Origin of the sequence: Paenibacillus sp. FSL E2-8871 (genome assembly GCF_038000345.1) — a bacterium.
Taxonomy (GTDB): Bacteria; Bacillota; Bacilli; order Paenibacillales; family Paenibacillaceae; genus Paenibacillus_AQ.
The window spans coordinates 288,357-346,027 of the sequence record NZ_JBBOBV010000001.1 but is presented as its reverse complement, the minus strand read 5'-3'; the positions used below and the strand labels follow the sequence as shown (position 1 = coordinate 346,027).

56 protein-coding genes and 3 pseudogenes (2 of these 59 cut by a window edge) are annotated in these 57,671 nt (G+C 42.8%); 13 read left to right on the top strand and 46 right to left on the bottom strand.

Annotation, left to right across the window (positions count from 1 at the left end; translation table 11 throughout):
• Positions 1 to 297, bottom strand: the 5' end (the start) of a protein-coding gene (locus NYE25_RS01550) for a DUF2785 domain-containing protein (RefSeq protein WP_445667166.1). 546 nt of this gene lie to the left of the window's left edge; 297 of the gene's 843 nt are visible here — the first part of the coding sequence; it begins with the start codon at positions 295 to 297; the stop codon falls past the left edge of the window.
• A gap of 263 nt (positions 298 to 560) precedes the next feature.
• On the opposite strand from NYE25_RS01550, the gene NYE25_RS01545 reads away from it, so the two are divergent.
• Positions 561 to 1,178 carry a nitroreductase family protein gene (locus NYE25_RS01545; RefSeq protein WP_341144945.1) on the top strand — a complete coding sequence of 206 codons (618 nt, stop codon included), beginning with the start codon at positions 561 to 563 and terminating at the stop codon, positions 1,176 to 1,178.
• A gap of 107 nt (positions 1,179 to 1,285) precedes the next feature.
• Here NYE25_RS01545 and NYE25_RS01540 read toward each other — a convergent pair whose 3' ends face one another.
• From NYE25_RS01540 to NYE25_RS01510, 7 genes are all read right to left on the bottom strand, one after another.
• Entirely contained in the window at positions 1,286 to 1,906 is a 621-nt protein-coding gene (locus NYE25_RS01540) for a hypothetical protein (RefSeq protein WP_341144944.1), read from the bottom strand.
• Positions 1,907 to 1,976: 70 nt separating this feature from the next.
• Positions 1,977 to 2,510, bottom strand: coding sequence for a hypothetical protein (locus NYE25_RS01535; RefSeq protein WP_445667165.1), 534 nt, complete (start codon positions 2,508 to 2,510; stop codon positions 1,977 to 1,979).
• A 32-nt stretch (positions 2,511 to 2,542) separates the two neighbouring features.
• Entirely contained in the window at positions 2,543 to 3,019 is a 477-nt protein-coding gene (locus tag NYE25_RS01530) for a DNA polymerase III subunit beta (RefSeq protein WP_341144942.1), read from the bottom strand.
• Positions 3,020 to 3,355 carry a hypothetical protein gene (locus NYE25_RS01525; RefSeq protein WP_341144941.1) on the bottom strand — a complete coding sequence of 112 codons (336 nt, stop codon included), beginning with the start codon at positions 3,353 to 3,355 and terminating at the stop codon, positions 3,020 to 3,022. It lies immediately after the preceding gene.
• 179 nt (positions 3,356 to 3,534) lie between these two features.
• Positions 3,535 to 4,020, bottom strand: a complete 486-nt coding sequence (locus tag NYE25_RS01520) for a DUF3888 domain-containing protein (RefSeq protein WP_341144940.1) — start codon at positions 4,018 to 4,020, stop codon at positions 3,535 to 3,537.
• A gap of 60 nt (positions 4,021 to 4,080) precedes the next feature.
• Entirely contained in the window at positions 4,081 to 5,043 is a 963-nt protein-coding gene (locus tag NYE25_RS01515; RefSeq protein WP_341144939.1) for a phosphotransferase enzyme family protein, read from the bottom strand.
• Positions 5,040 to 5,249, bottom strand: a complete 210-nt coding sequence (locus tag NYE25_RS01510) for a hypothetical protein (protein WP_341060487.1) — start codon at positions 5,247 to 5,249, stop codon at positions 5,040 to 5,042. Before NYE25_RS01510 ends, NYE25_RS01515 begins: the two co-directional genes overlap by 4 nt.
• Before the next feature lie 173 nt (positions 5,250 to 5,422).
• Between NYE25_RS01510 and NYE25_RS01505 the strand changes: the two genes are divergently transcribed.
• Positions 5,423 to 6,637, top strand: a complete 1,215-nt coding sequence (locus NYE25_RS01505; protein WP_341144938.1) for an MFS transporter — start codon at positions 5,423 to 5,425, stop codon at positions 6,635 to 6,637.
• 102 nt (positions 6,638 to 6,739) lie between these two features.
• Here the strand turns inward: NYE25_RS01505 and NYE25_RS01500 are convergent, their stop codons facing one another.
• On the bottom strand, positions 6,740 to 7,444 hold the full coding sequence (locus NYE25_RS01500) for an SAM-dependent methyltransferase (protein WP_341144937.1): 705 nt from the start codon (positions 7,442 to 7,444) through the stop codon (positions 6,740 to 6,742).
• Positions 7,445 to 7,836: 392 nt separating this feature from the next.
• Positions 7,837 to 8,730 (bottom strand): LysR family transcriptional regulator, encoded by an 894-nt coding sequence (locus NYE25_RS01495; protein WP_341053980.1) that lies wholly within the window; start codon positions 8,728 to 8,730, stop codon positions 7,837 to 7,839.
• A gap of 131 nt (positions 8,731 to 8,861) precedes the next feature.
• Here NYE25_RS01495 and NYE25_RS01490 point away from each other — a divergent pair, with 131 nt between their 5' ends.
• Complete coding sequence (locus NYE25_RS01490) at positions 8,862 to 9,602, top strand: SDR family NAD(P)-dependent oxidoreductase (protein WP_341144936.1); 741 nt, start codon at positions 8,862 to 8,864, stop codon at positions 9,600 to 9,602.
• Between the two features lie 343 nt (positions 9,603 to 9,945).
• Here NYE25_RS01490 and NYE25_RS31240 read toward each other — a convergent pair.
• From NYE25_RS31240 to NYE25_RS01480, 3 genes and pseudogenes are all read right to left on the bottom strand, one after another.
• A pseudogene (locus tag NYE25_RS31240) lies at positions 9,946 to 10,377 on the bottom strand (cellulose binding domain-containing protein); the annotation flags it as partial.
• A 69-nt stretch (positions 10,378 to 10,446) separates the two neighbouring features.
• Positions 10,447 to 13,566 (bottom strand): annotated as a pseudogene (locus tag NYE25_RS01485) (X2-like carbohydrate binding domain-containing protein); the annotation flags it as partial.
• A 368-nt stretch (positions 13,567 to 13,934) separates the two neighbouring features.
• Positions 13,935 to 15,176, bottom strand: coding sequence for a purple acid phosphatase family protein (locus tag NYE25_RS01480; RefSeq protein ID WP_341144935.1), 1,242 nt, complete (start codon positions 15,174 to 15,176; stop codon positions 13,935 to 13,937).
• Between the two features lie 219 nt (positions 15,177 to 15,395).
• On the opposite strand from NYE25_RS01480, the gene NYE25_RS01475 reads away from it, so the two are divergent.
• Genes NYE25_RS01475 through NYE25_RS01465 form a run of 3 tightly spaced genes read left to right on the top strand, consistent with a single transcriptional unit; the run spans position 15,396 to position 18,831 of the window.
• Positions 15,396 to 16,109 carry a polyphosphate polymerase domain-containing protein gene (locus tag NYE25_RS01475; RefSeq protein WP_341144934.1) on the top strand — a complete coding sequence of 238 codons (714 nt, stop codon included), beginning with the start codon at positions 15,396 to 15,398 and terminating at the stop codon, positions 16,107 to 16,109.
• Between the two features lie 23 nt (positions 16,110 to 16,132).
• Positions 16,133 to 16,840: a DUF4956 domain-containing protein gene (locus tag NYE25_RS01470; protein ID WP_341147663.1), complete on the top strand. Its 708-nt coding sequence runs from the start codon at positions 16,133 to 16,135 to the stop codon at positions 16,838 to 16,840.
• 29 nt (positions 16,841 to 16,869) lie between these two features.
• Entirely contained in the window at positions 16,870 to 18,831 is a 1,962-nt protein-coding gene (locus NYE25_RS01465; RefSeq protein WP_341144933.1) for a CotH kinase family protein, read from the top strand.
• Between the two features lie 231 nt (positions 18,832 to 19,062).
• Here NYE25_RS01465 and NYE25_RS01460 read toward each other — a convergent pair whose 3' ends face one another.
• From NYE25_RS01460 to NYE25_RS01415, 10 genes are all read right to left on the bottom strand, one after another.
• Positions 19,063 to 19,710: a DUF1775 domain-containing protein gene (locus NYE25_RS01460; RefSeq protein ID WP_052404250.1), complete on the bottom strand. Its 648-nt coding sequence runs from the start codon at positions 19,708 to 19,710 to the stop codon at positions 19,063 to 19,065.
• A 50-nt stretch (positions 19,711 to 19,760) separates the two neighbouring features.
• Entirely contained in the window at positions 19,761 to 20,426 is a 666-nt protein-coding gene (locus NYE25_RS01455; RefSeq protein WP_042187189.1) for a response regulator, read from the bottom strand.
• Positions 20,423 to 21,196 carry a sensor histidine kinase gene (locus NYE25_RS01450; RefSeq protein WP_341144932.1) on the bottom strand — a complete coding sequence of 258 codons (774 nt, stop codon included), beginning with the start codon at positions 21,194 to 21,196 and terminating at the stop codon, positions 20,423 to 20,425. The genes NYE25_RS01455 and NYE25_RS01450 overlap by 4 nt, the downstream gene beginning before the upstream one ends.
• Before the next feature lie 290 nt (positions 21,197 to 21,486).
• The gene (locus tag NYE25_RS01445) at positions 21,487 to 22,446 is read right to left on the bottom strand and encodes a hypothetical protein (RefSeq protein WP_341144931.1); all 960 of its coding nucleotides are present in this window, start codon (positions 22,444 to 22,446) and stop codon (positions 21,487 to 21,489) included.
• Between the two features lie 20 nt (positions 22,447 to 22,466).
• Positions 22,467 to 23,387, bottom strand: a complete 921-nt coding sequence (gene cysK / locus NYE25_RS01440) for a cysteine synthase A (RefSeq protein ID WP_341144930.1) — start codon at positions 23,385 to 23,387, stop codon at positions 22,467 to 22,469.
• A gap of 154 nt (positions 23,388 to 23,541) precedes the next feature.
• Complete coding sequence (locus NYE25_RS01435; protein ID WP_341144929.1) at positions 23,542 to 27,378, bottom strand: discoidin domain-containing protein; 3,837 nt, start codon at positions 27,376 to 27,378, stop codon at positions 23,542 to 23,544.
• A 361-nt stretch (positions 27,379 to 27,739) separates the two neighbouring features.
• A complete protein-coding gene (locus tag NYE25_RS01430) occupies positions 27,740 to 29,434 on the bottom strand; it encodes a methyl-accepting chemotaxis protein (RefSeq protein ID WP_341060469.1) in 1,695 nt (564 codons plus the stop codon).
• A 164-nt stretch (positions 29,435 to 29,598) separates the two neighbouring features.
• A complete protein-coding gene (locus NYE25_RS01425) occupies positions 29,599 to 30,297 on the bottom strand; it encodes a Crp/Fnr family transcriptional regulator (protein WP_341060467.1) in 699 nt (232 codons plus the stop codon).
• Between the two features lie 200 nt (positions 30,298 to 30,497).
• Positions 30,498 to 31,022 (bottom strand): hypothetical protein, encoded by a 525-nt coding sequence (locus NYE25_RS01420; protein WP_341144928.1) that lies wholly within the window; start codon positions 31,020 to 31,022, stop codon positions 30,498 to 30,500.
• A gap of 24 nt (positions 31,023 to 31,046) precedes the next feature.
• On the bottom strand, positions 31,047 to 32,546 hold the full coding sequence (locus tag NYE25_RS01415) for a DUF4153 domain-containing protein (RefSeq protein WP_341144927.1): 1,500 nt from the start codon (positions 32,544 to 32,546) through the stop codon (positions 31,047 to 31,049).
• Between the two features lie 112 nt (positions 32,547 to 32,658).
• Between NYE25_RS01415 and NYE25_RS01410 the strand changes: the two genes are divergently transcribed.
• Positions 32,659 to 34,353, top strand: a complete 1,695-nt coding sequence (locus NYE25_RS01410; RefSeq protein ID WP_341144926.1) for an ABC transporter substrate-binding protein — start codon at positions 32,659 to 32,661, stop codon at positions 34,351 to 34,353.
• Between the two features lie 28 nt (positions 34,354 to 34,381).
• On the opposite strand, the gene NYE25_RS01405 is transcribed toward NYE25_RS01410, so the two are convergent.
• From NYE25_RS01405 to NYE25_RS01380, 6 genes are all read right to left on the bottom strand, one after another.
• Entirely contained in the window at positions 34,382 to 34,852 is a 471-nt protein-coding gene (locus tag NYE25_RS01405) for a DinB family protein (protein ID WP_341147662.1), read from the bottom strand.
• 14 nt (positions 34,853 to 34,866) lie between these two features.
• The gene (locus NYE25_RS01400; RefSeq protein ID WP_341144925.1) at positions 34,867 to 35,310 is read right to left on the bottom strand and encodes a GNAT family N-acetyltransferase; all 444 of its coding nucleotides are present in this window, start codon (positions 35,308 to 35,310) and stop codon (positions 34,867 to 34,869) included.
• 52 nt (positions 35,311 to 35,362) lie between these two features.
• Complete coding sequence (locus tag NYE25_RS01395) at positions 35,363 to 35,806, bottom strand: hypothetical protein (protein WP_341144924.1); 444 nt, start codon at positions 35,804 to 35,806, stop codon at positions 35,363 to 35,365.
• Positions 35,799 to 37,028, bottom strand: coding sequence for a HAMP domain-containing sensor histidine kinase (locus NYE25_RS01390; protein WP_341144923.1), 1,230 nt, complete (start codon positions 37,026 to 37,028; stop codon positions 35,799 to 35,801). The genes NYE25_RS01395 and NYE25_RS01390 overlap by 8 nt, the downstream gene beginning before the upstream one ends.
• 249 nt (positions 37,029 to 37,277) lie before the next feature.
• Positions 37,278 to 38,696, bottom strand: coding sequence for an NAD-dependent malic enzyme (locus NYE25_RS01385; RefSeq protein WP_341144922.1), 1,419 nt, complete (start codon positions 38,694 to 38,696; stop codon positions 37,278 to 37,280).
• A gap of 84 nt (positions 38,697 to 38,780) precedes the next feature.
• Positions 38,781 to 39,281, bottom strand: a complete 501-nt coding sequence (locus tag NYE25_RS01380) for a GNAT family N-acetyltransferase (RefSeq protein WP_076283019.1) — start codon at positions 39,279 to 39,281, stop codon at positions 38,781 to 38,783.
• A gap of 225 nt (positions 39,282 to 39,506) precedes the next feature.
• Here NYE25_RS01380 and NYE25_RS01375 point away from each other — a divergent pair, with 225 nt between their 5' ends.
• A complete protein-coding gene (locus NYE25_RS01375; RefSeq protein WP_341125528.1) occupies positions 39,507 to 40,502 on the top strand; it encodes an acrylyl-CoA reductase family protein in 996 nt (331 codons plus the stop codon).
• Between the two features lie 52 nt (positions 40,503 to 40,554).
• On the opposite strand, the gene NYE25_RS01370 is transcribed toward NYE25_RS01375, so the two are convergent.
• The gene (locus tag NYE25_RS01370; RefSeq protein WP_339270475.1) at positions 40,555 to 41,373 is read right to left on the bottom strand and encodes a cupin domain-containing protein; all 819 of its coding nucleotides are present in this window, start codon (positions 41,371 to 41,373) and stop codon (positions 40,555 to 40,557) included.
• 184 nt (positions 41,374 to 41,557) lie between these two features.
• Here NYE25_RS01370 and NYE25_RS01365 point away from each other — a divergent pair, with 184 nt between their 5' ends.
• On the top strand, positions 41,558 to 42,415 hold the full coding sequence (locus NYE25_RS01365; RefSeq protein WP_076283022.1) for an alpha/beta hydrolase: 858 nt from the start codon (positions 41,558 to 41,560) through the stop codon (positions 42,413 to 42,415).
• A gap of 101 nt (positions 42,416 to 42,516) precedes the next feature.
• Here NYE25_RS01365 and NYE25_RS01360 read toward each other — a convergent pair whose 3' ends face one another.
• Complete coding sequence (locus tag NYE25_RS01360) at positions 42,517 to 43,011, bottom strand: hypothetical protein (protein WP_341144921.1); 495 nt, start codon at positions 43,009 to 43,011, stop codon at positions 42,517 to 42,519.
• An 82-nt stretch (positions 43,012 to 43,093) separates the two neighbouring features.
• Here NYE25_RS01360 and NYE25_RS31235 point away from each other — a divergent pair.
• Positions 43,094 to 43,141: pseudogene (locus NYE25_RS31235) on the top strand (excalibur calcium-binding domain-containing protein); the annotation flags it as partial.
• Positions 43,142 to 43,148: 7 nt separating this feature from the next.
• Here NYE25_RS31235 and NYE25_RS01355 read toward each other — a convergent pair.
• The 5 genes from NYE25_RS01355 to NYE25_RS01335 form a co-directional block, all read right to left on the bottom strand.
• Positions 43,149 to 43,907, bottom strand: a complete 759-nt coding sequence (locus tag NYE25_RS01355; protein ID WP_042187159.1) for an ABC transporter permease — start codon at positions 43,905 to 43,907, stop codon at positions 43,149 to 43,151.
• Positions 43,904 to 44,653 (bottom strand): ABC transporter ATP-binding protein, encoded by a 750-nt coding sequence (locus NYE25_RS01350; RefSeq protein ID WP_341144920.1) that lies wholly within the window; start codon positions 44,651 to 44,653, stop codon positions 43,904 to 43,906. Before NYE25_RS01350 ends, NYE25_RS01355 begins: the two co-directional genes overlap by 4 nt.
• A 124-nt stretch (positions 44,654 to 44,777) precedes the next feature.
• Positions 44,778 to 46,403: a glycoside hydrolase family 9 protein gene (locus NYE25_RS01345; RefSeq protein WP_341144919.1), complete on the bottom strand. Its 1,626-nt coding sequence runs from the start codon at positions 46,401 to 46,403 to the stop codon at positions 44,778 to 44,780.
• A gap of 156 nt (positions 46,404 to 46,559) precedes the next feature.
• Positions 46,560 to 47,309: a GTP pyrophosphokinase gene (locus NYE25_RS01340; protein WP_042187155.1), complete on the bottom strand. Its 750-nt coding sequence runs from the start codon at positions 47,307 to 47,309 to the stop codon at positions 46,560 to 46,562.
• A gap of 221 nt (positions 47,310 to 47,530) precedes the next feature.
• The gene (locus NYE25_RS01335) at positions 47,531 to 48,109 is read right to left on the bottom strand and encodes an LOG family protein (protein WP_341144918.1); all 579 of its coding nucleotides are present in this window, start codon (positions 48,107 to 48,109) and stop codon (positions 47,531 to 47,533) included.
• Positions 48,110 to 48,206: 97 nt separating this feature from the next.
• On the opposite strand from NYE25_RS01335, the gene NYE25_RS01330 reads away from it, so the two are divergent.
• Entirely contained in the window at positions 48,207 to 48,524 is a 318-nt protein-coding gene (locus NYE25_RS01330) for a MazG nucleotide pyrophosphohydrolase domain-containing protein (RefSeq protein WP_076283026.1), read from the top strand.
• A gap of 73 nt (positions 48,525 to 48,597) precedes the next feature.
• Here NYE25_RS01330 and NYE25_RS01325 read toward each other — a convergent pair whose 3' ends face one another.
• From NYE25_RS01325 to lepB, 3 genes are all read right to left on the bottom strand, one after another.
• Positions 48,598 to 49,458 (bottom strand): alpha/beta fold hydrolase, encoded by an 861-nt coding sequence (locus tag NYE25_RS01325; RefSeq protein WP_341144917.1) that lies wholly within the window; start codon positions 49,456 to 49,458, stop codon positions 48,598 to 48,600.
• Between the two features lie 264 nt (positions 49,459 to 49,722).
• Positions 49,723 to 50,760 (bottom strand): HD-GYP domain-containing protein, encoded by a 1,038-nt coding sequence (locus NYE25_RS01320; RefSeq protein ID WP_042187147.1) that lies wholly within the window; start codon positions 50,758 to 50,760, stop codon positions 49,723 to 49,725.
• A gap of 126 nt (positions 50,761 to 50,886) precedes the next feature.
• Positions 50,887 to 51,384: a signal peptidase I gene (gene lepB, locus NYE25_RS01315; RefSeq protein WP_341144916.1), complete on the bottom strand. Its 498-nt coding sequence runs from the start codon at positions 51,382 to 51,384 to the stop codon at positions 50,887 to 50,889.
• Positions 51,385 to 51,572: 188 nt separating this feature from the next.
• On the opposite strand from lepB, the gene NYE25_RS01310 reads away from it, so the two are divergent.
• Positions 51,573 to 52,550 carry an alpha/beta hydrolase gene (locus tag NYE25_RS01310; protein WP_341144915.1) on the top strand — a complete coding sequence of 326 codons (978 nt, stop codon included), beginning with the start codon at positions 51,573 to 51,575 and terminating at the stop codon, positions 52,548 to 52,550.
• Positions 52,551 to 52,690: 140 nt separating this feature from the next.
• Here the strand turns inward: NYE25_RS01310 and NYE25_RS01305 are convergent, their stop codons facing one another.
• Positions 52,691 to 53,086: a DUF4265 domain-containing protein gene (locus tag NYE25_RS01305; protein ID WP_341144914.1), complete on the bottom strand. Its 396-nt coding sequence runs from the start codon at positions 53,084 to 53,086 to the stop codon at positions 52,691 to 52,693.
• A gap of 368 nt (positions 53,087 to 53,454) precedes the next feature.
• Complete coding sequence (locus NYE25_RS01300; protein ID WP_341144913.1) at positions 53,455 to 54,312, bottom strand: SDR family oxidoreductase; 858 nt, start codon at positions 54,310 to 54,312, stop codon at positions 53,455 to 53,457.
• Positions 54,313 to 54,509: 197 nt separating this feature from the next.
• Here NYE25_RS01300 and NYE25_RS01295 point away from each other — a divergent pair, with 197 nt between their 5' ends.
• Positions 54,510 to 55,286, top strand: coding sequence for a hypothetical protein (locus tag NYE25_RS01295; protein ID WP_076283032.1), 777 nt, complete (start codon positions 54,510 to 54,512; stop codon positions 55,284 to 55,286).
• 18 nt (positions 55,287 to 55,304) lie between these two features.
• Here NYE25_RS01295 and NYE25_RS01290 read toward each other — a convergent pair whose 3' ends face one another.
• From NYE25_RS01290 to NYE25_RS01270, 5 genes are all read right to left on the bottom strand, one after another.
• A complete protein-coding gene (locus NYE25_RS01290) occupies positions 55,305 to 56,096 on the bottom strand; it encodes a lipid II flippase Amj family protein (RefSeq protein WP_341053925.1) in 792 nt (263 codons plus the stop codon).
• Positions 56,097 to 56,120: 24 nt separating this feature from the next.
• Positions 56,121 to 56,531, bottom strand: a complete 411-nt coding sequence (locus NYE25_RS01285; RefSeq protein ID WP_341144912.1) for a ribosomal maturation YjgA family protein — start codon at positions 56,529 to 56,531, stop codon at positions 56,121 to 56,123.
• A gap of 9 nt (positions 56,532 to 56,540) precedes the next feature.
• The gene (locus NYE25_RS01280) at positions 56,541 to 56,777 is read right to left on the bottom strand and encodes a hypothetical protein (RefSeq protein ID WP_341144911.1); all 237 of its coding nucleotides are present in this window, start codon (positions 56,775 to 56,777) and stop codon (positions 56,541 to 56,543) included.
• Positions 56,778 to 56,962: 185 nt separating this feature from the next.
• Positions 56,963 to 57,550 carry a histidine phosphatase family protein gene (locus NYE25_RS01275; protein WP_341144910.1) on the bottom strand — a complete coding sequence of 196 codons (588 nt, stop codon included), beginning with the start codon at positions 57,548 to 57,550 and terminating at the stop codon, positions 56,963 to 56,965.
• Positions 57,551 to 57,568: 18 nt separating this feature from the next.
• Positions 57,569 to 57,671: the final stretch of an NUDIX domain-containing protein gene (locus NYE25_RS01270; RefSeq protein WP_042193681.1), read on the bottom strand. Its footprint extends 371 nt past the window's final position; 103 of the gene's 474 nt are visible here — the last part of the coding sequence; its start codon lies off the right edge, out of view; it ends in the stop codon at positions 57,569 to 57,571.

Below are 57,671 nucleotides of genomic sequence, written 5' to 3'. Positions count from 1 at the left end.
CGTTCTTGTGAACACAGCCTGATCTTCTTTGCTGCCAATGTGATAGAACAAATGCTGCTCGTCAAGGAGAATCAAAAGTAGTTCACGAAGCTCCGCATCACTAAACCATTGTTTCTCGTTAACCCATTTGTAGAAGGTGGAATAGATCAAGTCATCTCGTAGCTTCGGCTGTGGATCTCCTATGTACTCAAGCATCAATTTCACATAATCCCTTAATTGCTCCCCACTTCTAAGCTCGTAATCGTTCTCTTCAATTCTTTGCAAGTCAATTATCAACTGCTCTCTATTATCGTTCAACATTTCCACCCTTTCATTAATAAAAGCAATTTAAATTTTTCGTATCCTAATATCCTAATTTACATCCCAATATTTTACAACATAGTAATTATTCTTCGACATTCCAAAGTACTTAGAGAGCTGAATGTAAATGAAGTGAATTTAATCATTGACGAATATAATTAACTGTGCTATTTTGAGTTAGTAACTAATAGTTAGTTCATTTATAAATATCACTTATTTATAATTAACAAGCAAATACATAACATATGGAGGAATAACTCATGAGCGCTTTTACAGATTTGATTGAATCCCGCAGGTCTGCTATGAATTTTGTTGAAGGGGTGAAGATCCCTCAGAATGAACTAGAGGAAATGTTCTCTTACGCCAGATTGGCTCCATCTGCATATAATCTTCAACATGCCAATTATAAAGTGGTTTCTGATGAGAATTTAAAAGAAGAGATTCGTAAAGGGGCTTACGGTCAATATAAAATCCACTCCGCCTCAGCGGTAATAGTGGTACTCGGGGATAAGAATGCTTATCTGAAAGCCCCAGAAATCTTCGGAGGACTTAAAGCTTTAGGGGCTATGAGTCAAGAGGATTATGATGCAGAGATAGAAACGATTAACAATGCATACAAAGGAAATGATGCTTTCCAAAGAGATGAGGCTATTCGGAATGCTTCACTCTCTGCCATGCACTTCATGCTGATTGCCAAAGATAAAGGCTGGGATACCTGCCCGATGATCGGCTTTGATCCGGAAGCAATTCAATCCACTTTAAATCTACCCGATCATATGGTACCTGTTATGCTGATCACTATCGGCAAAGACAAGAAACATAAAATCAGACCACGTGGCTATCGTAAACCGGTCAATGAATTCGTTGAATTTATCTGAGGGTTATTGGTAGATATCGATAGATACAACAAAAGCGTTTCATCCAATATTTGAAGTTCGGATGGAACGCTTTTTTACTAAGGATGTGGAGCTTAAATCTTTCTTCACTACTTAGCATACTGAAGAATTGCAATTGCTGCTCGTTCCCGTCGTTCGGCGTTCTCACTAACAAGAGCTTCCTTCAAAATATCGAGCGCCATTGATAATGTCTCTTCATCCACATGCATTCGATTACTCATCGCTTGCTCTGAATCAGAAGAACCTGTAATCCACAGATCCACACGAGCACTAGGCATCGGCCCCTTATACTGTTTGACCACTCCACTACTGCTAAGAAACTCTTTTATCCCTGCGTTTAGATCGGTTATAGGAAGACTTTTCTGCCAAGTTACACCACGTCGATGGCATGTACCGATGTCTGGTGCGTCAAATAATTCATTGTAAAAATAATCGCCAAGATCACCTAGATGTACCCAATCGCCATCACACACCAGCACATAATCGCCATCCTGCATCGTATGTACGAACAGATGAATGGCTTGTATATGTTCAATAAGCTCCAACTCACTGTATTGGTATGTGTGAATCATCCGATCACGGAGCTCCACTTTACTGATGTTCTCCAAATCCCCTATTCCGGGATAGCCGATACTCACATAATTATCCTCTAAAAATGCTGTGATTCGTTCGGTCCCAAGCGGCTTTGATCCCATCTGAAACAGATTCATAGATCATCCCTCCAAGTAATTAATATAATATTTTTCAGCAAAAAGAACTCTTCTTAGCAAGCTCATATGCCTATCCTCCATCCTGCGTCCTCATTGGTGTAATTAAAAAAAGTGTGGACGAAGTCATGTCTACAGGCTGTATCACCAGTGGTCTTTCTTTTCCAGCAAACCTTATTCTAAGCGTCTCACTATCGATCGCCCGAAGGATGTCTCTGATATATTTTCCGTTAAAAGCTACTCGAAAATATTCACCTTCTAGATACTCCAATGGAATCTCCTCTTTTGCCTCACCCACGTCGGCCGTCCTGGATATTAAATGAAGTATACCGGAGGGATGTACACCAATCGTTACACTTTCACCAGCCAATATAGCAATACGTTCAACCACACGTAACAACCGCTCTGTCTTAACGATCATTTCGGATATATATACCTGTGGAATTAAATTATCAACATAGGGATAAGTGCCCTCAAGTAGCGCAGATTGAACCCTCAAGCCATCAGAAATAAATCTGATTTGTTTCTGACCTATCTCGATTTGGGTGCTGCTGCCCTCATCATCGTTTATTATTTTTAAAAGATCCTCAAGGGTGCTGCCCGGTATAATGACATATAAAGGACTTGCTCCGTAATCTTCTACGTTTTCAACAACATGCTGAGCGAGTGTTTAAATATTTGCTTCAAAAGTGTGTTCTTCATGCGTATCTTTTGGGTGTTTGGATGATCCACGTAATGAATTCTCGGAAATTCTGCAGTGTCCATCCCGCATAAACGAAACTGAGTATAGCCCGATTGGATATTTAGAATCAATGTCTCTGCGATTTCCAGCCTAATTAATCCAGGGTCAAGCTTGCGGATGATCTCATAAAAATAACGTGCGGGCACTACGATCTCACCTGGTTTGTGTACAATCATCGAATCCATCTTCACAGGAAGCTTATATTCAATGGTCATTCTTATATTGCTGGCTGTTAAAGTCAGACCCTCCGCTTGCGCCTGAATATGTATTCCGGAAAGAACACGGGAGGAACTATTCGCGGATATAGCTTTTAAGGCTGCTTGTAGTGCAGTGCTAAGAGAATCTTTTGACACATGGATTAGCAAAGACCTCACCTAACTCTCCTTAGATTCCTTTGCAAAATGTGCCTCAATAATGTTCCGAAATACCTGGGAGCGAGATACGTTCTGTTCCTCACAAGCCTGCTCTATTTCCTGCCAGATGTTTTCTGGTAACGTCAAAGATACCTTTTTAGTTATACCGGTGCTTTTTCTGCCAGCCCCTTCCCGAAGACCTCCTCTCGTAAAAAGAAACCCTAACTGCCCGTCTTTAGTAGCTACGCCTACCTTAACTTTATCCTTAGAGCTACTTGTGATATCACTTGTGATTATAGAATTGAATTCACTTAAAATTTCATCTCTGTGTTCGTCTCCGAATTTATGATCACTCAATCCTCACACCTCATAATTTGAATTTAGTAACTAAAATCAATATAACCACTATTTTCATAATACCATACATGCCAATAATCCACCACCATTCTAGACACAAAAAAAACACCCCATAGATCGGAGTGTGTGGTTAGCTGGGTAAGCGTTCGAAATTGTGATTGCAAGAGTTAATTACCGCATTATCTTAAGATATTCTGATAATTTGGAGTAAGGTCAGACTTACGCGGGTCTCTCAAATGCTTGAATGATTCTAACTTCACCTTAGGACCAGGAGTGATTCTAAAAGTCATAGTATCCTCTCCAACGGAAAGATGCGGACCCACTGTAGGGTGTATGTTGAGTGTAATTAAGAAATCAAACCGACGAAATCCATTCACTCTCTTCATATCTGTAACTTCTACTAAATAAGGATACACTGTCGGAGTTATCGTCAGAAGTGGCGCATAAATCTCAGCCATTTTTTTCTCAATATGGGGTAAAAGAAAGAGCATCAGTGTGTCTTTGTACATGAGCTCGCGGGAATCCTGATCTGGAAGCTTCTGTTCCGAATCAGATCTGGACGGAGCCTCGGGCTGCGGTTGAACTAACCCATTAGCGGAGCAAGGTTGTTGCCCCAACAAGAGCATAACTGCGATAAGAAGAGGTGCAATCCAGCTTTTTTTCATTATAATAGCCTCCTTAGGGAACTTTTAATAAATTCCCCAAAGAGGCCCTATTTTTATACGTTAAATCTCAATTGTGTTAAAAAGAAAAGGATCTCCCTTAAGATAATTCCTTAGAATTGCTTGTGCATAAGGCTGTTCTGCTTTCAGTCCCTCGGTTTCTCTAGGGTCGGGTGCGTGATGGCAATAATTTTCGATCATAACCATGACCGTAAAATGCTCTAAAGTCTGAACCCACTCCCCTTCAAGCTTGGCCACACTTTCGTAACCCTTAATGACCAGTTCTCTTTGTAAAGGATACAACCCTAGAATGGTATGTGCCACATCATAAAGATAATAGCCCCAGCCACATCTTCCGAAATCAATAGGTCGAGGTTCACCCTCTTTAAATATGATGTTCCCTTGATGTAAATCACCGTGGATGACGCCATATGTCCTTCTGTTCTTATTTTTATGCTGCTTGCTCAACCAGTTGTATAATTTCTCAGCCGCAGACTGATACAGCACGAACTCATCATCCGAAAGAAAACTATGGTAGTGCAGCTTTAATCGGAGCATTGCTTTTCTAAAGCTATGTTCATCCCACACTGGACGATTAAAGCCTGGAGGTAACTCAAGCTCCTGTGCCGCTTTATGTAGCTTGGCTAATAGAACGCCTTCTTTGTAAATTTGTTCTTCGGTAAGTCTTTCGTTCGCATGTTCGCCTTCAACCCAGCGCATTAACGATGCATATATACCATCCTCATTACCTTGCTCCACTTTGAACGTAACAGAACCCGTTCGATCATGAACGCCTTTCGGCAGGGGGACATCGATTTTTCTCTTCAAAAGCTCCAGCCATGCGATTTCGGAGTTTATTTCCTCTTTAGATCTCCCCGAGTGAAGACGCAGCAAAAAAGTCCCCTCTTTATTTGTCTCTATTACAAAAGTGCAAGTGTCCGATCGTTGATTGAAACGAATCTGCGTCCAATCGAGATCAAAGTGCTGAAGCGCCATTAAAGCTGCTTGCTTATAATTATTTCTCATCGCAATGGAATGTACACATCAACCTCATCAGGCCACGTAGGATTAGCAAACTGATAGACTTCAATAGTCAATGCATATACATACTGCTCTCGCTTCATCGCTTCTACTCTTTCTGGCTCGTGCCCTATAAAAGAAGAAGTAATACTCAAGCCTATCAGCTTCATTTCTGGTAATTCAAGCACTTGGACTTGGCCTTCATCCATCATGAACAATCCATCCCTTCAATGATTATTTAAAATGAAAATATCTGAAATAAATATTTCTCTTGAAAATAATTTCAGAAAACTAAATAATATAAAGCAGAACTACATGTCGGATCTATCATCTTAATAAGGGTGGAGCTTCATTACAGACAGAAGAAAGGTTGAACATCGGCACCATGAACGCAATTCCAAACCTCAACAAGGAACCAGACCGTGTGGAAAAAACACGCAAAGAACCTTTCCCCATCTCTATTCTTTCACTTACGGTAGGCGCTTTTGCCATTGGAATGACTGAATTTGTCATCATGGGTATTTTACCAAATGTCGCCAAAGATTTACAGGTTAGTATTTCTACTGCAGGTCAGCTCATCACGATGTATGCCCTTGGGGTAGCCGTCGGTGCTCCTATTCTAACCATCCTTACACAACGAATTCCGCAAAAGAAACTGTTATGCCTGCTCATGGTATTATTTATTCTAGGCAACGGAATCTCTGTATTTGCTCCAAACTATACCGTTCTTATGGTAGCTCGTATCATCACTGCTTTAACACACGGGACTTTCTTTGGCGTTGGTGCAGTGATCGCTTCTAATCTGGTCAAGCCCAATAGGCGGGCCGGAGCCGTATCCATTATGATGGCTGGTCTAACGATTGCTAATATCATCGGTGTTCCTTTAGGAACATTTATTGGGCAAAACATGGGCTGGCGCGCCTCATTTGCTGCGATAGCAGTCATGGGCGTCGCTGCACTAATCGGCATTCTTATTTTCATTCCAAAGATTAAACAAGACAAACCCGCTAGTGTAATCCAGCAAATTTCTGCGCTAGCTAATCCTAAACTGCTTCTATTCTTACTGATCGGTGCGCTTGGTAACGCCAGCTTGTTCACAGTGTTCACTTATATAGCGCCACTGCTAATGGAAGTTACCGGCTTTGCCGAGCATAGTGTGACATGGATTCTAGTTCTCTTCGGCTGTGGTGTAACCATCGGGAATATCGTTGGCGGGAAGCTTGCAGATTGGAAGCTGATGCCTTCTATCGTGGGACTTTATTTCGCGGTTAGTGTCATTCTTACGATCTTTTCCTTCACAATGCATAGTTCAGTAGCTGCGGTCATCACAATATTCTTCTGGGGTTTGGTATCCTTTGCGGTCATGCCAGGACTACAAATACGGATCATGAGTCTGGCTCAGGCCGCTCCTGCCCTCGCTTCTACAACCAGTCATTCTGCAGGTAATCTCGGAAACGCAACAGGTGCCTTCATCGGCGGATGGGTCATTTCTCATCTTGCGATTACTTCGCTGCCATGGGTCGGTGCCGTTCTAGTAGGACTCGGTCTGGTACTGGGGATTGCTTGTTATGTAGCAGAACGTAAAGAGAAAGTGGCGTAATTTATTATAGGCTTATATTAAAAAACGAGGGTGTCTCCAAGTGATGAAAATAGCTTAGGGACACCCTCGTTTTTTATTTTACAAACTATAGCTATCTACATCTTATGGCTTCATTCTTCTAATGCTCAGCATCTGTTTTGCCCCTTTTTGAAATTCATAAGGAACCTCCATCTCCTCCACAGCGAAACCTTGTTGAACCATCTCATCTATAAGGCGATTTAAATGCTCATATCTTTTGCAAGACAGATCAACTAAAGGGAAAATACGAAGCTCTCCTCTAGTCACCCGCATAAGTTCATTAACAGTACTTAGATGGAAATCATAATCCAGCCGATCACTATACATAAATAGGAAATGCGCAGACAATGTCAGATCAAAGTCCTCATCATTGAACGGCAGATTAGGTAAAATCACAGGAACATATCGCTCCGGGGTTTGTCTCTGATCCCTGATATTATCGTTTAAAGCCCTACTCCTCGCTTGTGTCAAATCCTCTATAGACTTGAAGTAGTCCCATACAAAATTGCCCTGTACCTTAACCAGTTCAGACATAGCATGCTCAATATCTTGAACACCTTTATCTTCAAGCTCATCCGCAGAGTAATAATAAGCGATATCCACAGCAGTCACTTCACTCCCTAACTGATTCGATATCGCTGTAAAAGAGCAGGCACCTGCAGGACAATCCAAAATCCGCCTACCTACAAGATCCGCTTCTTTCAATTTGAACATCTGCAAATACTCCTCAAAGGTCCTTCCTATAAAAACAATCCTCTCCAACTCAAGCTTTCCCTCTGCTCCGCTCATCTCATCTCACCTTTCCTCATCTCGGCTAATACTGCTCGCTTTTTACTTCTGTTTAAATATATGTATAAGATAATCTATAAGAAGTCCTAAAATTAGGAACGTCCCAAAATGAATTACATACGTGGGAAATCTGACGCTGATTAATATACTGCTTGCAGCCCATTCAGTATTATTAACATCAACCATCCAGTTTGCAAAGGGCTTCATGAAAATCAGCGTATCTATAATTGGATTAAGTCGTACAAGAATGATGTTTGCGATCTCAATCCCCAAATAATCACTCAGACAGATGATGATACTAATAATCGAAAACCAGAAACTGAATTTTCTCCTTAAAAACATCAAGCACCGCCCTCTCTTTTTTTTCCTAATACATACAATTCGTTTAAAATTCAAAATATCCTTGTCGCGGATAGCTCCTGCTTTAAAAAATGATACAATCTGGAGCTCGCCAGCTTCAAGGGATAATCCGAAAGTTTACATAGGATACCGCAGGTCATATCGATAACCTTTCCCTCCAGTTTTCGCACTACCGTTCCTGCAGGAGCCGGATTCAAGACTATCTCAGGGACAAGAGCGACGCCTAAGCCACTTTCCACAAAATATTTTAGAGCCGACATGCTTCCAATCTCCATAGTATCGAACGGTGCACCACCTGATTCCTGTAGCACACTTTCTAATTTTTTGCGATACGGGCAGTTTGCTGCCGTAATAAGTAGCCGATGATCCTGTAAGTCCTCTGGCGTGATATTCTCCTTGGAAGCTAGCGGATGCTCTTCTTGCATAAGTAACACAAATTCCTCCGTAAATAAGGGTTCAAAATAAAGCTCCTTACCCAGCTCTGGCGCTGAACATACAGCCATGTCAATTTCGCCTCGCAAAAGCAGTTCACTGAGTGCAGCGGTTCCCGCGATCTCCACGGAGACTTTCACTTTCGGAAACTGCGTCATAAAACTGCTTAACAGCTGCGGCAAACGATAGCTCGCCGTCGGATCCGTTACCCCTATGCGGACGTTGCCAGCCTCGCCTATCTTCAAATCGACCAAACGGCTCTGTAACCGCTCCATATCTTTAACAATATGTAAGCTCTCTTCATAAAACAATCTACCAGCTTCTGTTAAGCAGATTTGTTTTCCCCGCTCAAGCAGTTGACACCCTAAGTCGGATTCAAGCCTCTGCATTTGCATCGTGACCGTGGATTGTGCATAATTCAATTCCTCTGCTGCACGGTTAAAGCTTCCTGAAATCACAATGGTTTGAAAGGTTTTTAATGTTTTTAGATCCATTACTGAGCCCTCCACTACTTAATTCAAATAAATTGAACCAAACCTTCAATTAATTCAATTATACGAAATCCAATAATCACTATAGAATACTCTATATCAACAACATACGCCAACGAAAGGAGTGAATTAGGATGGATCTTAACAATAAAGTAGCCTTAGTAACTGGTGGAGGTACTGGAATTGGCAAAGCTGTAAGTTTGGAATTAGCCCGACGCGGAGCCCTTGTTGCAGTGAACTATTCTAGATCCGAGGCAGAAGCTAATGAAACCGTGAATACGATTATAAATCAAGGTGGGCAAGCGATAGCAATACAAGCCGATGTTTCTAAGGATCAGGAAGTGCGAAGTATGGTCCATTCAATTATTCAGCATTTTGGAACGGTAAATCTGCTGGTGAATAACGCCTGTATTACTAAACATATTGCGCTGGGTGATCTGGAAAAAGCAACAGAGGAAGTCTGGGATGAACTCTATGATGTGAATGTGAAAGGAATGTTTTTCTGCGCCAGAGCAGTTGCACCATATATGAACCTGAGCGGTTCAGGCACCATCGTCAATCTCGGCAGCATCGCCGGACAAACTGGCTTAGGCTCTTCCCTTCCTTATGCGGTCTCCAAAGCTGCTGTTCATGGCCTCACGAAATCTCTAGCCCATGCGCTAGCTCCAACTATTAGAGTGAACTGTGTCGCACCGGGAGCTGTTGCTACCAGATGGTGGTCTGGTCGAGAAGAACAGATGCATAAATTAGCACCTAATCTGCTGCTCCAGCGTCTATCATCCACTGAGGATATCGCTCAATTCGTCTGCGCGACACTCGAACAGGAAGCAATGACCGGACAGATCATTACGGTAGATAGTGGACAAACGTTGTAACAACTAAACAAATGGCATATCAATTGAAGCGCCGATAGAATCATTAGGGAATTTCTCCCTGTAATTCTGACAAATCTACTCATCCAATTAGTAATTACGGAAAACCTCCCTATAATTTAGCTGATTTGCTGGAAAATAAAGAAATCCCCCTGATTTTTAGGGAGGATTTCCCTGTTTTCGTTCATTCAAGGCTAAAATCGGCTATTTACAGGGAGTTATTCCCTAATTCCTCTCTAGTCCACACGATCGCCGTTTGGACTATTTTATAAAGATAGAAGCTGCCCCAAAAGTAGAATTCTCTACTTCTAGGACAGCCTCTATTGCATAAATATTGGTGATGTCTTTAGTTAGATTCACTACCCCAAATCAAAATTCCTGACACGTATGCTGGTGCTTTGCTCCAGTCCACATAGTTGGTATCTACCGCATTAAAGGAATAATCTCCAGTTTGAGTGTAATTCGTCCAGTCCTCTTTAGCCACCCGCACCTGGATGTCGATGCTCGCACCCGCATCAAGTGAACCCGCTGCACTTGAGAAACCAACCTCCAGATAATAATCCGCATTTGCTTTACCTGTTGGCAATTTTACAAATGTTCCTGTTACATTCGCGCTTCCCACCTGTGACCAGTCGCAGAAGAAGCTTTGTGCCTTCTCACCATCAATAGTGTAATAGTATCTCAATTTCACATCGGAGAGTGTAACTGCACTTGTGCTCGTGTTCACCAGCTTAAACTTTGGATTCAGTGTATTTCCGGAAGCAGACAATGAACTATTATACATCTGTACTTTCAATGCTGCAGTAGGAGCTACTGTCGTATCCGCAATCGTGACAACCAAGGATTGTGTGGTTCCTGCACTAAACTCAAAGGTCAGCGTAGTGCTTCCCAACGCTTGGGTTGCCAGATACTCTTTCTTGATCGTTACTGTAGAACCACTCACTGTATAATCCGTGCTTGCTACGAGGGTGGCTGTTCCGTTTTTGATCGTGCTGAGCGTATTTCCATTCAGTGTCAGCGTTACTGCTACATCTGCTTGATTTGCCGTTTTCTTATCAAAGCTTGTGGTTGTTGGTGTTATCGTGGAGTGGGATACTGGTGTTGTCGTATCCGTCACCGCAACCGCTAAGGATTGCGTCGCTCCTGCGCTAAAGCTGAATGTCAGCGTGGTCGTTCCTACCGCTTGCGTCGCTAGATACGCTTTTTTAAGGGTTACTGTTGAACCGCTGACAGTATAGTCCGTTCCAGCTGCAAGGCTTGCCGTTCCGTTCTTGATTGTGCTGAGCGTGTTTCCATTCAGCGTCATGGTTACTGCGACGTCGGCCTGATTGGCTGTTTTCTTATCAAAGCCTGCTATTGTTGGGGTTATTGTGGAGTTGGATACTGGTGTTGTCGTATCCGTCACCGCAACCGCCAATGATTGATTAGCCCCTGCGCTAAAGCTAAACGTCAGCATGTTTGTTCCTACCGCTTGCGTCGCTAGATACGCTTTTTTAATGGTCACAGTAGATCCACTGACCGTATAATCTGTACCAGTAACCAATGTCGCCGTTCCGTTCTTGATCGTGCTGAGCGTATTTCCATTCAGTGTCAGCGTTACTGCGACGTCGGCCTGATTCGCTGTTTTCTTATCGAAGCTTGCAGTTGTTGGAGTAATGGTTGAGCCTGTAGCTGGTAGATTGACAGGATCAGCATACAATGTGCCTCGGCCATTCGTTCCGAGATATACACGTCCGTAAATTCTTGGGTCACCAGTAATCGCCATATTAATCTTGGCGTATTGGTGGGCATCGTCATTAATACGAACCCAAGTTGCGCCAACATCATCGGAACGGAAGACACCCCGCACGCCATCAATCTTCGCTACCGTGTACAGTGCCATATAAGTTTGACCCGGCGCAGCCTTTCCATAACCAATGAGATCAGCTTCTTGTACGTTGGTTAACTTCGTGAAGCTCGCACCAGAGTTCGTGGAGTGCCACAAACCATACTTATTCTCAGTCGTATTTCCTCCTGCAAACCAGATGTCACCTTCAATACCTGGTACTGCCTTCATGCTGATCTGAGCTTCATTCGGCTGTAATCCAGCTACATTATTGGTTGGGAAACCTGAAGCTGAAGTGGCAGTAAATGTAGCTCCGCCATCCACACTAACATAGAAGACCCCAGCAAAAAAACCATAAAATTTGTTAGCATTCACTCGGTCAGATGCTACTTTTGCTCCTGCAGGTAATCCGGCGCTTGCTGTCCAAGAGTTACCCGTTGTTTTGGAGTAGTACACACCAATATCCGAGGTGCTCCACAAAATAGAGTTCCCACTTGCAGACACAGCTACTTGTCCATGCCCTACTGTTGTTTTGGTGCCATTTGACGGTTCTGAATTTGGCATGTACCAGTTCACACCACCATCGTTAGAGATACCAATGGATTTCATACTTGGTGTCTTCTCTTTATCTGCACTGCCTACCCGTACCATATAAGATGGACTCAACTCTGCATAATCGATACTCATTGTTGTTGCCCATGAAGGACTGGTCTGGAATTTAGTTGGAGCTACCGACAAATCCTCATGACGGAAACCAGAAACGTCACCAAGTGCAGTGATCAAATGGGAGGTTCCCGTTGGTGGGCTTATCAGTCCGAGCACAGCCGTTTCCTCCACACCCTTGGCCATAACCGAGATATTCACCTTGCCTCCGGTATCCCATGAGGTCAAATTGTTCGAGCCATAAATGGTGGCCCCCGTACCATACATCATCCGGTTAGAGTTGAAAGGGTCAATTTCCAGATCGCCCATCATCCAGCCCAGTTTCGGTGAAGGATCAAGCGAGGTCGAAGTCGTTCCATGATCGAGCCAAGGTGCTGCTGTGATATCCATACTGAACTTATAAGTTCGTTCTGGATAGTTGCCCCAGTCCCAAATTCGGCTCCATGTTGCACCACCGTTAGTACTGCGGAAAATCACTTCATCAGGCCACCAAGCATTTAAACTGGATACCATAACTGTGTTAGGATTCTGTGCATCCACAGCTAAACCACCGAAGCCATACCAATTATCCGTTCCGGTTGAAGGACTGATGTTCGTCCATGCACCGCTTGTTTTATTGTATTTCCAAACCTCACCTTTACTTCCGTCATAAGGACCTACACCATTGCTATAAGTAATATACAGATCGCCTGTAGATGAAAGCACGCCATGATGTGGCAAGTAGCCTGAAGGTTGTCCTGCCAGAGCTGTCCAAGTTACGCCTCCATCTGTACTTCGATATACGCTGCTTGCTGTATCGGCAACCCCTACATATATCGTTTGAGTCGCATTGCCAAGTGTTCCTGTGCTTTTATCGAACGTAATCCAGGATAGGCCGACAAGATCATTTCCGTAATCCAGTGTCGGATTCTGAATATATGTTCCTACATTCGTAAAGGAGGTTACCTTCGACCAAGTAACACCAGAGTCCGTACTTTTCCAGAGCCCATTGCCACTTCTGGCTCCGAAGAATAAAATATTATTCTTATTCGGGTCAATGACGAGGCGTTCACCCGCAGAGCGGCCCGGCATATTGCCACCTACCTTAAAAGGCAGCGGAGTGGTTTGCCAGGTGTTTCCCCGGTCACTAGAGCGCATGATCTGACCGTTATTATCCCAGGAGTTAGTATAAGTACCTGTTGCCATATAGACTTTGTTCGGATCAATAGGATCTGTAGCAAGGGCATCTACACCATTCTTATTCCAATCGACCCAGCCTACGGAGTCACTAATCGAAGTCCAACTAGAGGTAGCCTGATTCCATCGATACGCACCCCCGATATCTGTTCTGGCATAAATTAAATTGGGTTCGGACTGATTAAAAATAATTCCGGGTACAAAACCACCGCCGGCTCCCGTTACAACACTCTTCCAATTGTAAGGTTCACTTGCGGCCGCATGAGTAGTAGCTGGGAATGCAGAGAATAAAGAGCCTATCATCGCGCCAAGCAGGATTAACAATCCAGTTTTTCGGATACGATTACGAATCACGTTTTACGCCTCCTACAATTTTATTGGTTTGCTTTTGCTTTCCTCCTACTCTGTATCCCTGCTTTTTCCCTCCCCCCTTAAACTCGACTATTTAAATTTTTCTGATAACGCTTTCATTATAATGGTAATTTTTTTCATTATCGAGAGAAAATGGTTGTATTTTCATGAAGTTTGTCTCTAAAAATCGTACCATTTTCACACCTTAGATTACATTTCACAAGCATAAACACCTCCCCTAAGAGGAGTGTCAAATCAAAAATCCAGAAGAATCCCAAAAAAGCCCTCTCCACCCTAACGGTGAAGAAAGCTACTACTGGTTAATGCGTAAGCACAAATTCATCCAGCATCTTACCATCCACATCATAAGCCTGATATGTCAAACTATCCTTGGTAACACTAATCCCTGCGAACATTTGCTTGTAGTTTTGAAAATGCACCGCATGATAGAACTGATCCTCTTTTTTCTCGTTAAATTTCCCTCCGGAAGCATTGGTCACCACATATACCGTACCTTTTTTAGCACCTACCGGATTCTCACCTTCAGGAACGATTTTTCCAGCCCGCAAAGGGTAGGATCTGGAGTACTCATGATTATGACCCTGCAGCACCAGATCGACCTCACATGCATCAAAAATATTCGTCCAATCTTCAACCTTCTTATATGAATTGCCCCCGTATGCCGGACGGTGCATTGCAACAATCTTCCATTCCTTATTCGTGCTCTTCAAATCTTGCTTCAGCCACTCAGCTTGCTTTTTCAAATTGCTCTCCGTATTCAATACAGACACATGTACAGGACCGTAATCGAAGGAATACGAGGTGCCCGCAATAGAACCTTTTGCCCCGTTATCTGGCAGGTTGAAATGAGAAGTAAAGTCCGTCGCATCGTCATCAACCTGATCATGATTTCCCGTAACAGGCATTAAGGGTATCCCAGAAAGCAAGCTTTGCACGTTACCAAAAAATTGATCCCAGCCCGCCGAATCCTCAGGGTTCTCCGTTAAGTCACCATTATGCACAATAAATTTCGCCTCTGGAAAGTTCTGAACGGCCTTGCTCAATGTCTTCCCCCACAGCTTAAAATCATCCGCCCTCTCCCCTTGAGAATCCGCGACGTTGATAAACGTAACACTATCTAGTCCAACCTCTTCCGTGGTGAATTCCGCAATTGAACTCCATCCTCCCTCAAGCCCGCTGCCCACTCTGTAAGAATATAACGTCCCAGGTTCAAGTCCTGTAACCTCCGCTTTGTGAACACCTCTGGTACCATGGTCCGTTTTTATGGCGCTACTATTTGCTTCTGCCCTTAGTACATCCGATTCTACAAAAGAGGACATCTGTCCCTTTACTAACTCCAGAACTCCTGCGGCATTGGAATCGCTAGTATACCAAGTAAACGCACGACTCGTTCCCGCATCTCCCTTAAAGGTGGTAACAAGATCATACGGGGCTGATGATTTCTTGGAGCTCCCGGATTTGGACCACTCCATCCCAACAGCCACCAAGATCAGAACAATCACTACTATCCCTAGGATGATGGCGAATTTATAGTCTTTCATCACGGCTCCTCCTTCATTTTTCTCTCTAGTCTTCTAACTAAGATAGCCTTCCAGAAAGTCAGAAGTCAAATCTATAGATCAATACTTTTGTTAACGCAGTGTAAAACATTCAGCTAACATTCAGTCTATTTTAAGTTAAGCATAAGGTCTGTCTCCTAGAATTAGTTGTGCAAGAATGTTAGCCAACGACAGAGATAGAGATAGAAACGAGGTGGGAAAATGAGTAACAAGCTTCAATTCCGGCATGAACTAAAATTCTTCATTAACTATCATCAATACCTTGTATTACGCCAACGATTACAGAGTTTGATTGATACAGACCAGCATGCCAATGAAAGTGGCGAATATCATATCCGCAGTTTGTATTTTGACGACATCAACAACTCGGCGCTTGCCGACAAACTCGGAGGTCTCAGAGAACGCGCCAAATATCGTATTCGTATCTACAACATTCAAGACAACATCATTCACTTTGAGAAAAAAATCAAAATGGACGATTATATCGCCAAAATTAAAGAGCCGCTGACCCGTCAAATGTACGACGAGATCATGGCAGGTAACTATGAGGTCCTGAATGTCCCGGACAGTCCACTGTTCATGGAATTATACAATCAGATGCGCCATAACCTTCTTAGGCCGAAGGTCATCGTGGATTATGTTCGCGAGCCCTATGTTTGCCACAACGGCAACGTGCGGATCACGTTCGATAAAGAATTACGTACCGGTCTGCATTCGACGGATATTTTTGATAAGGATTTGCATCCGATTCGGGCGATTGATGAGAACTTCATTATTTTTGAAGTGAAATTTGATGAGTACATTCCGGAATACATTAAAATTGCACTGCAGATAGAGGGGCTGAACAGACAGTCCGCTTCAAAATATGTGATCTGCCGCAAATTCTTAAAAACCAACACTTGGGAGGATTATTGATTATGAATGCATCACTAGCAACAATGACAGCAACCGCAACAACAGATACAACCACAAATACTTTTTCAGATATCATTAAAAACTCGGTGATAGACAACTTCGTCTCCGATATAAGCATCTCGAAAATGCTCATCACCTTAGGTGTGGCTTTTCTGATCGGATACTTTATTTATCTGCTCTATAAACGTGTATTTAGCGGAGTGTTATACTCCAAAAGCTTCAACGTCTCGCTAATGGGCATGACCATGATTACAGCCACTGTCATTATCGCCATCAACTCTAACCTGGTTCTGTCCCTCGGTATGGTCGGCGCATTGTCCATCGTTCGTTTCAGAACGCCGATCAAAGATCCAACTGATCTGATTTTCTTATTCTGGGCAGCAGTCGCAGGGATTGTAACTGGCGCAGGCTTCTTCACTTTGGCTATTGTGGGTTCAATCATCATCGGTCTAATTCTGTTCCTCTTCATCAAACATTCTTCTATCGAAACACCATACTTGCTGGTCATTAACTGTGATGACGACGAGAGCGAACGTGAAGTCCACAGCCATATCACCAAATCCGTGAAACGTTACAACGTAAAACAAAAAACAGTATCAGCAAATAATATTGAATTAACACTGGAGCTTCGTCTGAATGATAAAGTTGGTGGATTTGTCAACACAGTCTCTGACTTAAAGGGTGTCAAAAATGCACTTCTGATCAGCTATAGCGGTGACTATGTATCCTAAACACAATAAGATGAAAGGCGGTGCCCCAGATGAAAGCAAGAGGTAAATCTATCCTGCTGAGTCTTTGTTGCCTGCTGCTGGTCATCGCCGTAGCTGGGTGCCAGAACGCAAGTCCATCGGCAACAAACGAAACTACAACAGATTCTCAGGAAAAGGTAGTCTCAAGCGACGAGAAAAGTCTAGACGAGCAGGTTTTTCCAAAAGATAACGTCGTCGATGTCAAAATCACTTTGGACCCGGATGATTTTCAGGATATGCTGGATAATGCCAGCGCGGAAGAATATAAAACCGCTTCGGTTGAGTACAACGGCATTCAATTCGATAACGTGGCCGTACGGACCAAAGGAAATCTTAGTCTCAGAAGTGTAGTACAGATGACGGACTCTGACCGCTACAGCTTCAAGATTTCTTTTGATGAATATGTGAATCAGAATTTATTCGGCATCACTAAGATTAACCTGAATAACAATTACAGCGATGCTTCTTATATGCGTGAATTTCTGACCTACGAGCTCGCTGAAAGTGTCGGGCTTCCGACGCCGAAATATTCCTTCGTCAATGTGTATGTCAATGATGAACTGAAGGGCTTCTACCTCGCGGTGGAACAGATCGGCGACGCTTATCTGGAACGCAACTTTGGGAACTCTTACGGCGCACTTTATAAAGGAGTAATGACCGGTCAGGGCAGTGACTTGACTTGGCTTGGCGACGATCCTTCTCTCTATACAGGACTGGTAATGAAGTCGGATAAATCGAACGATGATATTCTGATCGATATGCTGAATGAGCTTAATAACGGCACCGATTATGAAAAATACATCGACGTAGAGGAGTCGTTGAAGTATATCGCTCTAAATGCGGTCACGGCAAATATGGACAGTTATTTAGGTGGTAATAAACAAAATTATTACTTATATGAAGACGAAGGCGTCTTCTCGATCCTGCCGTGGGATTATAATATGGCTTTTGGCGGCATGGGCAGCGCAGACGTATTGATTGACGAGCCTACACAAGGCGCGCTGGCTGAACGTCCTCTGATTGCGAAGCTACTTGCTAACGACGAATACAAAGCGAAATATCACGAAATCGTCAGCGAAATGATTAATGGCTATCTAGCGGATGATACGTTCCAAACTAGAATGGATCAGCTGGACATGATGATTTCCAGCTATGTCAAAGCAGATCCTTCTGCTTTCTACACCTTCGAGCAATATGAAGAAGGGATTAAGTCTGTTAAGACCTTCATGTCGAACATGGCTAAAAATATCCAGCAGCAGCTCGACGGAGCCATCCCTTCCTCCGGTGACGGATCGGGAAGCGGTATGGGTGGTGGCATGGGCGGCGGCGGCTTTGGTGGTGGCGCTAGGAATGGCGCAGCTTCAGGTGCCGCTGGAGCTGTACAAGGCGCGAACGGCGCGGGTAACGGGCAGACTGGCGCGGGGGCGGATCAGAGCGCGGGTGGTGCTGACGCGGGGACCGCTAAGAGTACAGGTGCTGGCGCTGCAGCTGCGAATGCCGAAATCGGGCAAGCTGCCACGGATGGGCAGGCTCCTCAGGGCGGCGCAGGCGGTGAGCCCGGTGCCATGGGCGGTCCGGCTATCCCTGATGCCGGCGCGGGTCCCGGCAGTAACACGCAAGCAACAGCTGGCGGGCAAGTTGCTCAAGGTGGTCAAACCAACACCGACGGGCAAGCCGCTCAGGGTGCGCAGACCAACACCGATGGGCAAGCCGCTCAAGGTGGATTCAATGGAGGGCCTGGCGGTGCACCGGGTGCCATGGGTGGACCAGCTATCCCTGAAGGTGGAAATGGCCCTGGCGGTGGCGGTATGCCTGGCGGTATGCCTGGTGGCATGGGTGGTGACTTTGGCGGCGGTGCTGGCGCTATGCAGCAAAAAGGAAGCACAAGTGAAGCTATCACTACTGGAGTCGCGATACTTCTCTTACTACTAACTGCAGTCTTTGTGACCTTCTATAAGCGGAAACGGCTGTAGAAAAGTAAAAAGTTATTCACAAAAAAAAAATTATGAAAGAAGCTTCCGTCGTTTATTGACGGGGGCTTCTTTCATGAATTAAACTAATATCCCTTAAAAATCATATTGCTCAAAACAAACAAAAAAACTGTGAACAGTTCCATATCTCACTCGAAACTGTTCACAGTTATAAATTCAAACTTTTTTCTTATCAAGTATCCAACTCAGATCAAGGAATATAATGCTCCCCTATTACTCTTTCCGCCCGCGCAATATACTTATAGCCGCTATTAAAAAGGCAAGTAAAGATATCCCGACTGCGATGTAGACCATTGGATTGACACTGTTTGATTTTTCCTCATCTTTCATAATAGCATTATGCTCTTCCATGCTCATGGAATCGCTCTTGACATTGGAACCGTGAGAATGTTCATCCCCACCGGAAGCTTGTACAATTGTAGTAATGGAATGCGGATTCTCTGTTCCAGCCTCACCGGACCATTGCACCAAGCTTCCATCGGCATAGTGCTGATAAGCATCCCATGCAATGTCGCCAGCGGCATCAGGGTTCTTGGCCGTAAAGTAGAAGCGTTGGAATTGCCCCTTCTGAATGCCCTCACCATTAGCTATCCAGCTAACCTTATTCCCCTCAATGGTAACATCCCATCCGGGTGTAGCCTCATATTGTTTAAACTCGGCACCTGCTGGAACTCGTAGATCAACTTGTACAGTTGCCACGTCTTTTTCCGAAGGAACCTTTAATGTATAAGTCTCCCATGCCCCCGTGCTAGATTGTGCTGGTGCCACGGTTACGTGGGCGCTAGCCACTGCTGCGAACAATAACAGTGTTGCTGCAGCTGGTGCGAATAACGTCATTATTTTGCGAGATAATCTGTTCATAGTTAGCCTCTTCTCATCAATAATTATATATCTTCGTCCTTAACTTCCTGCTATACATCTTTCGAAAAATCTCGTTTACGCGAAGCAAGCCCTTGCTCCAAGGCATAACGCGTCAGCTGCGTTCGGTTTTGGAGTTGCAGCTTTTGGAGGATGTTCTTCAAATGGTTTTTTACGGTATGCTCCGAAATCCCCAAGCTCACTGCAATCTCCTTGTTTTTTGATCCAGAAGATACACAGCTTAAAATTTCTTTCTCTCTAGCCGTCAACGACTCCCCTTCATCCGTTACAGAGGGTACGGTGAACTCCTTCAAGATTTGAAAAGCCAGCTCCCGACTAAGCGGTGCTTCTTCATTAACAATGGCCTGCAAATATTGAATCCAGGTAGAAGGTGCCAGATTCTTTAGCAAATACCCCTGTGCTCCTTGCTTTAGCGCTTCGAGGAGGTGGGAAATTTCGTCCGATACGGTAACGATAACGATTTTGACATAAGGATATTCCTGCTTGATCCGGCGAGTAGTCTCCAGCCCGTCCATTTCCGGCATCTGAATATCGATTAGGATGAGATCAGGCATCCACTGGGCTGTGAAAGCGATCGCTTCAGCACCACTCTCCACTACTCCAATGACCTCAAAACTATCATCCATGGACAAAATCTCGCACATCGCCTCACGTGCATGCGCATGGTCATCTACAACTAAAACCCGGTATCGGCTCATGGACTGACTTCCCCTTTCGTAATTTCAACCTGGGTGCCTGTGTCAGCAGAAGTCAGCCTAAGCTTCCAGCCCATCCCCTCGACACGTTCCTTCATGATCTGAAGTCCGTAGCTGCCACTCACTTCAAATGGATCATACTGAAATCCTTCTCCATTGTCTGTAACAACTACCCTCCAGTTCTTCTCATCGCCAGCGCCAGTAATTGAAACCAGTCCAGCTCGTGTATGCTTACGAACATTAATGATCGCTTCGCGAATACAGGATAACAATTCTGATTTTTCCGAAGGGGAGAGCGCATCATCTTGCAGGCTCCATTCGAGAGAGGCTTCGATCATAATCTCGTTCGCCATCTGAGCTAGCTGATCTTTTACCGACTGTTCCAATGAAAAAGAACTCTGCTCTGAGACCGGAATCTTCAGATTGGCAATGGCCTGCCGCACATAACGGTTCACCTCATGGACCGTCTTTTTGATCTGATCCACATTTTCCTCACTGACCTCACCATTCTTGCGGCTTGCTTCTAGCCGGTCGATTTTGACAGATAAGAGAAATAAGGATTGCGCCATTCCATCATGCAGTTCTTTAGCAAGTCCTTCCCGAGCCTTCATTGCATCTTTAAGCGCACGTTCCTGCTCCAGCTCCCGCTGATTCCGCTCCATAAGAGAGAACAAAGGGACGAGCAACACAAGACTGACTAAAAACACCAGGACTGGCGTCAAATAGTTCCCCAAATCCATAGAAATATAAGGCATTAGAAACTGGTGACGCACAATCTCCCAGATCCCCACCATTAGCGTTGGCAATAACAGGATCATATACTTTATTTGTTTATACGTTGCCGTCCCCTCCTGCACATCTTATGCTTAACAATATCACCGTCTCATCTAAGCTACATGACTCGATCGGGCTATATAGACCCATTAATGTTACAAATTTAAGTATTTTAAAAGGTGATTGCTGACATTTATAATATCATAAGCAAGCTTTCTTATATTGTAGCAAAAAAAAGATACATCTTACGATGCACCCACCCATTTCTACGATTACAGCGAAGCCCTTCCTAAAGTGGTGAAGTATAACGTCCATATTGGATGTCCATTTCCATAAAGGAATCTCCTTCTTTTTTCAGAAAAAACGTATTTACTCCCTCTGAACCCCACCAATTCATGCCGAGTAGTGGACCTTCTGAGGTTTCAGCAGCAAAAAGGATGGAGAACATTTCAGGCATAACCTCTCCGCCATCATCCACCCGCCAGACCGAATATTCATCGCCTTGAATCACCGCTGGATAGTCCATGAAGGTAAATTCATCTTTTTCTTTCCAGACGAGACTAAATAACATATCCTGATCCAGCCTCACGAATTGAACGAGATACAGCTGCCGATCTGTAGATAGGTCTGCCAGCTTCCATATTTTCTGAATTTCACGTTTTTTCGTATCTACAATACGCTGTCGAACACTTTCCTCCACAGTAGATATAGCTTCTTGACCCTCTAGAGATTCAATAGGCAAAAGCGCATCAACCTTAAAGTCTGTTTGATCCGTCAAATAGTAGGTTTCATCCGGGGTCGCACTTGCTTCTTCCACCGTAAAAAGATAACCCGCCAGATTTACAAAATTATGTGCCATCTCCCGGACATTGCTGTTCTCTGTTCCATCCTGCCATTTATTAAATTTAACCTTTAACACATTCCCCTGATCACCAATAGCCTCATTTAATTGTGCCATCTCCTGATCCAGCCCTTTTTCATGCCCGGTAACTAGAATATTCCGCCCCTCTGCATCCGCAAAGCCAAAATTCGTCTTCAGCTTCTCAGTATCTAGATATGCTTCAGTCTTCTGCTTGCTTGGAGTTGGTAATGGCTCTGCGCTTGGAGGAAGCGTTGGTGAAGGCAGTGCAGTTTCCGCACTTTTTTCCGGTGTAGACTCGACATGATCGCCATCACTGGTCAAAGAGTTGTTGCTGGAACAACCCACCAACATAAGAACAATAAAGAAAATTACCATAAGCTTATTCACTCTTTTTCCTCCAAACGAAGTTAGAATATTCCCATGCTCAGGTAACGTTCCCCCGCATCAGGTGCAATACATAGCACTCGCTTGCCGGCCCCGAGGCGCCGCGCTTCCTGCAATGCTGTCCATACTGCGGCTCCACCTGATGGGCCAAGCAGAATCCCTTCCTGTGCTGCTAGCATTCTCACGGTATTCAGTGCATCTTCATCCGAAACTTGAACAATTTCATCGTAGACCTTTGTATTCAGAATGGCGGGTATAAAGCCCGGACTGGTTCCAACCAGCTTATGCGGTCCAGGCTTTCCACCGGATAACACTGGTGAGCCCTGCGGCTCAACAACTAGAATACGAATATCTGGAAGCTGCTCACGCAACACTTCCCCAGTTCCAGTTATCGTACCACCTGTTCCCGAAGAAGCAACGAAAACGTCCAGCTTCCCTTCCATTTGCTCCATAATTTCAAGAGCTGTCGTAGTGCGGTGAATGTCAGGGTTCGCTTTGTTCTCAAATTGCTGTGGAATAAAGCTGTTTTCCACTTCTTTCCCTAGCGCAATTGCTTTTGCAATAGCTCCCGGCATCCGCTCCGCTGCAGGAGTCAGCACAACTTCAGCGCCATAAGCCTTTAGAATATTGATTCGTTCCTTCGTCATATTGTCAGGCATGACAAGAATCGCTTTATAGCCTTTTGCAGCGGCATTCATAGCCAATCCAATGCCTGTATTTCCGCTTGTCGGCTCTATAATGGTCCCTCCGGGCTTCAGCAGCCCGGCTAGTTCTGCTTGCAGGATCAGATTATAAGCTGCTCTATCCTTTACACTGCCACTGGGATTGAAGCGTTCCAGCTTCACATATAGTTCTGCATCTTGGGGGGTGGTCAACCGATTTAGTCGCACAACCGGTGTATTCCCAATCAGCTCAGTTATATTGTTAACAACTAGTGGTGTCATATATAGCGCCTCCTTCATTACTTTACATACCCTTCATTGTAACTTGAGTGGCATCTCCTGTCGATTCTGGAGCTTGCAAGCTCCCTAAGTTAAAAAGCCGCCTCCCAAATTTATGGGTAGGCGGCTTCATTATAACTAACTACTGATCAACGATTTACGGATTCACGTTAATAGTAAAAGTAGATGTATTATTCTTAATATTCGTTACCGTGTTCGTAATCTTCAGATTGTTGAAGGTTGCTGAGCCTCTGGCTGGACCTTGACCTGCCTCAGCAGCTTCATTCACCCAGATGCCCACTCCGGATTTACTATCAAAAGCATCGCCGCTCTTCTGCGCACCGGTAATTGTAACATTATTAAAGATGGTATCTGTTACTGGGAATTGTGGAGTAGAACCTACATAGTTGGTCTGGAACATGATGCCATGATAGGTCGGATCAATGATATCCACATCATTGACTCGGATACCTTGGAAGACCTTGGAGGCCGAGAATACCCAGATCGCCGGGAAAGTCTGCGCGCCCCAGAAATGCCCACCTGCACGAACAATAGAAATATTCTCAAAATTCGTAGTCGGTGAAGCTCCGAAGCCATTCATTGGATACCCAAAGTCTAAAGAGCTGATTGTAATCCCGGAGTAGCAAAGTGTATCCGCAATATAAATGTTACGGAAGGTATTTGCGTATCCACCATAGACAGCTACACCAGCAGCACGCCAAGTCAAGATTGAAGTGAGGTTCTCATAGATGTTATCCTTCATATCTGCACCACCGGAATCAATCGCCGAGAACAATGCAAAGCTATCATCACCTGTTGCCCGTGCTTCAATATTAGACACGAGGTTATTCGTGCTTCCATTTGTCATATTGATGCCGTCAGCGAAGGTGTTACGGATACGAGAGTTTTTAATCACCATGTTATCCGTATTGGCTCCCCAGTACATACATACCTGATGTTCAGTCCAGATGTTGTCGATCGTAATGTTCGCCACATTGGAGAAATCAAATACTTTACCAGGACCGTCGATACGAGAAGTATAGTTTCCAAAATAAGCGAAATTCGCAAAGGTAGATCCATTTGCAGTATCACTGGCTCGGAATCCGACATCGGTATTCTCTTGGTTAGTTGGAGCAATGAACCTTGTATACCAAGGACCCGCACCGATAACCTTTACTGCCTTGCCGTAGACCTGAAACTTGTTAGAGGTCTGATAGTTTCCTGGTGGCAAATATACACCTACGAGATTTCCTGTGGTGTCCATCCGCACTTTATCAAGCGCATTTTGAACATCCTGATGCGTAAAGCCTGCAGGAACAGTGTATTTAACCGGATCTGGATTAGCAATCGGTGAAACCTGCTCCAGACTGATGAAGTCGATGGCGTATTGAGAAGTGTTAGCGGTGTCCTTTTGTAAACGGATCGTACTTCCTGCCGGAATGGTACTATCAAACATAATGTTAGCTTCATCATAAATATGCCGTGGAGAACCTGCGCTTGGCGAATTTCCAGGACTTGTCTCAGAACCGTACAACCATGCATATTTAGAGGTTAAGTTAATAGCTTTGCTAAAGACACCATTAACATAGATGTTAAGCGTAGCATTTGTGCCGTCACCACTCGCTGAATCTGGAATCGAGAAACGAGTAACCAGAGTGTTCGTGCTGGCTTTTGTCGTGAATTCAACATAGCTACCTGTGGTGTTCAGAGTGACTGCTCTTCTGCCTGAAGCCTCACCTGCAGGATCGCCGATGGTCCGGTTGGCTGAAAGCTTCACGGCCCCACCGCCAATAACTCCATCCTCAGCCTCATACATGTCGTAAGGCATGTTCGCACCTCGACCGATGAACAGTGACTGCGTCTGAATATTATTAGCCCGTTTTACAAGCAGCTCATTAGCATCTACTGCAATTTCACTCTTCACAGTATATTTGCCATTTCCTGCAGTCCAATTGCCAAGAGCTACAGGCGCTGTGGTCACCCCACTTGCGATCACGCCGTTATAGGAGCCTGTTAGAGTCTTAACCACCGCATTCGTAGTAGCATCTAAAACCGTCAGAGTTATGTTATGCGCACCACTCGCGGAAGCTGCTGTACCTTGATTCTTAATGGCAACTGAGAAGCTTACAGTGTTGCCGCCTGCTGGATTGCCAGGTGTCCAACTGACGGAGGAAGCAACCAGATCAGAACTGGACACTGGAGCAATAATAAGGGAAGCCGGACTAGTAAAACTATTATTCCCCTCATTTGATTCAATCACTGTATTATTCTCATCGACCTTTGCACTTAATGAGTAGGTTGCTGCATCTTTTGCGCCCAAGTTAAGAGATACGCTAGTTGATGCGCCAGCAGCTAGAGCACCTACTGGACTAGTACCTACAAGGGTAGTGCCCAAATAAAAATTCACATTAGTTGCAGAAGATGCTAGAGATCCTATATTCTTAACTGTTGCAATAAGTGTAATGGCATCCGTCTCAATTGGAGAGGTTGGAGTCCATGTAAGAGCAGTCACCGTCAAATCTGGATTCGCAGATGGTGTACCAATTACCTGAAATTCAGCAATTTGTCCAGCACTTGAACCAGAGTTGGTAGTGATCTTTAGCTGCAATTCACTTGCCGTAGCCGTGACCGGAATCGTCACTGTATTGCCGGTTGCCGGATTAAAGGTATACACGGTCGCAGGTACAAGACTCGTAAAAGCCGTTGTATTCTGATTATGCCCAAGCACTTGAATGGTCTGAGTACGTGTCGACCACGCCGATGCAGGATTCAGTTTGAGAACAACCGATGTAACATCAGCATTGCTGCCCAAATTAACAGTTAATGTGTTCGGATAACTTCCCCCTGCCCCCTCCCAATAAGTAGTTACATCACCGTCATTCGCATTCGTCTGCACAAAGGTAAAGACTGAGGACGACGCAGTTATACTTTTGTTCAAAGCCAAATTTGAACCCGTCCCAGGTGTTGGGGTTACCGTTGGTGTCGGTGTTACTGTCGGTGTTGGGGTTGGTGTCGGCGTTGCCGTTGGTGTTGGCGTTGCCGTTGGTGATGGTGTTGCTGTCGGTGCTGAAGATGGAGTAAGGATCAGGTTGTCCAGATTCACGTTTCCAGTATCACCAGCGTCATATTTATAAGTAATCGTATTAGCACCAGCATTCAAGGCTAGCGTTTCAACCTTTGTGGACCATGTATTCCAGTTGGCCAGATTTAAAAGAGAAGATTGCTTTAATTTCGTCCCATTTACATAAATACTTACCGTTTTTGTGCTGCCTGAAGCATTTGCATATTTTAATGCGGCATCATAGTTTCCAGCAGAGGCAACATTAACACTAAAGGCAGTCGTTGCTCCTTGTGTCAAATAGCCATCTACAAATCCGGTTCCGGTATAACCGGTATGATCTGTATTGACTTTTGCTCCACCGGATAAAGCAGCATTCTCCGCTTCATATCCTGTTGTTGGAAGTGTCGTTGTGCTGCCATAAATCTCAAATTCCGATAACTGTGCTGCTGGCCATCCTGTATTTGCCGTGAAGTTCAATTTAACATATCTAGCACTCGCAGCTGTAAAATTAATGGTCACAGTATTAGATCCGCTTGCTGGATTAAAGGTGTAATTGGCAGAGGCTGCTAAATTAGTGTAAGTAGAATCATCAGAGCTTCCCTCCACCGACAACGTTTGGGTTCTTGTTTCCCAGTTCGTCGGCAGTTTTAGAACAACCTGATTGACACTGCTTACGTCGCCTAAGTCCACTTTAATCCATTGCGGGAATGCGTTACTTACACTCTCCCAATACGTTCCTTGATTGCTGTCATTGGCATTAGTTGCTACATAAACATCGCCAAATGAGCTTGAAGTAATGCTTTTACCTTGGGCTAAATTCCCCGCAGCTAAACTCACCGAGGGGTACAACGCTAATTGACCTACAAACAATATTACAATCAAAAAATACATTACTGCCGACTTACCCGTAATTTTTTTAGAAGCTGCTATCATTAGAGAACCACCTCCCAAAGTTTTGTGAAGCTATGCAGCCAATAAGAATACGCTTTCAAAATAGTATTGTTATAGACATTCGCCTCCTAAAATGGACCTGATAGTTTTCAACGAGACTTAACAATCGCTTTATTATTAGCTGCCTGTCCTCCCGTATCCTTGACTCTGACTTCAATAAGTCACTGATCTATACCCAGAGGTTGACCACAAACTAACTAATAATGGTAATAATATAAGTTATAGGCAGGTGGACGTCGATGGCAATTTCTATGCTTAGTATGTGGGATATTACGTTCAACCAAATAAAAAAAGAAAGCTCCAGAGAGCACTGGGATTCCCCCTCAACTCTCCGAAGCTCGCCTTATATATTAAATCTAGCTACCAGCCCCTGTAGTCCATGAGCCATTAAGTTTAGTTCACTTGCAGAGGAAGCAATTTGTTCCACCGAAGCCCTTTGCTCTTGTGAGGCTGCCGACACATGTTGTGTACTCGCTGCAGTCGTTTCTGCAATTGTCGTAACACTTCGAAGCGATTCCACAATCTCTTCCGTAGCCGCTGTTATCTCTTCCACAGCTCCGGATACTTCCTGAACCTGCTCGGCTAGTGAATCTATAGATAACCGAATCTCACCAAAGGAACGTCCAGCCTGCTGAATAATCTCCGTGCCTCCCCTTACTTCACTCATACTACTCATCATGACTTTCATCGCATTATCTGCTTCACTTTGAATCCCGCTCGCCATTTCCGCAATTTGATTAGCGGATTCTGCGGATTGCTCTGCCAGCTTACGAACCTGGTCGGCAACTACAGCGAAGCCTCTCCCTTGCTTACCCGCGCGGGCTGCCTCAATTGTCGCATTTAACGCCAGCATATTTGTCTGCGAAGCAATCCCTTTTATAACTCCTACAACACTGCCAATTTCCTGTGATCGATTCACAAAGCCTTGGACTTGCTGTGACAAAGAATGTATAGATCGATTAATGGATTCCACCTGCTGCCCTGCTGCCTGAAGTGATTCATCTCCGGCAATAGCAAATGACGCAGAGCGATGCGAGGCTTCAGAAATATCCTGAACACTAGAGGCAATTTGACCGATTCCAATCGATATTTCTGAAATTGTTATTGTATTGGTCTGTAGATCATTCATCTGTTTAGCAGTTCCCGAAGCTACTTCACCCATAATATCCGATATTCGTTCTGTCGCACCTGCTGTCACTCCACTATCCGAGGTAAGATTTGTAGAGGAATTCGCGAGACTATTCGCCGATAGCTTCACTTGTTCAATCATCAAGCCCAAATTTTCTGTCATTTTATTAAAATTAAACGCCAGTTCACCAATCTCATCTTTTGACCGGACGTTTAGCTTGCGAGTAAGATCGGCATCTCCATCTGCAATCTCCTTCAGCTGTGTGTTCACATCACGAAGTGGTTTAATAATTCGTCCAGATATTAATAGTGCAAGAATTAGGGCAAGAACAACCGATAATCCGGTCACACCAAAGCTAGTAATCATAGCGTTATTACGATGGGCTTCTGCTTGACTCTGCCCGTTCTGTATTTCCTCCATGAGCATGCTCTGGAATACAATCTGAGATTCAATCATTGAATCTAAAGATAAATTGGTAAACTTCTTCTGCGCTTCCGGGAAGTTTCCGTCCTTGGCTATGGCGAAGGCTTCCTTCAAAACGATCAAATAATCATTCCATTTCCCCTTCAGCTCCGTTACACCCTTTAGTTCTTCTTCACTTAATCTAACACTCTCCAGCTCCTTGATGGCATTCTCAATCAATGGGAGCGTCTCTTCGTACTTAGAAAGATATGATTTCCGCTCAGCCTCTGTGTTGCTCATCACATAACGAGCCCCTAGCTCATCTGCCGTACGAATTTTATCCGTTAATCCCTGTACAAGCGACAGTTTGTTCCAATTGCGATTGACCTGATCCGTCAGCATCGTAGCCTTTCCTTGAAACCATGTGTTTCCTGCTATTGCCACTAGAAAGACCACAATCACAGCAGTAAATCCCAATATCATTTTTCCGCGGATATTTCTGAACATCGTTGTTCCTCATCTCTATATGTATAGTAGGTTTCTAATTGATACTTTTATCCTACTATTGTTCCCTTAAGCTTCTCTGAAATTGAACTGAATGTTCGCTTAAAAAAACAAAAAGACCTCTACGTCCGGCCCAAGGCTGGAACTAATGGTCTTTAGAGATCTTTTTATTCGTATAAATTTCCGTTTGCCAGCTCCGCCAGCTTCCCTTCATCCAGTACGCTTAAGCGTCCACGATTTCTTGCAATAATTCCTTCATCAATAAAACGACGCACGATCCGGTTAAGATGCCGATAACTTGTACCTAACAACTCTGCTGTCTCTATAAGGCTAGAGGTCCGAATCTCCTCCACACGTCGGTCACCGTTTTTATCGGCGAATAAAGACATCAAATAGCTGGCAAATCGATTCTCGACCGGATACAACAGGTTAAGTGCGGAGGCTTGACCGAGCGTATGCAATTTGTGACTAAGTTCCCCTACGAGAAAACGTAACAAAGCTGTATTTTCCTCAAGCTCTCTCAGCAGTAATCTTCTCCCGGCAAAAAGAATTAAGCTCTCACCCACAGACTCCACTTGATTCTTGACAGGAAAGCGATGAAGCAGCTCCACATCCCCAATCACTGATATCGGATTTGTAAACCGCACCAGCATAGATTTGCCGTTCGGCAGCAGTGTCTGAATTTTGAGCTTGCCCTCAACCAATATGAACATCCCATCCAACTGATCGCCAACCAAACACAGCTTCTCTTCATCCGTATAACGTCTCAATTCCATTTTATATGTGACTAGCGGGCTAAAAATTCCGTCCAGACCGTTCTTCACTGCCAAGGCACGGACAGCTTCACGGTCATTTATCGTTTGCATGTGGTGCCCCCCTCTATTGTTTGCTCAAATAAGTGTAATTTAGAATACCCCACAAAAAAAGGACATATGTCCTTTTTAATAATATAAGAAAGTATAAGTTTCACACAATACTATATTTCTTATATTTCTCGCTTAACCGCTTACCGACCTTGTAAAGGAAGCCGAAGGCGTTTATGCTTGTAAGGAAATCCCAAAACATCTTACATCACAACAGAGTCCACACTATATCGGATCATATTCACTTTCTGATCTTGTAACCAAAATTCTAAATTCCGATGATTGATTTTATCCACATACCCGATAATATCAGCCCCTTGTTCCCCTCTTTTATAATAAGAAGAGCCATAAGCTTCAATCACATCATCTGTAGAAGACCCCACGTGAATACCTCTGGCAGTACTCATCTTCAGATCGGAATAGACGCTAATTAGAATGATTTTATCGTCACCACGCGCTGTGGCTACTGTTGTTTCGTTGTCCAAATGATAATATTGATACCGTTCAATATCGTCACGTGGTTTAGGTGCCTGGGTGAGCGATTCGAGACTCTGAAGCAGCTGGATGTCTCCCAGACGTTCCTGCTCTAGATTGCTGCTGGATACGCGAGAGTAATGATTTTGTCTTGGGGCATTGTATAAATAAATATGATAGATCCCATAACTTAAACCTACCGTAATAAAAATGATGATAAATAACCAGCCGTTACTAAATGGCTTTTTTCTCACTTTCCTCACACCTTCTTCTAACCTTTACTGTGCAAAATACTTCTCGAGCTCACGCTGCGCCTGATATTCCGGGAAATTAAAAGACTGCCACTTCCGCTCTCGCTGAGCACCGTCCCACCATTTGTTTTTCAAAAATTGATCTAGCATCCCGTCTTCCTTACGACTGAACTTAATCAGAGAAGGGATGACTTCCGGTGACAGACCAACCAAATAATCAGCATCCAGCTTACCACTCACCTCATAACGCTCCATATTCTTATTAGCTATAATGACATCCATACCTATATAGTTCATAACAACATAAGAGGTCAGACCTAGCACAATATAACATTTAGCCAACGGCAAACGGGGTACAACAATCCGTACAGCTGCAAGAATCAACAGCAAACCCATAAATATCATAAATGCATGAACTAGGAATCGAATCGTAGTATAACCATACGCCTCTTCATATAGGGTTAGTCTAGTATAGGCAGAATACAACATGACAGTTGAACAGCCGACCAAGATATACAGCATAATATTAATGACTTTTTGGAGCAGTCCGCCCCTCTTTCCTTCTGATCCCAACCCCAGCATTAGAATCACGAAATTAATCGTGGTCACCATAATTAACTCGAAGAATCCACTACGAGCGTAATCAGCATAGGAACTACCCTCTGGTAACATCCCTTCCCAAGCTCCAAACAAGTAAGAAAATTGGACGATTACGAACAGAACATATACCGTGTTAATAGCTATAAGAATTGTCGTCATAATTACTGGATCAACCTTAAAGGTCACAGGCGCCTGCACAGGTCCATACTCCCTTGGTTGCACATTCCAGTCATAGATCTTCGAATCTACAAAGCCCCATACTAAGCCGAACAATCCCATGCCCATCAGGAATATCCACAACGTCCGCACAATAATTTCACCAAATGAAATTCGATCCAGCATATTTGGCAGCCATATTAGCACATGATGAAACACACCATCGGCCGAGGCCAGCAGGGTAATTACAACAAGCAGTATCGGTAAAGAGATCGCAAGTCCTGTAAACACTTTCCCCAGCACTTGCTTGCGTTCATCCTTCACCTTACTATCACTGCTACTTTTGAAGTCCTTGAACACAGTACCCCAGTGGCGAAAGTTCTGTGGAAGCAAATGCTCTAGTGTATCCCAAAGTATTCTGAATTGACTCCAAGAGGGGCGTTTATCACTTAGCAAATAAGTCATATGTAATAGAATCAGCACAGGGATTACTAATAGGTTCAACCCAAAGTAGAAAAGATTATGAAACAACACATAGGTCATCGAGAGTAGAAAAATCGCTCCAAACCAAAAATAACTGAGTTTGGTCAGTTTGCGCATTTTAGCCTTAGCGTAATAAAGCATATACACATAAAACAGACAAACGAAGATAGGATAAGAAACCCCTGGCAACTTTCCGTAGAACAACAACTGATGAACAATCGCCAGTAAGAAGGCAACAATTAAAGCGGCAAGTGATCGATTAAGCTTAAGCTCCGTTTCATCGGTCATGGTAAACACCCCCATATTCTTACTTTCTTATCCTTATTCTAAGTGATAAAATAAGAAAAAAAAGAGAAAGAATTTTTTAATAATTTCCTATTTTCTGAAAGGGACTTAAACCATGAAGCTGCATAGCCAATATTTAAAGCTGCACTCGCAGTTTGGGGGAGTCACAGAAATCTCAGTTACGATGGATGAGCTAGCCTTGACCTTCGGATGTACACACCGCAATGCCATGCATATTGTGAATAAAATGATGCAGCTGGAATGGGTCCAATGGACGCCGAAGCGCGGACGTGGAAGTCGTTCCTTATTACAGTTCCTTGTCCCTTCCGAAGAAATTGCGCTTCAATCCATGATGCAGGCTATCAGCCGTAAAGATGTTCACAAAGCTATTGATGGCATCAAAACCCATGCCAGCTCTTCCTCGCTGCAGGATACTTTACAAGGCTGGCTGCTGACCTATTTTGGTCATCATTCCGAAATCCGTAGTGACAAACAGATTGATACCCTGCGGCTTCCCATAACCCAGCAGCTACATACCTTCGACCCGCTTCATATGAATCTATTGGCAGAGTCTTTTGTTTCCAGTCATGTCTTCGACGGATTAGTGAGACGCAGCGGGGAACGGGATAAGATTGTGCCTAGTCTAGCTCATGCCTGGGAAGTGGATGAGAGCCGTACGATTTGGACTTTTTTTCTTCGCAAAGAAGTGCTGTTCCATCATGGAAAAGTACTGACGGCAAAAGATGTAGTCTATTCCTTGGGACGGCTGATACAAACCTCAAAGCGGACACTCTATAGCTATATTTTCAAAGAAATCCAGCAAGTTACCGCACTAAACCCATCCACCGTTCAAATTACACTTAAACAGCCCAATGAGCTATTCCTCCCTTTCTTGTGTACGAGTAGAGCGGCAATTGTTCCGCGTGATTTAGAAGGAATGGACGAACCTAGCTTTGGCCGCAGACCTGTGGGGACAGGACCATTTAAGGTTGTGGACATGAATGAGGACACTTGTGTGCTGGAGGTTTTTCCTTATTATTTTCTAGGAAGAGCTCATTTAGATCGAGTCGAAATAATGTATGTTCCGTGGGATACTGCGTCCGATTCCTCAGATACTGGCTCGGCTTTTCATGTGATTCAGAATCCTTCATCCAACAATTCTTCTTCTTGGAGTCGGATTCATTCAGAGTCCTACATCCGTAAATTTGTTACCTGCAACACACAAAAAAAAGGACCGCTTAGCGACCCCCTTATTCGGGCAAAGATCGTATCCTGTTTAAAAGAAGAGTCAGCGTCTGTAACGCATAAGTCAATGGAAGACTATGAGGTCACCTTGCAAATAACCACCATTCCGCAATATGCTAACGATGCTGAATGTATTGCTGCTAAACTAGAGCGTCAAGGTTATCCGTGTACAGTTGTTTCCGTGTCTCCAGAGGAGTTCAAGGGCCCGATTCGACTGGAGGCCGACCTGATTGTTTTTTCATTATTTCGTGACGAGGATGAACAGCTTCGTTTATTTGATCTATATCTCACGCTTTCCCAGCATATAGAACCGCATACTCGTGCGGATATTGAAGGCTGGCTCTATACCATTGCACGAGAACCTAACCCTGAGGCTAGATCCGAGAGCTTTAGTATGATCGAGAACCGTCTTCTTGAGGAACATCATCTGCACATCTTGTATGAAAAACCCACCCAAACTGCTTATCTCCCCTCGGTTCGAGGAGTTAGCTTCAATAGTCAGGGCTGGGTTGATCTTCGTCATTTGTGGTTCCCGCCGCTGCTTTCCAGCGACAGCACTTCATGATATAAGCAATGTCCAGTCGATTCCCGAATCATCGGAGCCCTTTTCCAATCAAATTGGCAGAAACTGGATCCTTCCCGATTTCCCTTGCCCAAACGGACAACTGTCCGACATGATGAATTTCATGAGCGATCACATGGCGCATCACTTCACCCCAAGTATCCGTCACGATCCGGCCATCCGCCAGGTGATCCTCAAAAATATTCCGCTCCAAACCCGCATGCCAAGAAAGTACAAAGGGCTCTACATCGGGCCGGAATTTCGCATCTAGTTCTCTTACCTGCTGCAAAGACTTGTAATGTTCGAAATCCTCCTGAAAATCCGGTTTACCTTGCAACACTTGAATCCAGCTCCACTCCACATCAACAATATGAAACAGAGTCTTCAATATGCTGCCTACACCACCAGTACGTGCCCCAAGTAGCTCTTCTTCAGAAATACTCTCACACCACTCGTACCATTGTTCACGAACTACCCAGTTATATTGAAAGAATGTTTGCAGATCAAGGCCTCCTTTTAATGGGAACTTAGATGTTTCCGGTACCCTTCCACCTTCTCATCTCTATACCCTAACGATTCATAAAAAATATGCGCTTCCTTACGCTTCTCTCCAGAGACTAAAATGATATAAAAGCAGTCTCTCTCGTGAGCCATTTCTTCAATGGCAAGCATTAGTTTTTTACCCACACCTTGACGACGGGCCCGCGATGAAACTACTACATTCTCAATTACCATAAACGGTTTGCAATCTCCTACCAGGTCATGACAGACAATCCCCATCAAAGACCCCATCAACTCCCCGTCCACAAAAGCGCCCAATAATATGTACCGACGATCTGCCTTAATTACTTTAAATACTTCTTTTAGTTTATTAAGATCCGATGGTTGATCCATCAGCTCCTGATATAGATCACCAAGTTTATGGAGAGACTCCAATTCTATTTCTTTAATAACGACCATGAATGTTCAACCTGCTTTCTTTATTTTAAGAATCTTTTTCATACATGCTCCACTATTTACGAACCTTCAGTTCAAATTCATCCTTCTGCCCATCCCACTCTACAACAACCTTAATAATCGAGTCCTCGTGTTCATAACTGCTCTTAGAACTTTGAGACTTCAAATCACCTCTTCTTACTCCCTTTGTGTCCGTTAAGGTTGTCCTGCTTTGTCCTGTTGTTCCCTCATAACTATATTTAAAGTCTTGAATCTTATCCAGTTCTGATTGTTCCCCTTTGTACTTAAGTTCAAAGGCAGATTGCTGCTGCGTTTTATAGTCTATTCTTTCTCCCTTTTTATCGGTAATTTTCTCTGTTGCCTTTTGAACATATTCAGCCGACCATACTTTTCCTTCACCTGTAAATGTGTAATTGTGTTTATAGGTAGTTGTATTGCAGGCAGCAAGAAGAACTATGATTATTCCAGACAGCATCAGTGCGGATAGCTTCTTAATCATTATAGATCCCTCCCGATTCTGATAAAAAGCGAATAGTAACTGTTGTCCCCTTACCTTCAGAGCTATTATAATAAATTTCCCCACCATATTTTTCTACAATATTAAAGCAAATCATTAACCCTAAACCGGTTCCATTACTTTTTAATGAATAAAAAGGCGTGCCCAGCGACTTAACCTCAGCCTCGGACATCCCACTTCCTTCATCGGTGATCATGATCTCGATAAAATTATTATTTCTATTTGCTATGACTGAGACGGATTTCCCTACATCTGAGGCTTCCAGCGCATTTTTTATAATATTAATGAGTAACTGCTTAAACTCAATTTTATTAATGGAAATAAAACAATCTTCCTCTACCTTTATATCGATTTGGTTATCAGATAGCATGGCATAGGAATGAAGCAGACCCGTAACACTTTGAAGGACATCCTTCACATCTACTTTCTCTAGTCTTTGATCTCCATTCGGTTTGGATAGGGTAAGAAATTGAGAGATAATCTGTTCTACTGTGTTTAATTCATCAATCATTAAGTTGAACTTACTTTTTTTAGAATCATCAAATGAATCGTCCTCTTTGAACAATTGCAAAAAACCTCTAACCACGGTTATAGGATTTCGTATTTCATGTGCAACAGCAGCTGTTAATTGTCCTACCATCTTTAACCGCTCGGATTGCTGTAATTGTTCATAATACAGTTGCTGCTTTTTCATCCGTTTAAATGATAAATGGAAAATGAAAAATAATAATGCTTGAACAGCTATTATATTTATAATGTTGCCTATAATGTCATGATGTAAATAAGTATATAATTCACCTTTATCAATAAAGATGACATAACTAAAAGTAATTACCATCAATATCCCATTTATAATAAAGGAAAAGTAGAACAATTTTAAATCAAAAAATAGAATAGAAAGTGCAGGAATAAGGCAAATCAAAATATAGGTGGTCCAAGTTTGAGGATATAAAAAGAAAAGCGTATAGAAGTAAGCAAATCCAAAAAGAATGATGATCTTTCTAAAGGTATATGTCTCATACTTAGGATAGATCCATAAACTAATGGATAGAATCATCACGCACAAAAATTGTACAATGTATCCAAAATTAATCCCTTTCAACTCTGTTGTAGACAGTATTAATCCAGATATCATAAGGGTAATGTTTAATAACATTACAATGTAATAGATTTTTCGATTCACCTGACTGTAAAACTCTTTCATGAATTCACCACTTCTATATTAATTTAACCCTTTTTTGGATACTACCCTCTCTAGAGGCAAAATTTAAGGGCACCCACTTGGATGCCCTTTCTACATCTCATACATTATTGTAATTATATCAGCCACTTTACTAAAATGGGAATAAATACTTTTAGCCCTAATTATGATACGCCTCTCAGTTATGTGTCAATCTATAAAAAAATAGACTGCTCTCTCACTAAGCAGAGCAGTCCATTTATAGTATCGCTTTTATTCCATATCCTTATCAATATCCTTAGGGATCCGGCGGGCTACATCCGTTGCAATAGCTGCATGGATCACTGCCAGACGCACTAACTCTACCACTTTTTCGTTAAAAATACTTGGGATTACGTATTGCTCATTAACCTCATCCGGATGAACGACTGAAGCAATCGCTTTTGCCGCGGCTAGCTTCATTTCAAGGTTCACTGTTTTTGCTCTGCAATCCAGTGCGCCACGGAAGATACCCGGAAAACACAGCACATTGTTGATCTGATTCGGATAGTCACTTCTACCTGTCGCTAATACGCGAACAAAAGGCTCGGCCAAATCTGGTTCAATCTCCGGTGTCGGATTAGCCATTGCAAACACAATGTTATCGCTGGCCATACTCTTGAGATGATCGACGGATAGAATCCCACCACGTGACACCCCAATAAAGACATCTGCTCCCTGCATAACCTCCGTCAGTCCACCTTCAATACCTTCCGGGTTAGTTGCATCAGCAAGCTTCCGCCATTCCTGATTATCATACTGAAGATCTTTTCTAAGAACACCTTCACGATCTACCGCGTAGATTTTGCGAGCTCCTGCCGCCAGAAGCATATTACAGATGGACACACCAGCTGCACCTATACCCACAACGACAATTCGAACATCTTCGATAGATTTATTTACTACTTTAAGCGCATTCAAAAGACCTGCCAAAACTACAACAGATGTACCGTGCTGATCATCATGAAATACCGGAATATCCAGCTCTTCGGCAAGCCGACGTTCAATCTCGAAACAGCGCGGAGAACTGATATCTTCTAAGTTGATTCCCCCAAATCCAGGAGATACTGCTTTAACGATATTAATGATTTCATCTGAATCTTTAGTATTTAAGCAGAGTGGAAAAGCATCGATGTTCGCTAATTGCTTAAACAGCATAGCCTTACCTTCCATAACAGGCATAGCCGCTTCCGGTCCAATATCCCCTAGTCCAAGCACAGCCGTTCCGTCTGTAACGACGGCTACTGTATTCCGCTTCATCGTCAAAGAATAGGCTTTGTTCGGATCTTCGGCAATCGCCGTACACACTCGGGCAACTCCCGGTGTATACACCAGTGATAAATCCTCCCGATTTTTGATAGGCATTTTAGGTGTGATTTCAATTTTTCCGCCAAGATGAGCTAGAAAAGTTCGATCTGATACATTAATTACTTTGACTCCTGGCATCTTCGATAGTATAGACATCATTTCTCCATTCGAGGCATCTTGCACGTTTATTGTTATATCTCGAGTTGTTACATCCTTACCTGCACGAATCACGTCAATAGCAACGATATCTCCACCTGCAGTGGCAATTCCTGAAGCAACATCACCAAAAGAAGCAACCGATTTCCGAATTTCGAGCCTGACAATCATCGTTGTTGCAATAGCCATGAATTAGCCTCTCTTTCTTCAACCCTAAGATTTCAAATACACTATACTATACCATTTAAACAAACTTTCTTCCTATTGAATAGATCACCTTAGTATTTTTCTTAAGATAGTATTCCCTTCGGCACCCGGACCAAATACATCAGGGATTGTAGCGACGGGCACAAAGCCGTTTTTACCGTAAAAAGCAATCACATCATAATCTTCTGCATAGGTCAGCATAAGTAAACAGTAAGCTCCCCTGCTCTTAACAACTTCTTCTACATGCTGTAGTAAAATACCTCCTATTCCTTTTCTGCGATGATCTTTACATACTCCAATATCTAGGACTTCGGCTCTTGCTCCAAGCGCGGGAATGCCAATCGGTGCCTCCTCATGCAGAACGGCAACAATACCAAAAGCATCGTCTTGTTCATTCTCATGATAGGCATAAAACAACGCCCCCCGCTGAAAATGTGATTGTATGCGACGTCTCAGCCACTGCTCATGGTTAGGATTGTTTCTATCCAGATGGATATGTTCAACCTCAGCTAAGAGTTCCAAATACGGTTCGATCTCATGTTCACGAATTAACTTTATAATAGACATTTCAACAATTCTCCCTTAAAAACAAGTTGTATACCAGCAGTCTGAACTTAACACGTCCACTGTACAAATAACATGGATAGTTCGATTATAATGTTACAATACACAACCAAAGAGTCCTACACTACGTCTAACTTGCGTTATATCATAGACAATGACGAGTTGACTGATCAGAATAAATATTATATACATGTCTTACCTATAACGTAGTTGAAGGAGCTTACACTTATGACAGAATCATTTCAAGCATTAGTTGTCGACAAAACAGAATCATTATTCTCCGTCGCTGTTAAGCCGGTTGCCTTAGAAGAACTACCCGCAGGAGAAGTTGTAATTAAGGTTGCATACTCCAGTGTGAATTATAAAGACGGATTAGCCAGTATCCCTAACGGAAAAATTGTAAGATCATACCCTTTTATTCCAGGCATCGACTTATCCGGTACTGTGGTGTCTTCTACAGACGAGCGGTTTCATGAAGGACAACAAGTTATCGCTACAGGGTATGGTATGGGTGTATCTCACTTTGGAGGATATAGCGAATATACACGAATTCCTGCCGCTTGGATCACCCCACTTCCGGAAGGACTTACACTAAGAGAAGCTATGATTTATGGTACAGCTGGACTAACTGCAGCCTTGTCCATTCAAGCTCTGGAAGACAATGACTTAGCACCAGACAAAGGCAAAGTACTCGTAACGGGAGCGACCGGTGGTGTGGGTGGATCGGCTATCGCTATGCTAAGCACAAAAGGCTATAGCGTAGTGGCCAGCACAGGTAATACAGAAGCTAACGAATATTTGAAAACTCTTGGCGCGGAAGAAGTCATTTCACGCGAAGAGGTTACGGGCGGATCTAGCAAACCATTAGAAAAGCAACTATGGCAAGGTGCTGTAGATTCCGTTGGCGGAAACTCACTTGCGTCGATTTTGAGTAAAATCTCCTACAGAGGTTCTGTTGCTGCAAGCGGCCTGACCGGTGGCACTTCTGTTCCAACTACCGTCCTTCCCTTTATTCTTCGGGGGGTTAACCTGCTCGGTATTGATTCCGTAGAGTGTCCTGCTGAGCTACGCGAAAAGGTGTGGACACGGATGGCGACTGATTTGAAGCCTGCACAGCTTGAGAACCTTGTAGATCGTGAAGTAACCTTGAATGAACTGCCACAAGCATTGGAAGATATTCTGCAAGGAAACACACGAGGCAGAGTGCTTGTCCGTTTATCTTAAGCCCTAACAAGAAAACCTCCCGGGAGATTTAATCTCAGGAGGTTTTTTGTTGTTACTCTTGATTATTTGAATATTGATAATTCGGCTGTTGTTGTACATAAGGCTGTTGGCGATAGTGCTGTTCATAGCCTTGAGTGTAGTATCCTTGCATTGGGTAAGGCTGATAATTAAATGCTTGCGTCGCTGGAGGCATTTGTGAAGCTATAGGAATGGGCTGAGCTTGCATATGAGCATATGGCTGCATGTTTGGATGCATGTTAGGTTGCATATTTGGTTTCATATTTGCATGCATATTCATATTAGGAGCCATATTCGGGGCCATATTATTGACTCCCTTTACTTTATCTTCCTCACAGCAGTCGGCAGGTGGGCCGATAAAGGTGCCAGGTTTAATAGGAGCTAACGCTTCCTTTACCAATGCTTCATTCAAACAGTAAGTATGGGCCAATACATTTGCCGGAGTTTTGCTCAAAATATCCGAGCCTAAGATAACCTCAGGAATAGGTGCGTCAAAAATGGCAAGCAGATGTGTATTATCGACAGTAGCTACTTCATAATGCCACCAGCCTTGCGGCACATTCGCCACTTGACCTGGACATATTGGGAAATGAAGAAGTTCATTTGTAAACGGATTGAGTATAGACACTACTGCTGAACCGCAGATACAATAGACAAGCTCTGCCGCATTTTGATGATAATGAGGCTCCACCACATTCGATTTGCTAAGAAAAATATCAAGGAGTGAGGTATTCTCCAGTGTGTTCAACTGCTTAACCGACAGTAAATTAATGTAGTTGTTGGCATCCTTTTTAAAGAGAGTATTAGTGTTCACATCAAAAGTAAATTGTGTATTAGGGGACGTATAATCCATGTATGAAGTCACTGTTTATTCCTACCCTTCTGTTCCCGTAAATTTTTGATTTCCTAGAACAACATATGCGTTTGCCTATGCCTAGGTGCCGGAGATTCACTGACTCCAATAAAAATTCATCTTTCTCTGTCAATCGGGGCATCCTCTATAATGTTAAATTCTCACACTATACAGGAGGCAAAGTATGAAATCGATTCACATTAAAATAGTATTAGCGTTATGTATCTCTATCTTCACCATTATGGGGTTGCAGCCTTTGAATCAACACTCCACGGTTGCAGCCGCTAACCACAAATCCTCTACTAAACAGACTCCATTAACCTTTGTTCTGATTCATGGGTCTTGGGCTACTGCAGGTTTTTGGGATGAAACAGCCTCTGAGCTTCGTAAGTTAGGGCACACCGTCTACACACCGGAATATGCAGGACATGGCGCGGATAAGAATAATAATGTAACACATGAGCAAATCACAAAGTCCGTTGTCGACTATATTAAACAAAAAGACTTGAAGGATTTTATTCTGCTCGGACATAGCTTCGGCGGATCAGTCATTCAAACAGTTTCCCAGCAAGTACCTGATCGGATCAAACGGATCGTGTTCTTTGATGCCTTCGCGCCGCTTGACGGGCAAAGTGTGGCAGATCAATTTCCTGCTGAGTCACTTAAATCCTTTGAACAGCTAAGAGACGCTTCCGGTAATAACACCATCACGCTCCCTTTCCCGCTCTTCCGGGATACCTTCGTCAACACTGCCAGTCTTGCGCAAGCACAAGCCTTTTATAAACAAGCTCCACCTGAACCAGCTACCCCACTGTTTGAAAAGCTGGATCTCAAGAAATTCTACAGTCTCCAAATCCCTAAAAGTTATCTTTATCTGACGGAAGACACGGCTATCCCACAAGGTCCATATGGGTTTCACCCGACTCAATCCAGTCATTTGGGCGTTTTCCGCTTCATCGAGGGCAAAGGTGATCATATGACCACTGTCCGAACCGAGCCAAAAATGATGGCGGAATTGATGGTCAAGGCGGGTAGAGATTAGTCGCGTAATAGCGGAATAATGCATTCAGTCAGTAAAAAAGAGCAAGCGTACGGGAATGTTCCCTACTACGCTTACTCTTTTTACAATTCTCCGCATGTCATTTAAGGATTCGACTTCACTCCGGTAATCACCCAGCTATTATGATCTTTAACAAGTGAGATCGTCAGTAGCATGGATGGTTCCGGACCATTTGAGGTCGCAGAATCTATGCGCATTTCTATGACCTCTGAATTTTGGTTAATTACTGTTTCTTTAGTAACCTCGTACTTTGTGATCCATGGGCTGGATACACCAGTTACCCAGTTCAGTTCAACAAACTGCGGATACATAACCTTTTTGAGTTCTTTGGAAAAGATCGAATATTGAATCGACGCATTCCTGTGCTGCAACCCGAACCCGTATAACTCAGCCGCTTGAAATGCTGTTGGTAATATGATTCGTTTAGACTCCGGGGCTGGCAAAGGCATGGCTGAGAGCAGCTTTCCATTAGACTGAATCACCGTTCCGTTATCAGGTGCACCTATTGCGATACCTGGCAGAAGCAATACGCCTGCGATCAGGGTAGCCGCCAATTTCTTTTTACTAATCAGAATCACCTCATAGAAAGCTTTTTCACCTCATGTGAATTGAATTCTAATTATTCCCCGTTATCGCTAACTTTTATGTAACCAAAATGCCAACAAAAAAAGCGACCGTGACAATAACGGAATCGCTTGTGAGAAATAGAAATCTATTATCGTTCTACCGATTGTTTAAGCCGTTGATCAGGCGTGAAAAAGAGTCGGTAGCTCAGTACACTTAGCAGTATACTTGTTATGGCCGCAGAAGCGGTGAATGAGAACACAATCAGAATCTGGTAGCGAACAGCGATTACCGGATCAGCGCCTGCTATAATCATACCCGTCATCATACCTGGAAGCTGGACAAGTCCTACTGTCTTCATTCCGTCGATGGTAGGGATCATGCTGAATTTCACAGATCTTTTTCTAACTTCATGGATCGCTTGTGGAACCGTTGCACCGAGTGACAGCAGGGTCTCGATTTCCCCTTTGCTCTGCTGTATTTCATGCTTGATATGATTAATGAATAAACCCGAGACAACCATAGCGCTACCAATGGTCATGCCACTAATGGGAATGATATATTGTGGGGTCGCCTCAATAATATGTAAGCCGAGCAGAATCCCCATCATAAGGAGCTCCATAGTAGCGATCGCAAGTCCAATTCTCCAGACTAATCCACGTAGACCTTTTCCTCTTTTCGCTGCATTCCATGCGGCTACACTTATCATGAAGATTATTATCAAAATAACATAGATCATCTGATCGGTTTTAAAAATAAATTGCAATACATATCCGACCGCAAGCAATTGAATTGCCGACCTTATCGTGCCTACAATAATATCTTTTTCTAGTCCGAGCTTTTGCCATACCGAGACCAACATCGTCCCTAGCACAAACAGAAGCGTGAAACTCAGTGCAGTATAACTCATAAGAATGACGCTCCTTCTAACGGTCGAATAAATCTTTTTGCCAAGTCTTCCGCAGATTCAGCAAAAAAAGATTCACTCAAGTGTTGTTCCAGCTTACCATTCCCCATAAACCATGTAGTAGTGCTTATTCGGCTAGCCTGCTTAAGGTCATGGGTCACCCAAATCATTGAAGTCCCTTCTTCTTTATGCCACTGTTCTAGTAGATCCTCTACCCTTTGAGTGCTGTCAATGTCTAGTGATGCAGTGATTTCATCGAGCAATAGAACATTAGGTCGCAGAAGTAATGACCGAATCAGGGATATCCGCTGCTTTTCACCGCCAGAGCAATCTGCTGCTTTTTTACTCAAATCCAATTGTTCCAGCCCTAGTTGTTCCAATAGCCGCTGCACTAATTTATGGTCATATGGTCTGTCATGCAGCTTGCTGACGGTTCTTAGGTTATCCTCCACACTGCCAGGCAACATAACCGCTTGTTGAGCCACAAACCCGATTTTCATTCTCCACAGCCTTGAATCCATATTTTTGAATGAAGTTCCCTTGATAAGCATATCCCCTTCATCTGGAGCATCCAGCAGAGCCATTATCCTAAGTAGTGTGCTTTTACCTTGACCCGAGGCACCGATCAGAGCGATTCGGTCCGATTCAGATATTTCAGCGGAGATGTCAGAGAATAGATATTTCAAAGCTTGTTCGCTGCTTTTCCAGTTCAATTTTGCAAGTCTTTGAATTTCAAAAATACTGCTCAATGCTTTACCTCCTATTGCCAAACGAAAAAATATCATACCATTTCGTATTATAGCATTTTAGCTGCATAAAAAAAGAGAAAGGCATCTCCCCCATGAGACATGCCTTTCCCATATATTAATTAATTTATTGATTAAACCGAGCTGTAACGAACACCGCAGGTGAATTCCAGTAGATCGTTACCTCATTCGTAGAATAACTAAGTTCATGATCGGCAAAGCACTGAGCGGCTGGTTTTCCTTGTAAATGTTCTACTACATATTCATCATGAAGCCCACGATCTGGCCCCCCAGATACAAGACCCGGCACAGGATCAACCACATGGTCACCAACAGATGGACGATGATGCGGATGCATCACTGGATGATCGCCAAATCCGGTAACATAACTGATATCCAGTACGTTACGACCCATCAGATAGTGCAAATGATCTAGCGCACAGTCCGCAAAGCTCGAATTTCCACTAAAATATTCAGCCACAACTAGCAGCATAGCGTTGTTCATTACTAGCATATTGCTACCCCAAATATAGTCTTCCTCTTTCAAAGAGATCCTATAACCATCCTCACTACTATGTTCAGATAAACGTCCAGCTTCAGCTAGAAGTCCTTCTCTTAAGGAAGCATACAAAGCACGGTCTGCTAGATCTTCACCATTTAATAGATATGCAAGTGTGCCGTAGCCCCCCATATCTGCCCAGCCTAGACTGTATTTTGAAAAAGACAACTGCACCAGTTGCAGAACAGCTTGATGGTATTCTTCTTTCCCCGTCGTACGATAGAGCTCCGCAGCTGCCCAATACCGCTCATCCTTGTCGTTCCCATCTCCATATTCACCGGTGCTAATTTCTGGCGGATTTATAAACCCTGGCGCATCTGGGTGTTGAACAAGCCATTCCCAAGCTAGTGTTGCGGCATCCAGACATTTCTTCGCATAGGCTGAGTCAAAGGGCTCATATATCCGCGCTGCCATGGCCATGACTCCAGCAAAATCTCCAGTGGCGGTTGCTGACACCGGTGAGAAATATAGATCTGCTGTATCAGCCTCTGGCATCACATCCAAATCTGGAAAGCTCAGCGTAGTCAGCTTATGATACACTCCACCTGTTCTATAGTCTTGCATTTTGAATAACCAATCCAGCTCCACTTTGCATTCCAGCAATATATCTGGAGTTATCCCCCCACTTTCAGGAATCGGGATAGCGCTTACAAAAGCAGATGGATATAACTCATAGGCTAGTAAGAGATCGGCGATGGCCTTGGCTCCGGGTCCACTATATTTACCATAATCACCTGCATCATGCCAGCCTCCAGAACAATCTAGCCGACGCTCCGTTTCACCATATACAATTCCCTCTGCTGTATGACATGCCTTATGCTTCCAATCTCCAGCATACTCTTCAGTCAACTCAACCCCGCAACGATAATAATAAAAGGCCTTCAGCAAGCCCTGTTGAAGCTCGTGATAAGGTTTATCTGAGATTATAAATGATGCCGAAGCTATCCCCTCACCTTGCTCAATCCGGTATCTGCCCACTGCATGAACCTCAGAAAAGTTACCTGTATGTACAGTTACTCCGCTTGCCTCATCAAATCTGGGAGCACCTGTCTGCCCTTCGAATACAACATTTCCATGATCAACATCAACAACCTGAAAGTCATGTCCAGCACCAGTAAACACTGCAATCTTTTCCCCACCCACCGGATATCCAATTTGATTTACAGTAATGGTTCGGAGTCTACGCTCACTCATCTTCATTCTCCTTCATATCAATTTGATGAAGCCAATGATTACAAGTCTCTCTTTCAAGTTGAGAATACTCTATTCTAGTTGTACGTGGCAATGATAACTACAATATAAAAAACCTAGAGTTAACCTGAAACGGTAACTCTAGGTGATATAATCAGATTATTTGTCTCCAAGCAGCTTAATAAAGTTAGCTGGAAGTGTGAATTGCTGATTGTGAATCACTATACGGCGAAGCTCCTCAAAGGAACTAAGATCATCATCTTCATCGTCGTCTTTGATTTCCTTAATGTCCCGATGCAGTCGCTCCATTTGCAGATCAAGTGCATGAGCGGCATCCGCTGCATTTTTCAATTCACGCGTCATACTCTCTGGTACTGACTTATTATATTTATAGAAAATTTTATGTTCGAGACTTGCCCAGAAATCCATAGCAATGGTACGAATTTGTACCTCAACGCACACTAACTCCTGACGATCTGACATAAATACAGGTACCTGAATCAGCAAATGCAAACTTTGATAACCGTTAGGCTTGGGATTCTTAATATAATCCTTCACTTCAAGAACCGTTAAGTCGTCCTGCTTCTGAAGCATTTCACTTACATGATAAATATCTGAGATAAAAGAACAGGTAATTCGTAGACCTGCAATGTCTTTAATACAATTTCTCACAGAATCTAGAGATAATTCTCCATTTTTGCGGAGCATTTTGTTCATAATACTCTCGGGAGACTTGATTCTCGATTTGGTATGTTCAATAGGACTGTAATCGTGAAGAGACTGAAACTCCTGTTTGAGGATCTCAATCTTCGTCTCCATCTCATCAAGCGCAAATTTATAAATCAACATAAACCGGGTGATCTCGTGCTTAAGCTTCTTAAATTGTTCGATTTGATTCTCGGGGGTCATTATCCATTTCTCCTCTTGTAGCTTTTCTCTATATTTATCATAGCCAATCCACTAGTGAAATTCAAATTCAGCAAGCGAATGTGAGGTTATTCAAAGTTAATTTGATTCAAATCCCATATTTCAAATGGGGTATTAACCTACCCATATTCTACCACAACCAATGATTAGCAGAAAAAGAGCTCCCTCTCGGCAGCCCTTTCATCTGTTACAGTAACTGTTCTCTAGTTAAGCTGTTTCCACTTTTGTTCCAACGTTTGAGGGAGATAGCTTTCTAATTTTTTTAATAGTTCCAAGGGTTCTTGATCTATATTTAACAAACTAAGATGCGAAGCGTTAGAAAATCCCTCGTTAATGCTGTGTTGAATTAGATTCATCAGAGGATCAAAATAATTCCTGATATTTAAAACCCCTACCGGTTTCTTATGTATACCGATTTGTGACCAGCACAAAACCTCAAACAGCTCTTCATACGTCCCAAAACCGCCGGGTAAAGCAATAAACCCATCCGCCAATTCTCCCATTTTTGCTTTTCGTCCATGCATATCGTCCACTTCTATCAGCTGCGTTAATTCTCTATGTACCATCTCTCCATTAAACAATCCCCTAGGCATAACTCCGATCACCTCACCTCCACCGTTCAAAACAGCATTGGCGACCTCACCCATTAATCCAATTCTTGATCCCCCGTAAACTAAGCGATATTGGTTCATAGCCATGTAGTTTCCAAGTTCAACAGCTTTGACTTTATATTCCTCATGCACCCCTAAATTCGATCCTGCAAAAACACAAATTGATTTCAAATCCTCATCTCCAAACTATATATTGATAATATCCGACATCTAATATACTATATGTTGGAGAATAAATCATATAAAAGATTAAGGAGTGCTACATAATATGGAGATCAATGAAGTGCAGAAATGGATTAAAAATTATTATGGACAAAGAGGCTGGACCGATTATGGTCCTTTTATACGGGTTGGATTTCTTATGGAAGAGACCGGTGAGGTTGCACGGGCAGTACGCTCCTATGAAATCGGAAGAGATCGCCCAGATGAATCTACCCCTCCACCAGAGCAACTGAAACAAGACTTGATTGAGGAAATTGGTGATGTGCTAGGAAATATAGCCTTGTTAGCCGATTTGTATGGTATCACTTTAGAAGAGGCATTTACTGCACATAAGGAAAAATTAGTTAAACGCTTTAATTCCTAAGGAGAAGTAGAAAAAGGGCTACAATCGGCATCACCGTATTGTAACCCTTCTTTATCTAACTATTTAAGCCTCGTTAACTATTACTGCCTAATGTATGATTCGAAATAGCATTAATTATTGTTTCCCAATCATCTGGGTGAACTTCGTGACCCGTTCCTTCTAGGGTTAGTATCGACGCATTAGGAATTTCATCGGCAAGCGCCAGACCATGCTCCAAGGGAAGTATGCTATCTTCTGTACCGTGGATAACTAAGGTAGAAACCATGATATTTTTCGCCTTCCCCTCGTAGTCATCCACTCCTGTAAGAAGCGAATGATTAAACATGCTGAGCAAGTTGTTTGCACGTTTTATTTCCATCCTAACTTGTTTATACGCTCTTTTCTCATCGAATTTATGTTTTGATCCACAGAGTATACTGGAACCGGAAACCAAGTAATCTGCGACCGCTTCTTCATCTGACCAATCCAGACTAGCTCCATTGGCATGAAAAGCGAGGATCCTCTCATCCATTGGAGGTAAGTTCCGGTCATTATCATCAGATTCAAAAATGCTAGATGCGACCAATGTTAAGGTTAGAACCTTTTGGGGATGACGTATAGCAAGGACTTGTGCAATCATTCCACCTAAGGACATCCCAACGATATTTGCCTGTTCTATATTATAAGCGTCAAGTAACCCAGCAGCATCATCGGCCATATCAATTACCGTATAATTAGAACTCCCAGGCTCATATACAACAGAACGTCCCACATCCCGGTTATCATACCTTATAACATATCGTCCTGTATCTGCTAATCGTTGACAAAACTCCTCATCCCAATAAACCATTGAACAAGTGGCACCCATAATTAGTAATATTGCAGGATTGCTGGGGTCTCCAAAACTATCCGAACATATATCAATTCCGTTTACTTTAAATATCTTTTCGCTCATTGTTTATTCCTCATTTCATTCGAATTTGGTAATCAAAGAATGCACACTTAAATAAGACCCGTCACATTTTGAAATAAATGGATGTTGGTATCATTGAATTGCACCTCGAATTAACGTAAACGAATGAACTTGATAATCACGATAAGCACTCTCCTACTTCATATTAAAGGGTCGTTAACCCAATTTCGATTATAACATAAAAAGACTATCCTCTGATTTTGAATCAGGAGATAGCCTTTCCATTTATTCAGACAAAACTATTCGTTAAATAAATACTTCCTCAACAGTCAAATTTCGCTCCTTGGATAAATCCCTAAACGTAGTTTCATCTACTTTCACTAACGGTTTAAAAATATCCAAAGGGTTGTTCATAATAATCGTACCTTGCTCTCCGTTACTAAGCTGAACACTTTTACCTACGAAGTTCGGCAGTAAATGTCCAATCAAAGCTTGTACCGCATTTCCATTCAGCTTGCCAAAGCCCAGCTCATGCACCTTGCGCAGAACGGTAATCAGCCCTTGTTTGGGTTGATTCACTCTTGCAGAGGTCATCCCAACATAGGCATTAGCAACAGCCACAATCAGTGTATACGGGTGCAGGTCCGCTTTACGAAGCATATTAGGATAACCAGTCCCATCCTCGAATTCATGATGCTGAAGCGCCACCAGAGCGGTCTTCTCGTCATTCATAGATTTAAGAATAATATCGTATCCATACGAAGTGTGACGCTTTAGTTCTTCAGTTTCCTCAGGGGTTAAGATCCCCGTCTTATTTAAGATAGATGGGTCGATCTGACTTTTTCCTATGTCGTGTAAATACCCTGCCCGGCTAATCTCGTAGCGTTCTTCTTTCGTATAACCTAACCAAGTCGCTATGTAAAATGATAGCAGCCCGACCTGTAATGAATGATTGTATGTACCAACGTCTTCTCGTTCAAGCAACAGCAATAAGGAAACTACATCCTTATGTTCATCCATTTTTTCCAGCAAGGGCTGCAACGTAAGATCAACATCTGACTGCGTGAAACTGCCCTTGCTGAGTGCTTCTAGAAAAATAGATTCATAGTTTTGGATCGCTAGATCAAAGTTTCCATTTAGGCTTTGCTCCAGATTCGTTCCCTCATTATCCATCGCAATGCTGCGAGGTTCAATATCGACATAATCGATACGATGTCTCATCAGGAGGGTGATTTCTTCTTGGTAAACAATTGTCCCTTTTGGGAGCACGTGTAAACCAACACTATTAAAAGTGTCCAACATAAGACAATCGCCATGTTTGAGATCCGTGACATGAGCTTTCAAAATTCTGCACCCTTCCTATCAATAGGTATATTTTACCTTAAGGATAGCTAAATTATTCCAAAGTCACAATATGGTTAAAGTCTCATTAACACTTTCAATTAGTTCAAAAGACCCCCGCAACATCACCTAAAAAGGAATACTAAAGTCCGCTATCACTTTTCCAATCAACTGATCCTTCGCTACAAAAGGAGTAGCCCAGAGATGAGCATCATAGCTTATATTCCGGTTATCTCCGAGAAAAAAGTAATGATCCGCCGGAACCGTAACGGGTCCAAAAGTATAGTTCATCCGCTCATTAAGATAGGGTTCATTGATCTCTGTTCCATTTGTATAAAGGGCTCCATCTTTAATTTCAATGGTATCACCTGGCAACCCTATCAACCGCTTTACATATCTTTTATTCTCATCACCTGCTACCGGAGGCGTAAACACGACGATATCTCCATGATCGAGTGTCGTCATCCATAACATTTTTTCAACGATTAGACGGTCATTAATTTCAATTGTAGGAATCATAGAGCCAGTAGGAACCCTCATGGCTTCAGCAACATAAGTTCTTACAAACAAAGATAGGACCACTGCGATAGCAACACTAGGCAAATATTGTTTGATAAATTTCAACATAATTGCTCACCTCATATTCATTTTATGGGTACTCAGAATATCTAAATCCCTTACGAGTGGTGCTGTAGTTTTTTTCGCTCGTTCATATTCAGTTCATATTGTCGTCATGTATAGTTCATCTTCATCGGGTAAGCTTCCTTTAGCAACTCGTTAAGATAGCTAGAATAAAGCGATTAGAACAGGAGAAGATGCAAGTGAAACCAGAAGAAGAGGTTATAAAAAAAAGGATGAATAAACCGCTTAAAATTATTCTTATTTCCTTAGGGGCTTTAGCTACTGCAATAGTGCTTTTTCTAGTGACTGTTTTTGTCGCTAATATTTTTCTCAATAAATCGGACCAAGCTAAAATAAAACCCTATGGTCAGTCTGTAAGCGTCGATGGTAAAAATATGAACGTTTTGATTCAAGGAAATGGTGAAGAGACAGTCGTGCTCTTACCTGGTTATGGAACGGTGGCACCGGGACTTGATTTTAAGCTGTTAATAGATGAACTATCACCATTTTACAAAGTTGTTGTGATTGAGCCTTTCGGTTATGGATTAAGTGATAGAACTGAAAAAGAGCGAACCACAGAAAACATTGTGAGTGAAATTCATGAAGCTGTAAAGCAGCTTAATATTGACCGTTATATTCTAATGGCACACTCTATTTCCGGTATGTACAGTTTGAATTATGTGAACAAATATCCAAACGAAGTGAGTGCATTTGTCGGGATTGATAATAGTATTGCAACGGAAGACAGAATAGGTGTTAAAATACCAACAGGAAAATTAAAACTACTTAGAAAATCAGGCTTGGGCAGATTGTTATTTAAATCAAGTGGAAATCCCTATACTGAATTGCCGTTTGATGATGAAACTAAAGAACAATTGAGATTGCTTACGCTTAGAAACACTTATAATTACACTAACTTAAATGAAGTGGAACATATGTCTTCTAATTATAAAGGGGCTCTAAATTCAACTTTTCCAAAGGATCTCCCCCTTTTGCTCTTTGTTCAAGGGGATGATACTCTCTTAAAAGATTGGATATCATTGCATGAAGAGCAAGTCAAAAATTCCGTACAAGGAAAATTGGTAAAACTTGATGCAGGACATTATCTGCACCATACCAAATCAAAAGAAATCGCAGAAAATTTTAAGACATTTATGAAAGAAATAAAATAAGTATAGATTGTATCGCTCAGATTGTCTAAACCGTTTCACCTATTCTCCATGCTGCTGCATGAAATGCAAGCTTCCTTGCATTTCATGCAGCAGCATTTTTTTTCTTATTCATACTCGTTAATATTTACGTACCCACACTTCTAAAACCGCTCAATAATGCGATTCATTTCCCCATCTACGTCCATCATAGTATTCTTAGGAATATGAATAACCAACAAACCGCCAAAGATCTGTTCACATTTCCCATCATTCTCTGTGATCCGTTGTTTAAAAGCAGAAATGGCTGCTGAATCAACAGCCTCTTTACTGAGGAGCCAAGCGTACCTTTTGAAATGAGATTTCTGTACAGTTTCCTGATAGTAATAGGTCCCTAGCTCTTCTTTCACCCGTATAATATCACCCATTGTAACACTTGGATTAAAGATCGGCGTCTCTTCGATGCGGTATTTATCTTTACCGACTGGAGTAACATCAAGGATTTCAATTTCACGGCCTGCTGGATCGAAGCAAATATGTAGTCCTGACGAATCTAGCATCAGCACACCTCAATTCTATTCAAAATCTGATCTTGATGATTCTAAATAACACAAAACACAATAAATACATTAAGCTTGTAATCCCGAACAACCTGAAGATTCCCGGCGTTAATAACATATATAAACTGTATGGAAAACTCCAAATAAAGGCGAGAAGCATGAGAAGGCTTCTGTTTAAAGAGACACCTATCGCAAGTAATCCGGCAGGCAACACCAACATTACCATACTTATTATAATACTGGATTGATTCGTAACCTCAGCATACGGATTAATGAATATAAATATAAACCATAAAAAAACGGTCATCAAACTGGATACATATCCAATGAGTTTAATGATTGTTAAGTTTATGGATTGCTCCATTCCATCACCTCAATTCTTTCGCAATAATTCTCTCCAGCCATTTCCACGGGAGCAGCGTTTTGCCTAAGATCAAGATCCGGGTGCCTTTGCCGATAGGGTACCGAAGCCTTGGTGACTTCATTTCAGTAATACGACCGATGAGATCTGCCACTTGCTTTGGATCAGGCGCAGTTTCAGCGGTATGCTTGGAATATCGTAGCACAGCGTCCAGACGGTCTCTATAAGGAGAATCCTCGACTTGACGAATTTGTGCCATTCCTTTTCCCCAAATCGAAGTACGGAAGGAGCCAGGTTCAATTAATACTACACGTATTCCATAAGGAGACATTTCATGACGCAGACTTTCACTGAATCCTTCTACTGCAAATTTGGAAGCTGCATATGGAGCATACCCCGGAAACCCGGACAACCCGCTTATACTCCCCACGTTAATAATCGTACCACTTTTCTGTTCTCGCATAACTGGCAGCACAGCTTTTGTCACCGCGACTAATCCGAAAAAATTCGTCTCCATTTGCTGACGCCATTCTTCCATGGATATCTCTTCTATGAAGCCGCCTATAGCAAAGCCTGCATTATTTACCAAAACATCAATTCTTCCGAATGTTTCGTGTACTGAGGTTATAGTCGCCTGTATAGAATCACTATCGGTAACATCCATGGTCATAAAATGAAGCTGCTTCAAGAGTCCTGCATGCTCTGCCTGCTGTTCAAGCTCGCCTTTACGACTCAAATCGCGCATGGTTGCTACAACTTTGAATCCCTGTCCTGCTAGTTTAAGGGCTGTGAGCAGTCCAAATCCACTAGAGGTTCCGGTTATTAAGGCCACTCGATCATGCATTCGATCTAGATGTGAATTCATCTTTGACTCTCCTTATGTTTCATTATTTCAAAAAAGCAAACAAATGTTCTTTTTCGGATTGACTATCCATTAATTTCAAGTTATAGTAAGTGTATCATTTATATTTCTGCGGGAGAAGCACCTCGCAAGATAGGCATTCATGCCTATCTTGGAGGTGCTTTTTTTGCGCACATAGACTAATTAAGGAGCTGAAATGAATGTTTATTCACAATTTTAGTTATTTAAAGAGGTTTGTCCAATTAATCCTAGTAGTAGCTCTCCTCAACATCAACCTTACATTAGCTTCTGCAGGTACAGACTGGGATTCAGCCTTAGATGACATTAACGGTCTCCATGGTAATTATACCTCGCTTCAAGTAGCCCTCAAGTCCGATAGCTCAAAAATTCAAATGCTACGTAAGCAGAACAATGAAACACTGAAATCTATTCACTCTGTCATAGAGTCAACAGATAAGGTTCTGCTGAGTCGTTTATCATCTGAAGCAACGTCGGCTCAGAAGAAACATGCTCCTCTACTGGACCAATACAGCACACTCAGTAAGCAGTCTACCGCAGCCAAGAAAGCTAAGGACTTTAAGACAGCCACTCTCCTGGATCTAAGACGCAATAAGCTCAAAGCTGCGGTAACACTCGCTCGAACTGAAATTAAGGCCAAGACAGACGCTTTGGCAACTGCCCGCAAGCAAACAGCTGCCAAGATCAAGCCTATCAAAGATGCTCTGGCACCAATCACAGCTCTGAAGAAGCAAATCACCGCCGAGAACAAGAATATCGCTGTAGCACAGAAAGTTCGTTCAGAAGCAGATAAACAATATAAGTCGGCTGTAAAACAAGGGGATGCAATTAAGGCAGTATCAGAAATGAGAATATCCTATGAGCAAATGAAACGAATTCATGACATGCATCAGAATATTTACAGCTGGGAGCAGAAGATCTCCCTAGCTCTGCGATCTGCAGAGTCTAAGCTTCCATAATGATTCGCTCCCACCAGCTCATATCAGCTTCACTAACATACTAATTAGTTGGGCTGCGGGCACAATTAGGAGCTGAGCAAATATAGTACCTATAAATCGTGAACCCATCAATACCACATATATTTTTCCTAGCTGATCACGGTATTCTACATTTTCAGTGGCTTTATGGGTAATAAGACCAAGCTGTGGGTCGATAAATATGGTCAGCAGTATAGTCGCCATTCCGTTAATCAATCCTGAGGCTTGAGAAGCAGTCGTGCTATATTGAGGCATTAGATGAGCAGCATACAAAGATGATATGACCCCTACGGTGTAAAAGGCTGTAACAAAAACATTCATAACAATAAAACGTTTAGGAATCCCCAGGTATCTGAAGTTATATAGATTCACTTTTGGTTTTCTTATGTATTTTCTAGTATTTTTTAACTGCCCGATCGTTACGCTCGTAAGCAGCTTGGGAATAGAACCTTCGATTTCAAGCTTTGAGATGATTCTCCCAAACAAGCCTACAAAAGTAGGGAAAATAGCAATGGCAATTAATGTCCCTAATGAAGAAGCTAACAATATAATTCTCAAGTAATTAAGAAGTGGGAAATCAGAATGTATTTTGGCATAATCTACGAATTTAGCCGTCAGTGGAGCTTGAATCATGTTTGCAGTTCTTGACACGAGAACAATAATGCCTGTCAGAGACAAAGCAATAGCTATCTTGTTCAGCTTCACCCCGGCGTATCTTACCGAATAAGATAAGGTTTCTGCTGTATGAATAATCATTGTAAGCAAGCATACTACAATCAAGCTATTTGCCATTTTTAGGTTCATCTCCATTGAAAGCTATTTATCTATTCGGTGCAATTTTGGGCGAAAGTATTGATCCAGTCCGTAAGAAAGCGTAATTCCAACGGTATATCGAACAAGGTCAATCCATAGGAATCCCTTTCCGAGAATCAACCCACCGAGTACGGTAGCACGGATGCTGTTGATCCACTCTGCTTGATACAGTTGGCTAAATTCTATGCCGAAGCTAAACATCAGGCTCCACATAAAAGCGATCCAAAGCTTCCGGTTCACTAGCAGTACACGAAATATAAAGTAAACCATGCTGCCCCAAAGCGCATCTCCAAAATGTCTCGTTACAAACAAAGGTAGCTGTTCCGAGAATGCTCTAGAGCATAACCCCAGTACAATAACAATTAAGCAGATGCATTCATAAATAACTCTTTCTTTTAAAGCATTGACTCTCATTTCCATCCTCTATCCTGCGTCTGACTTGAAATTTATGCTTGATATAATATTAATCATCACGATATAAAACGGATAAATAATCATGGCCCCTATTATGATTAACCCCGTTACCGGGACTGGTTTATCCGCAGCTTCTGTAATTGGGAACCATGCTGCGAATAAATTAATAAACAGAGCCAAATAGGGAAACCACAGGATCGTAGTGAAATACATGGATTTTTTACCGCTCAAATATTTTTTTGTCATCCAAACAAACCCTATAGAAAAAAATATAAACATCACAAATATGAAGATAAGCTGCAAGTTATTCACTTTATCCAGCTCCAAGCCGGAAATTCTACTAATACGATAAATATTTACTATGAGCTCTATTACGACAAACAACATAAAGGCATAAAGTACGCTTAACGAATTAAGCTTAATAAAATACTTCATTTGCTCAGTACTTCGGGGTTCCACATTCGTTCCACACTAGTAAGCTCAAATTCATCAAATTCCAGCCTATAAATATCTGGTTTCGAAGTCTGTTCAAAGAACTCATAACCATACTTTTTATTGAAGTAATTCAGGATAATGGTCATGATATTCCCGTGGGTACCTAGTGCAATTTTGCCGCCTTTATGCGTCTCGATTAATTGCTTCATGATAGGAATCGCACGCTCTTGCGCTTCCTGAGTACTTTCTCCATTCGGCATTTTATATTGTAAGTCTATGAATGATGTCCGGATACCTTGAAGAAATTCTTGTTCACTGATCTCAATTTCCACACTTGCGATGGCTCTTTCTCTAAGTTCCTCATACAGCTTAATTTCTTGATCTGAAGCTTCAGCCAAATACTTAATTGTATCGATGGCTCGTCTATAAGGACTGGAGACAAAATGTGTGATCTCTTCCTCCGCCAATAGTTCTTTAATTCTATATGCGTCCTCATGCCCTTTATCAGATAATCCTCGTTCCCTCTCATCTCCAAGCACAAAAGGTGATACTGCGTGCCTAATCATATAAATAAAAGTCTTCATGAGTTACACCTCTCCAGCTCATTCAAATATCGTTTTTGCCACTTCGCGGTCTTTCTTGAAAATCTCCACTGGATAGGGAATGGCCATCTCGGGCAGCTCACTCTCTTTAAAGAACTTAAAT

Coding starts and splice junctions, on each gene's coding strand:
- NYE25_RS01545 (WP_341144945.1), top strand. CDS start 561: ATGAGCGCTTTTACAGATTTGATTGAATCCCGCAGGTCTGCTATGAAT.
- NYE25_RS01540 (WP_341144944.1), bottom strand. CDS start 1,906: ATGAATCTGTTTCAGATGGGATCAAAGCCGCTTGGGACCGAACGAATC.
- NYE25_RS01520 (WP_341144940.1), bottom strand. CDS start 4,020: ATGAAAAAAAGCTGGATTGCACCTCTTCTTATCGCAGTTATGCTCTTG.
- NYE25_RS01515 (WP_341144939.1), bottom strand. CDS start 5,043: ATGAGAAATAATTATAAGCAAGCAGCTTTAATGGCGCTTCAGCACTTT.
- NYE25_RS01510 (WP_341060487.1), bottom strand. CDS start 5,249: ATGATGGATGAAGGCCAAGTCCAAGTGCTTGAATTACCAGAAATGAAG.
- NYE25_RS01505 (WP_341144938.1), top strand. CDS start 5,423: ATGAACGCAATTCCAAACCTCAACAAGGAACCAGACCGTGTGGAAAAA.
- NYE25_RS01500 (WP_341144937.1), bottom strand. CDS start 7,444: ATGAGCGGAGCAGAGGGAAAGCTTGAGTTGGAGAGGATTGTTTTTATA.
- NYE25_RS01495 (WP_341053980.1), bottom strand. CDS start 8,730: ATGGATCTAAAAACATTAAAAACCTTTCAAACCATTGTGATTTCAGGA.
- NYE25_RS01490 (WP_341144936.1), top strand. CDS start 8,862: ATGGATCTTAACAATAAAGTAGCCTTAGTAACTGGTGGAGGTACTGGA.
- NYE25_RS01480 (WP_341144935.1), bottom strand. CDS start 15,176: ATGAAAGACTATAAATTCGCCATCATCCTAGGGATAGTAGTGATTGTT.
- NYE25_RS01475 (WP_341144934.1), top strand. CDS start 15,396: ATGAGTAACAAGCTTCAATTCCGGCATGAACTAAAATTCTTCATTAAC.
- NYE25_RS01470 (WP_341147663.1), top strand. CDS start 16,133: ATGACAGCAACCGCAACAACAGATACAACCACAAATACTTTTTCAGAT.
- NYE25_RS01465 (WP_341144933.1), top strand. CDS start 16,870: ATGAAAGCAAGAGGTAAATCTATCCTGCTGAGTCTTTGTTGCCTGCTG.
- NYE25_RS01460 (WP_052404250.1), bottom strand. CDS start 19,710: ATGAACAGATTATCTCGCAAAATAATGACGTTATTCGCACCAGCTGCA.
- NYE25_RS01455 (WP_042187189.1), bottom strand. CDS start 20,426: ATGAGCCGATACCGGGTTTTAGTTGTAGATGACCATGCGCATGCACGT.
- cysK (WP_341144930.1), bottom strand. CDS start 23,387: ATGACACCACTAGTTGTTAACAATATAACTGAGCTGATTGGGAATACA.
- NYE25_RS01435 (WP_341144929.1), bottom strand. CDS start 27,378: ATGATAGCAGCTTCTAAAAAAATTACGGGTAAGTCGGCAGTAATGTAT.
- NYE25_RS01430 (WP_341060469.1), bottom strand. CDS start 29,434: ATGTTCAGAAATATCCGCGGAAAAATGATATTGGGATTTACTGCTGTG.
- NYE25_RS01425 (WP_341060467.1), bottom strand. CDS start 30,297: ATGCAAACGATAAATGACCGTGAAGCTGTCCGTGCCTTGGCAGTGAAG.
- NYE25_RS01415 (WP_341144927.1), bottom strand. CDS start 32,546: ATGACCGATGAAACGGAGCTTAAGCTTAATCGATCACTTGCCGCTTTA.
- NYE25_RS01410 (WP_341144926.1), top strand. CDS start 32,659: ATGAAGCTGCATAGCCAATATTTAAAGCTGCACTCGCAGTTTGGGGGA.
- NYE25_RS01400 (WP_341144925.1), bottom strand. CDS start 35,310: ATGGTCGTTATTAAAGAAATAGAATTGGAGTCTCTCCATAAACTTGGT.
- NYE25_RS01395 (WP_341144924.1), bottom strand. CDS start 35,806: ATGATTAAGAAGCTATCCGCACTGATGCTGTCTGGAATAATCATAGTT.
- NYE25_RS01390 (WP_341144923.1), bottom strand. CDS start 37,028: ATGAAAGAGTTTTACAGTCAGGTGAATCGAAAAATCTATTACATTGTA.
- NYE25_RS01385 (WP_341144922.1), bottom strand. CDS start 38,696: ATGGCTATTGCAACAACGATGATTGTCAGGCTCGAAATTCGGAAATCG.
- NYE25_RS01380 (WP_076283019.1), bottom strand. CDS start 39,281: ATGTCTATTATAAAGTTAATTCGTGAACATGAGATCGAACCGTATTTG.
- NYE25_RS01375 (WP_341125528.1), top strand. CDS start 39,507: ATGACAGAATCATTTCAAGCATTAGTTGTCGACAAAACAGAATCATTA.
- NYE25_RS01370 (WP_339270475.1), bottom strand. CDS start 41,373: ATGGATTATACGTCCCCTAATACACAATTTACTTTTGATGTGAACACT.
- NYE25_RS01365 (WP_076283022.1), top strand. CDS start 41,558: ATGAAATCGATTCACATTAAAATAGTATTAGCGTTATGTATCTCTATC.
- NYE25_RS01355 (WP_042187159.1), bottom strand. CDS start 43,907: ATGAGTTATACTGCACTGAGTTTCACGCTTCTGTTTGTGCTAGGGACG.
- NYE25_RS01345 (WP_341144919.1), bottom strand. CDS start 46,403: ATGAGTGAGCGTAGACTCCGAACCATTACTGTAAATCAAATTGGATAT.
- NYE25_RS01340 (WP_042187155.1), bottom strand. CDS start 47,309: ATGACCCCCGAGAATCAAATCGAACAATTTAAGAAGCTTAAGCACGAG.
- NYE25_RS01330 (WP_076283026.1), top strand. CDS start 48,207: ATGGAGATCAATGAAGTGCAGAAATGGATTAAAAATTATTATGGACAA.
- NYE25_RS01325 (WP_341144917.1), bottom strand. CDS start 49,458: ATGAGCGAAAAGATATTTAAAGTAAACGGAATTGATATATGTTCGGAT.
- lepB (WP_341144916.1), bottom strand. CDS start 51,384: ATGTTGAAATTTATCAAACAATATTTGCCTAGTGTTGCTATCGCAGTG.
- NYE25_RS01310 (WP_341144915.1), top strand. CDS start 51,573: ATGCAAGTGAAACCAGAAGAAGAGGTTATAAAAAAAAGGATGAATAAA.
- NYE25_RS01305 (WP_341144914.1), bottom strand. CDS start 53,086: ATGCTAGATTCGTCAGGACTACATATTTGCTTCGATCCAGCAGGCCGT.
- NYE25_RS01300 (WP_341144913.1), bottom strand. CDS start 54,312: ATGAATTCACATCTAGATCGAATGCATGATCGAGTGGCCTTAATAACC.
- NYE25_RS01295 (WP_076283032.1), top strand. CDS start 54,510: ATGTTTATTCACAATTTTAGTTATTTAAAGAGGTTTGTCCAATTAATC.
- NYE25_RS01290 (WP_341053925.1), bottom strand. CDS start 56,096: ATGGCAAATAGCTTGATTGTAGTATGCTTGCTTACAATGATTATTCAT.
- NYE25_RS01285 (WP_341144912.1), bottom strand. CDS start 56,531: ATGAGAGTCAATGCTTTAAAAGAAAGAGTTATTTATGAATGCATCTGC.
- NYE25_RS01280 (WP_341144911.1), bottom strand. CDS start 56,777: ATGACAAAAAAATATTTGAGCGGTAAAAAATCCATGTATTTCACTACG.
- NYE25_RS01275 (WP_341144910.1), bottom strand. CDS start 57,550: ATGAAGACTTTTATTTATATGATTAGGCACGCAGTATCACCTTTTGTG.